The sequence below is a fragment of the Acidiphilium sp. MT5 genome (assembly GCF_054767495.1).
Genome location: NZ_BAABMR010000015.1, coordinates 1 through 57274 on the forward strand (window position 1 = coordinate 1; position 57274 = coordinate 57274).

The following is a 57274-nucleotide window of genomic DNA, read 5'->3' on the forward strand; positions in this document are numbered from 1 at the left end:
CGACTATATCGAGCGGTTCTACAATCCACGACGCCGCCACTCGACGATCGGATATCTCAGTCCTATGGAATTCGAACGAATGGCAGATTCGGCTTAGGATGGTGTCCATCAAACCGGCAGCAGCTCAGACGAAGCTTTTCAAACCCGTCGGCATCACTTGGACGCCGAAGCCTTTAAGCTCGCGATCCCACACGAAGCGCTCCCGAACCTTGACCCCAACTCTGGAAGGTTTCGGAGCGGTGAGCGCGTCGACAAAACGCTTTGTCAGTTTTTCTCCAGTCATATCAATTACCTACAGGAAATTTGCTTAGAAGTCGCCCACTCTACCTCCTTCCAGAGCTGATTCCAAGCATTTTGAAAAAAGTCGGAGGATATTTTTGGATATCGACGGCAGAGTGCTTAATAATGAACATATTGAAAAATAATAATTAATAGTGGGATAGAAGAGCGTCGGATACTCTAGCGCATTCCTTTCGGCCACTTTGCCAAGGTTGGGGTCGTGGGTTCGAATCCCATCGCCCGCTCCAGATTTTATCAAGGAAATCAGTGGGTTAGAACGGTCCTTTGGGGCTGTTTTTTGCTTCCCTGCCCATCGGGTCGATGCCGGGGAATCATCGGCGATCATGCTGCTGAATAACAACTACTCTTATCTGTTCAAGGCAAAACGGAATTTCGACGGTGGCAGTTTCAGCATCGGCGGTTATGCGGCGCGCAGTTCCGCGTATCGGCCGCTCGCCATCCCGCTGACGCCGATCCCCGGCGTCTCGATCAACGGTTTCGAGCAACTGGGTGCGCCGTACAGCGAGGCGACCACGGGCTATTATACGGCTCTCCCGGGTTCGGTGAACCGCAAGGTCGACCGCAACCAGATCGCACTCGCCTACGGCAAACTCACGCTCGATCTAAACGCAATCACGACGTTCCATAACTTGACCTATTTCGTGCGCGAATCTCGCCTGCATCTGACCCCGTTACACGATTATGCGCCTGGCAGCACCACCCTTGAGGAGACCAACTCCCCTTACAGCCGGTTGTTTGGCGATAAATTCTGGTTCAATCTCAAGCCAGCGTATCATGACATCGATGTCGGCGGCTTCGTGCAGGTGAATAAATATCATTCGCAGGAGGATCTCTGGAATCCAAATCTAGGATTTGCCGGCGCGCCGTTCCCGACGACTGCAGTCGGCTCAGCGTCGATACCCAACGGCCCATATTTCAGCGATACGTTCCGCCAGATCGATAGTGCAGCCTTCGTGCAGGATGCGATTAGCCCGCTTCCGAATCTCACCATTACGCCGGGCGTCCGTTTCATCAATTATTCGATTAATTTTACCCCGAATGAGTCCGTAACGTTTCCGGAGGCATATATACTCAATCCGGGCGGGGATCAGGCCGCGGTGAATTTTCCGCCGACAGCCGTAGGCAAGACGTTTTCACGCGTCGAGCCGTCGCTTGGCATTAATTGGCGGGTGCAGCCCTGGCTTGCGATCTATGGAAGCTATGCGCGGGCCTATCGCGAACCGGAAAACGGTGGCGGCGTCGGACCCTATGTCGCGATCGCAGCCTCCAATGTCGAGCTTGAACAGGGTGATGATTACCAGATCGGTGCCAAGCTGCATTGGGACCGGATTGGCATGGCGCGTGACATTTCGGCGGGTGCCAATCTTTATCATTTAGCATTTTCACACGAAACCCTGCCGACGGCACTGGCAAGTTTTGGCTCGCTCATCGCGTTCGGATCGTCGGTCTACAACGGTGCAAACATCTACGCTGATGGCTCTCCGGTCGCCAATTTGCACGTTTTTGCGAATGCGGCATTTACCCACGCATTTTTCAAGGATTTCACGAACGCCGCTGGAACGGTTCATGGGGTGCCTGTCTCTTATACGCCGAATATGACGTTTAATATTGGCGCATATTACAAGGTGTTTGTTGGATCGACGCTGATTGAACCGCGCGTTGTCTACCAATATGTCGGCGCGCAAAAAATGTATGATGATAGCCAGAACATTACCAGCAATCTCGGCATCGCGCCTTATGGGGTCATCAACCTGTCGGCCAAAGCCTACGTTCCGGTTGATGGATTGGAAGGGCATCTGAAGCTTCTAACACTGCAGGTCGAGATCGATAATCTGGTCGGCTTGCAATACAATCCTTTCGAGTATGTCTCCGCGGGCGGCCTGTATGGCAGCGGCGCAGGTGCGGGTGCATCAGTCGGCGCCGGTCAAGTTCTGGCATTACCGGCCCCCGGGCGTGCCATTTATGCCAGTATCGGGGCCAAGTTCTGCGTCATTCCGCACTTTGTGGTGGCAAACAGGGCAATCTGCGATAGGTTTCGAGCGTGGGATGATTGAAGCATTGTTAGGTTGACCGGATGAGGCGCGGTTTGACGCGATGCGATTGTTCAGGCGGCAAGGGTGGCGATATCATCGGTCCATAGCGAGAACGCGTTGACTCGACTGTAGCGGAATGATCGGACTGCGAGGCGATGTCATTTCGGGCGGAACATGCGTTGCGTCTTCTGCGCCCCTCATGTCGTCGCTGACCTCTCATTTTCGTTTGCCTCGCGAACGACGCGTCCGGTATGGTGGCGCGGGCATTATTTCATGCCGCCGCGCTGACTGGAAGCCTGATGGGTCATTTGATTGATATTAATGCGCGTGCGGACGCGCTTGACGTGTTCTTATTCACCGATATTGAAGGCTCCACCCAGCGCTGGGTGCGCTATCCGGATGCGATGGGGGCGGCGATGGCGCGGCATAACGCGCTGCTGCGCGAGGGGGTGGCGGCGGCGGGCGGTGCGGTATTCAAGACCACCGGCGATGGTGGCTGCGCGGTGTTTGCGGGGGTGCAGGCGGCGCTGACGGCGGCAGCCTTACTGCAGACGCGCTTGGGCGGAGAAAATTTTGCGGCGGTGGGCGGGTTAAAATTCCGCATTGGCGTGCATACCGGGCCGGCGGAATTTCGGGATGATGATTATTTTGGCCTGACTTTAGTGCGCACCGCGCGGATTATGGCGGCGGGGCATGGTGGGCAAATTCTGGTCTCGGCGGCGGTGGCGGGGGCGGGTGGCGTGCCAGAGCCTTATGCGCTGCAGAGCCTGGGGATGCATCGGCTGAAGGATCTGGGCCAAGGTGAAGAAATTTTCCAGCTTACTGGGCCGGGATTGGCGACAGGGTTTCCGCCGCTGCGGACGCTGAATGCCAGGCCGCATAATCTGCCCGAGCAGACGAGCACGCTGATTGGCCGGGAGGGCGCGCTTGCGGATGTGCGCGGCCTGCTGGCGCGGCACAGGCTGGTGACCGTGCTGGGCCCTGGCGGGATTGGCAAAACCCGACTCGCGCTGCAGAGCGCTGCAGAGGCGCTGGAGAACTATGCGGACGGGGTGTGGCTGGTGGAGCTGGCGGGGGTAAGCCAGGGCGAGCAGGTGGCGTCGAGTGCGGCGGCGGCGCTGAACATCACGCTCAGCGGCGGCGGGAATGCGGCGGAGCAATTTGCATCGGCGCTGCGCGGGGCCTCGATGCTGATTATTCTGGATAATTGCGAGCATTTGATTGAGGCGGCGGCGGCGCTGGCGGATGCGGTTTTGCGGCGCAATCCGGGTGTGACGATCCTGGCCACCAGCCGCAGCCCGCTGGGGGTGCCGGGCGAGCAAAGTTTTGCTCTGCCCACCCTCGCGGTGCCGGAACCGGACGCGATTGCGGGGATGACGGTTGCGGATGCTGCGACCTATGCCGGTATCGAATTATTCGTGGCGCGCGCCAATTTGGTGCAGCCGGGCTTTGCGCTGGCGGCGGATAATGCGGCGGATATTGCCGCGATTTGCCAGCGACTGGACGGGATTGCCTTGGCGATTGAGTTGGCGGCGGCGCGTATTCGGATGATGCGGCCAAAGGATTTGCTGGCGCGGCTGAATGATCGGTTCCGGCTGCTGACGGGTGGGGCGCGCACCCATTTGCCGCGACAGCAGACGTTGCGGGCGCTGATTGATTGGAGTTTTGCGCTGCTGAGCGAGCAGGAGCGAATTGCGTTCCGGCGGCTGGGGGTGTTTGCGGGCAGTTTTGACCTTTCCGCCGCGGAGGCGGTGCTGGCGGGGCGCGAAATTGAGGCGCTGGAAGTGCTGGATTTGGTGGCGAGCCTGCTGGATAAATCGCTGGTGACGCGGCTGCCGGCGGCGGGCGAAGAACCGCGCTACCGGCTGTTGGACAGCATGCGGGCTTATGCGCTGGAAGCCTTGGCGCAGGCGGGCGAGACAGCTTCTTTGCAGCGGGCCCATGCTGAGCATATGGTCACATTGTTTGGTGCGGCGCGGGATTGTGCTCCGGATACCGACGCGCTGATTTGGCGGGCTTCGGTGGAGCCAGAGATTGAGAATTTGCTGGCGGCGCTGGAGTGGGCGTTTAGCGATGCGGGGGATGACGCGATTGCGATTGCCCTCGCGGCGCGCTTGGGGCCGCTACGGGTGCAGGCTTTGCTCGCGACCCCCACTTTTCTCACTTTTGCGCGAGAAGCGATTACCAAGCTGACGCCGGACACGCCGACCAAAGATGCGGCCCGGCTCTGGAGTGCTCTGTCAGGCGATCAATCTGCGGGTGCGCGGGCGCAGGCGAGCGCGTCTGAGACAGAGCGGACTTTGTATGAGACGCTGCAAGACAGCACTTTGGCCGGGTCGGCAGCGGCCACGACTGCATTTTTGCTCCTCCGCGCGGGGGATGAGGCTGGGGCGCGGCGCTCTGCCGAAGCGGCGCGCGCGATGTTGCCGACCATGAAGCCAAACCTGATCAAAGCGGGGATGCTGGACGATCTCGCGCGGTATCAACATCTCGCGAGTTCGGACGCGGCGGCGATGGAAGTGGCTCGCCGGGATTATGCGGCTTCTTTGGCGATTCATGAAAAATTCAACGACCAGAACGGGGTGCTCAATGTCTCCGTCAACCTCGCTGAACTCCAGGCCAGTCTTGGCAATTATGGTGATGCGATCGCGAGCGCAAAGCGCAACGTTTCTCTGAGCCGCACCGGGCGCAACTGGGGGATTCTCACCAACAGCCTTTTGAACCTGACCAGCTATGCGCTGCTGGTGGGAGATGATGCGGCGGCTTCGCAGGCAGCGCGGGAGGCGGTGCCCTTGGTCATCGAGATGGAGGATCACCTGATCGGCGCGTGCTTCACCGGCAGCTTGGCGCTGCTGGCGGCACGGGCGGGCGCGCTGGCGGGCGCGGCACAACTCGCCGGACACACCGCGCATTTTTACGCCGCGCATCAACAGACCATGGACCCCACTGAGCAGCGGGTGTGGGATGCGCTGATGGCACAGTTCGAAGCGGCGGCGGTGGCGGGCACGCTGCCCGCGGAAACTCGCGCCGCGCTGATGGCGCAAGGGGCCACCTTGTCGCTCCACGAGGCGCTGGACCTCACGCTCAATCAAGCGAGGCGAGACGCTGACTAAGGCGGTGCTTGGCTTGGTAAATTATTGGAGTTAACGTGTCGTTATTACGGCAACGAATTTGCCACAGCTTGGATCGCCGCATAAGATGGCGCATGGTATCGCCACTGACCTGCCATGCTGTGCGTTTCATTTTCCAGAGATAGAGATTGGCCATGGACTTAGAGAAACTCCCGCTTTTGCACGGCAAGAATTATTCGGCGCCCTCAATATTTCAACCGGAAAACCTGCTGCGCGAAGCAAGGCGGCAGAAAAATCTCGACGCCGGGCCGATCCCTGAGATTTGTGTGCTTGATCCTGATGGTGATTTGGTGCGCGCGCTGCGTGCTGCCAACCGTCTGGTGCGCTGCCCGTACTGGGCTTGTTATCATACCGATATGTTCACCTTCACCCATGAGGGCGTCACTTTTGGCATTGTCGGCTGCGCGGTTGGCAGCGCTTTTGCCGTGCTCGTGGCTGAACAAGCCTTTGTCTCAGGATGCCGCCTGTTAATCAGCCTAACCTCGGCGGGACAGATCATCGCACGCGGTCCTGCCCCTTATTTTGTGCTGATCGATCAGGCGCTGCGCGATGAGGGCACGAGCTATCATTATCTGCCGGCAGCGCCCTTTGTGGCGGCGAACCCGGCCCTGACCGGACCCGCGATGGCCGCGTTGGATGCAGCGGGATTGTCGGTATATCGAGGGGCGAGTTGGACCACCGATGCTCCATTCCGCGAAACCGAGGCGGCGGTCAACGCCGCGCGCGCGGCGGGGATTCTGGCCGTTGAGATGGAAGCCGCCGCTCTTTACGCGTTCGCCGAGGCGCGCGACAAGGCGGTGTTATGTTTCGCCCATGTTACCAACCAGATGGCCCAGATTGAGGGTGATTTCGAAAAAGGCGAGGGCAACGGCGCGCATGACGCGCTGGCGCTGCTCACCGTGACCGCACGCGCCTTAACGGGTTGATCCGTCTAGGTCATGGCGTGATGGCGCGCCGCTGATGTGACTATGCCTTTGCGGTATCGTTTTGATACCTCGACGCAGGCATCCTGACCGGTCATCATCGTCTTTATGAAGGCGATGAGCATGATCGGAGTGGGGCGTGATCCAGAGCTTTGGCGGTAAGCACAGAGTTGTTGACTTGATGCGCGCGTTCGAGCGCGGGCGTGCTGTGCTCCGGTTCACGCAATCGATCATCGCGCCGTTTTTTGACCTGACGGTTCGTCTTTGGCTCGCCCAACTGGTTTGGCTGCCGGCGGCGGCGCGCTCGTTCAGCGATGCGCCGATGGGCGCGTCGATGGGTGGGTCGCTGGGTGGGTCGATGAGTGCCTTTCCGATGTTGCGGATGAACGCGCATCCTACGGTGACGATTGTTGAGATTCTCGGCCCGCCGCTCCTGGCCATGGGGCTTGGCACCCGGATTGTTGCGCTGCCAATGGCTCTCGTCATCATCCAGGCTTTGCAGGCGCATGGTGTGCCACCCTTGGCTCAGCTTGATCTGGCTCTGCTGTTCGGATGGTATCTGATTGTCGGCGCTGGGCCGTTATCGCTTGATCGGGCATTGGCGCGCGGGATTTTTGACACGGCGTTGCCTTTTGCGGCCCTTGTCGGCCGGGTGTTGGGTGGGCTGAAATCGATTGGCACGCCAATCATGCTGCTGGCGGTGCGTTTGACCCTCGCTGCACGTGTGGTGACCGAGTTTGGGACGGCGGGGAGCATGGCATGGGCGTTGGTTCTGGCGCTCGGTCTGCTCACCCGCGTGGCGGCCTTGCCGCTGCTGGGTGTTGCCGCGATGACGATGATGGTGGACCCTTCGGCGGTGCAATTGGCACGAACCCTGTTGGTGGTGGTGATCGCGGTTTATGGTCCTGGCCGCCTTTCGGTGGATGGGGTGATCATGGATCGGCTGCTGCCGCACCTGCAGCGCCGATGGTCTGGTGCCGTGCGCAGCGTCACAGCGCAGCATCGGGTCGTGATCATCGGGGGCGGGTTTGGCGGCATCGCAGCGGCGAAGTCACTCCGCACTTGCGATTGTGCGGTGACCCTGATTGACCAGCATAATTATCATTTGTTCCAACCGCTGCTCTACCAGGTCGCAACGGGGGGCCTCTCGCCGTCTGACATCGCCGTGCCGATCCGTGGCCTGTTTCGCGATCAGGCGAATGCCCGAATTTTATTTGGTCGGGTTGAGGCCGTCGATCCTTTGACGAAGAGGGTGCGCACGGCGGATGGCGATTCGATTGGCTATGACACGCTCGTTATCGCCACCGGTGCGAAGCACGCCTATTTCGGTCATGATGCTTGGGAACCTTATGCGCCGGGGCTGAAGACGATTGACGATGCCACCGATGTGCGCCGTCGCATTCTCCTGGCCTTCGAGCGGGCCGAGAATGCGCAGGACGCGGATGAGCGCGAGGCGTTGCTCACCTTTGCAATTATTGGCGGTGGGCCAACGGGGGTTGAGCTGGCCGGTGCCATCGCTGAGTTAGCGCGCCATGGGCTTGCGCAGGAGTTCCGCGCGATCGATCCGGCGCAGGCCAGGGTGATTTTGTTTCAGGCGGGCGATCGCGTTTTGCCGACCCTGCCGGAATCGCTGTCGGCGGCTGCGGCGCAAGCGCTTAAAGCCGCCGGTGTCGAAGTGCGGACGGATGCCATGGTCGGCGCGGTGGATCGCGATGGGCTTCTGGTTGGTGATCAGCGCATTGCGTGCCGCACCACGTTCTGGGCGGCTGGTGTTGCCGCGTCGCCAGCGGCGGCTTGGCTCGGCGCTGCGGCGGACCGGGCGGGCCGGCTGGTGGTTGGGCCGGATTTATCGGTGCCTGACCAGCCCGAGATTTTTGCGATTGGTGACACGGCGCTTGCCCATGGATGGGAGGGCAAGCCGGTGCCAGGTCTGGCGCCGGCGGCAAAGCAGGGCGGGCATTATGTGGCGGCGGTGATCCGCGCGCGGCTGGAAGGCAAGGCGCCGCCGCCTGCGTTCCGGTATCGGCACGCGGGCAGCCTTGCCACCATCGGGCGCCGTGCGGCGGTGGTGGATTTTGGCTGGATCAAGCTTTCGGGGCCGCTGGCCTGGTGGCTCTGGGGTGGAATTCATGTCCTGTTTCTGGCGGGCGCGAGGAACCGGCTGAGTGTGATGATCGAGTGGTTCTGGGCTTACCTGACGTTGGGGCGTGGCACCCGGCTGATTACGGGTGATCGCAACACCCTGCTCCGCACCGAGGATCATACCCTGTCCGCCGCGCCAGCGTTGGTGCGCGATGGCTAACGAATAGCTCTAGATTAATCCCCTCAAACGCCTTATCCCGTAACAGTCGATATGCAGAGGATTTACCATGCGCCCGAATCCTATAAGTGATGTCTTTAGCTTTCTGACCAAGCCAAGCGTGTTTACGCTGATTTACTGGTTGCTGCTGATCGCAGCGATTGGCATCGCTGTGATGGTTTGGCGACGCGACCCGGCGCAGCGCACCGGTCATGCGTTGGGCATTCTGATCCTACGGTTTTTCACCGGCACAATGTGGTGGCAGCAATCGCTATGGAAAATTCCACCCCAAGAGGGCGGGTTGATCTATTGGATGAAGCAGGAGGTGGCGCATGCCGCCGTGCCGCTGCAATCATTGTTGATCAAGGATTTGGTGCTGCCCAATATCGGCTTCTTCGGTCCGGTGGTTTATGGTTTCGAAGTGGCGATTGGGGTCTCGTTGATGCTGGGGATTTTCTCGCGGTTTGGCGCGTTGCTCGGCATTTTGATGGGGGTGAATTTATGGTTGGGTGAATACTCCACGCCGGGTGAATGGCCTTGGACCTATTTCTTTTTGCTGATCATCATGGCGTTGTTTTGGCTCGACCCGCCGGGTCGCGTGTTGGGGGCTGACGCGCTGAATGCGAACCCATCGCGGTCGGCGCAATTGAGGCGTTTGTTTCTTGCTTGATGGCGCGACGCACCAGGATCAGCGACTGGCCTTTGCCGTCATGGCCAAGGCACCGCAGCTCGGGCGGGTCAAGACCCGGCTGGTTCCGCCATTAACCCAAGAGCAGGCGACGCAGCTTGGCGAAAGCTTTTTAGTGGACAGCATCGCTGTGGTGCGGGCGGTCGCGAACCGGGTGCCGGTTCAGCCTTACATTGCTTATATGCCGGTGGGCAGTGAGGCGCTGATGCGCACGATTGTTGGCGATGATGTTGATTTCGTGTTGGCGGATGGCGCTTTGATCGACGATCCTGGCGTGACCGGGATTGGCCGCAGCCTGCTGCACGCGACCCGCAGCCTGCTTAGCCAGGGCCATCCGGGGGTTTGCCTGATTAGCGCGGACAGCCCCTCGCTGCCGGCGGCGGTGCTGGCTGAAGCGGCGGCGCTGCTGGCCCGCCCCGGTGATCGTTTGGTGCTGGGGCCTGCCGAGGATGGTGGCTATTATTTGATCGGCTTGAAGGCAGCGCATGCGGCGATTTTTCGGGATATTCATTGGAGCACTGAAATCGTTGCGGCGGAAACGCGCGCCCGTGCGGCCGCGATCGGGCTTGAGTGCGCCATGCTGCCGCCCTGGTATGATATTGATGATCAAGCCGCGTTGACGCGACTCTCCGTGGCGCTTGCAACAGGCGCTGAGGTTGCGCCGTGCAGCGCCCTGGTTCTGCAGCGCTTTGGGCTGGCGGCATGAACCTTGCCGCCCGGGGGGCGCCAACTGGTTTTTCACTGATCATGCTAACCCTGATTGGCGTCATGCTGATCGGCCTCGATGTCATTGCCGCATCGCTCCATATTCCCGGCCAGCTTGGTATCGGCTCTAACGGGCTGTTGCGCGATTTTGTGATGCTGATGGCCGCCGAGGGCATTTTATATGGGATCGCGGTGTGGCTGGTGTGCCGCGTTGCGTTGCCGCGGCGCAGCCTGTTGGTGATTATTGGTCTTGCGCTCACGATGCGTGCGGTGGTGCTGGCGACACCGTCATTTCTCTCCACCGATATTCATCGTTATGTCTGGGACGGGATGGTGCAGGATGCGGGGATCAACCCGTATCGCTACAAGCCTGACGCGCCGCAGCTCGCTTTTTTGCGGACCCCAGCGATTTATCCGGGGATCAATCGCAAACATACCGCCCGCACCATCTATCCGCCGGTGGCCGAGGCGATTTTTGCGCTGGTGGCGCGGATCAATCCGTCGATTTTGGCGATGCGTTTGGCGATGACGGGTTTTGACTTGGTGGCGATGCTGGCCCTCCTCGCTTTGCTGCGCATGGCGCGCCGGCCATTGAGCTGGATTCTGATTTACGCTTGGCATCCTTTGTTGATTTGGGAGATCGCTGGTAACGGCCATGTCGATGCCATTGTGGTGGCTTTCGTGGCAATGGCTCTGCTTGCGGCGGCGCATCGGCGATCGGGCTGGGCGGCGGCGGCGCTCACCGGTGCGGTGCTCGCGAAGTTTTTGCCACTCGCGATCATGCCGTCTTTATGGCGACCGAAGGTTTGGCGGTTTCCGGTTATTATGCTCGGGCTGATCGTTCTATTCTACGCGCCCTATGCCGATATTGGCATGCATGTGCTCGGCTTCCTGCCTGGCTACGTGCATCAGGAGGGGATTGCCGATGGTATTGGTATTTTCTGGTTGCTGCCGCTGAAGAAGCTGATGGCGCTGCCACCGATTATGGGGAAGCTGTATCTCGGCTTTGCGGCGATTGGGTTGCTTTGGTTGGGGTTGCGTGTGTGGCTCTCGCCGCCGCCGGTTGATCAAGCGGAACGGGCGCGGCGCTTGGCGGTTGATGCTGGTTTTTTAGCGACGGCGCTGACGCTGGTGATGACGCCGCATTATCCGTGGTATTTTATCTGGCTGGTGGTGCCGTTATGTATTACCCCGACAATCGCTGGTCTATACCTGACGGCGAGTGCCTTCTTGCTCTATCTTGACCCGGTGCATAGTAAACTCATCTGGCCGGCGTTGGTGTTTTTGCCGACCTTGATTCTGGGATACCGACTGCGCTTGCGAAACCCTTTGACGCGACAGATTGAGGCCCCATGACCGGATTTACCGCCAGCCCGCAGCGCTATTTCGAGAATGTGGCGATCGAGCGCCAGCCGATTGCCGAAGCGCCGCCGGTTTGCCTGTATCTTGAAGTGACCAATCGCTGCAATCTGCTGTGCGAGACTTGCCCGCGAACCTTTGAGGCGCTGGAGCCGCCGGCGGATATGGATATGGCGCTGTTCCGGCGCATTGTTGATCAGGTGCCGAGCCTGCAACGGGCGGTGCTGCATGGTGTGGGTGAGCCGATGCTGGTTGACGCGTTGCCGGAGATGATCAGCTATCTCAAGGCGCGCGGGGTTTATGTGTTGTTTAATACTAACGGCACGATCCTGACCAAGCGCCATGCCAAGGCATTGACCGCGACCGGGCTTGATGAGTTGCGGGTTTCGCTGGATGCGGCCGATGCGGCTGATTTTAAGAAGGTGCGCGGGCGGGATTATTTTGATCGGATCGTTCGTAATTTGCGCAGCTTCGTCGCGTATCAAGCGGAGACGGGCCACGCCACGCCGCAATTGTCACTCTGGCTAACGGGTTTGCAAGAGACGATTGCGGCGTTGCCGCGCTTTGTGGCGTTGGCCGCCGATATTGGAATCCCAACGGTGTATTTGCAGCGTTTGGTTTTTGATGACACCGGACGGGGGTTGGCGCGGGCGGATGAGGCGTTGTTTGATCGGGCGCGTGAGAGCGATGAAGCGGCCATTGCGGCGGCGATGGCACTGGCCGAGCAGCGCGGGGTTCGGCTTGACGCGTCGGGGGCGGTTGAGCCGGGCTTGAGTTTGCAGCGTGGTGCAGGGGAAAATCCGTGGTCGCTCTGCCGCCGCCCTTGGTCGTTGATGTATTTTACCGCCCATGGCCGCGCTTTGCCCTGCTGCATCGCGCCGTTTTCGGCGCGTGGCTATGAAAATTACACGCTTGGCGATGCCAAGACCCAGAGCTTGGCGGAGATTTTCAACGGCCCGGCCTATCAGCAATTTCGGGCTTCGTTGCTTGGTGATGCGCCGCCGGCACCCTGCCGGAATTGCGGCTTACGCTGGAGCCTATGAAAGCTGACCCGCGGATCGCGGTGGTGATTCCAACGTTGAATGAAGCTTCTGCCATCACCGGGGTGATTGGCGAATTGCCGCGCGCGATGGTTCGCGAGATTATTGTGGCGGATGGCGGCAGTGTTGATGATACCTGCGCCAAAGCCCGTGCGGCGGGGGCGCTGGTGCTGGATGCCGGGCGCGGCTATGGCCGGGCCTGCGCGCTGGGGGCGGCTGCGGCTGATCCGGCGTGTGATGTTATTGTGTTTCTGGATGGCGATGGCGCAGACCGGGGCGATTTGCTCGGTGAATTGACCGCGCCGATCATGGCGGGCACCCATGATTTTGTCCTCGCCTCGCGCACCAAGGGGGAGCGCGAGCCAGGGGCGATGCTTTGGCACCAATTGCTCGCCGGACGGATGGCGGGGTGGGTGATGGGTGCGCGCTACGGGGTGGTTTATTCTGATATGTGCGCCTTTCGCGCCATTCGGCGCGATGCGCTGAACCGGCTTGGTCTTACCGAAATGGGCTATGGCTGGAACATCGAAATGCAGTTACGCGCGGCGGCGTTGGGGCTGCGGATTCTTGAACGCCCCTTGCCCTATCGCCGCCGCGCCGGTGGCACCTCCAAAGTGGCCGGCTCGTTGAGCGGCACGATCCGCGCCATTGTTGCGATCCTGCGCACAGTTGCGCGGGTGTTAACGCGGCCCGCCCCCTAAATTTTGCGCCGCTCCATTTTCGTTTCTACTTCGGAACGATATGGCCGCAATTTCACTCCTAGCGCTCGAAATTGATTTTTGCGCGGGCGGGTGGCGCGTAGATATGGCCGGGAAGCGTCGGGCGTGGCGGAGCGGGAGGGTATTTTGCCAGCATGTAGTCGTAAAATGACGGCTCCGGTTTTTCGCTCCGCCGCGCTGGTTTGCGATGTGGTTTGGGGCGAGGTGGGCGCGGTTTGCGCGGTAATTTGAGGTAAGCGGGGAGCGGAATCGCGAGCATGTGGCACATCGGGCGTAGCACGCGACCGATGCGGGGATTTGCGGTGTGGAGGAGCGACAAGTCTGGGTCTTCGAGGAAGCGGATCAGATGGCCGCGCACATAGGGGATGTGATGGCCGGGGAAGGTTTGCAGCAGCCAGCCTTTTTGCCCCGGAATTTCGCGCCTTTTGGCCGTGCCGGGCTGTGACGCTGGCTCCGGCGCGGTTTGAGATTTCGCCCCGGGTTTCCGTTTGCGGATGGGGCGGGGATTGCAGGAAAGAGAACGGAAACGGAGCGAAAGAGCGGAAATACGGTGCCAGACGGCCCACTTGAGCGAAAGATTAAAGCGGGCGTAGTCGGGGGCGCCGAGGGTTTTGCGGAGCATGTGCGCGATCGCGGTGAAGCGGTCGGCGAGAATTTGCCCGAGAGGGTTAGTGACCTGCTCCATTTCGCTAACATGGCATAACAGGGGGTGGGTGTGAAAGGGGAAAATGGGTGAATCGGTTGATTCACCCTAAACCCCTGTTGATTTAATAGCTGATGCTGGCGGCGCCTTGGGCCAGGGCTTCGATCAGGGTGGCGCCGCCGACCAGTTTGGCGCCCTCGATCAGGTCGCTTTCGGCGTATTTGCGTTTTTTGAAGCAGGGTGTGCAGACCCACATGGTTCCGCCGTTATCGAGGAAGCCGGACATGAGTTCCGGCATGGGCGGGAATCCTTCCTCGTTCATATCATCGGTGTAGGATTTGACGCCGAGGCAGACGCCTTCGGTGCTGAGGAACACCACCACGTCTTGTCCGGAGACCAGGGCGGCGTTGGCGATGACCATGGCGACGGTGGCTTTGTCGGGATTGTCTTTTGCGCAGGTGATGCTGACGACGATTTTGGCCATAGAATTATCCCTTCTTGCGGATGTAGAAATGAGCCGGTTCGGAATGCTCGATGGCGAGCAAGATGTGGCCGGTGAGCCGGCACCATGCCGGAACATCGAGCAGATTGCCCGCGCTATAGGCGCAGACATCGAGAATGTCGCCGGGCTGCAGCGTTTTCATTTCCCGATGCATCATCATCAGGAGTTCGCCGCATTTGGTCTCGCCGGCATCGATCCGGCTGGTGGCGGCGATTGGGGTGCTCATGGGCCGTTGCCGCGACGGATGTAATAGCGTTCAAAGCCTGCGCCTTTGATGCGATCGAGCAATTCGTTGCCGCTCATTCGGCACCAGGAGCCTAAATCTTCGCGGGCGGCGGGATCATCGGTTTTGACTTCGAGAATTTGGCCATGATCGAGGGCGCGGACTTGTTTGGCCATGGGCAACAGCAGCTCGACGCAGGCGCGGCCAATGGCATCAAAGCTCACCGCTGCGCGATGCTCGGTGGCGGCTTCTGATGCTGCGGGCAGTGAGGTGCCTTCGGCGACATCGCTCTCGAGCACGCAGACGCAATGATAGGAGCCGACCTCGAAGGCGCGGTCGATCGCGCGGGTGTTGGGGTGCGCGCAGACCGCACCTTCGCCTTCCATGGCGTTGAAGAGTTGTGGTTTTTGATAACCGGCTGTTGGTACCGGGGTTGCGATTCCGGCCAATCCCAGCTCCCACAGCATATCGTGCGTGACATCCTTCAGGGTCTCGCAATAGGGTTCGGCGGCGCGCAGATCGCTGCGCCCTTGATTGGCGAGGCTTGCGAAATGCGACGAGCAGGGGGAGCCGCCGGCGCAGATGAATTTGAGGTGGCAGCTTGTGCAGTTTTCTTTGTTTTGCACCGAGGCGGCGCGGATTTCCTTGAGCATGGGCGCGTGGCGCCAGATATCTTCCAGCGATTGGTCGAGCACGCTGCCGCAGGCCATGCCGGGCGCGCCGGCGAGCCAGACGCAGGGATAGACCTGGCCATCGCTGAACACGGCGAGCGTATCCCAGCCGCAACTGCAAAGATCGGTCTTGCGACCGCGCTTGCCTTTGGTGCGCACGCGCAATGAGGCATCGTTATCGATGACGACGCCGATTTCATCGCCGACTTGACGGCAATCGCGCATGACTTTGGTGAGTTCGGCGGGGCTGACCAGTAATTCCAGCTTATGATCGATCGCGCGGCCAAACTCCTGCATGGCGAGGATATGATGGGCTTTGATGCCGAGGCTGCCGACGAAGCGGGTGGTGGCGGCGACGCCGTGCAGATTATGTTGGTTGACGGCGGTGGAGATGGTGACCTCGAACCCTTGTTCGACGGCGCGGCGGATGCCGGGGATGGTTTTGGCGAAGGTGCCTGCGCCGCGCACGCGGTCATGGGTTTCGGCGTCTGGGCCATCGAGGCTGATTTGAAACGAGATCCGCCCGCGACCGAGGCTGGCGCGCAGGCGCTCGATCATTTTGTCGCTGAAGAACATGCCGTTGGTGAGAACCACCAGATCATTTTCTGCGGTGATGTGGCTGATGATTTTGAAAATATCGCGCATCACGAATGGCTCGCCGCCGGCGATCAGGAATCGGCGCACGCCCAGATCGCGCGCGGAATCGACAAGGGCCAGGATTTCATCGGCGCGCATTTCGCGCGGCGGGATATAATCGCCGCTCGATACATAACAGTGGGTGCAGCGCAGATTGCAGTCATTTGTCACGAAAATGTAAAGATCGGCGAGGCGACCGAGATCAATCGCGCTATCACGCCCGCGATATTGCGGCTCCAGCGCGGGTGATTGCCGCACGAATTCGACCGCTTCCAGGGCGTCGAGGAAGGCGAGAGTATCGGTGAGCGCGACATCGCCGGGGATGTCGAAGCGGCGGGATAAAATATCGGCGATGTCGGCGGCATTGTTGGCGCCGGAGCAGGCGCGCAGGATGGCCGCCCCCGTGGCGTTGGTTGTGGCCCAATGCGGGCGCTGGCCATCAATGGCGAGGGTGACGCCGTTTTTGACCCGGTAGGTGAGGGGCGGGGCGTGATAGACGCGCTCGCTGCCGGGATGATCGGGCGGGACGGGCGCGAGGCCTTGTTTGTTGGGCGCGGGCGTGTCATTTCGATTGGAAAGTGCAACGCTCAGATCGCCTAACAGGCTTTGAATCTGCGCCAAGATTGCCGGGGCGTCTGCTGCCATCGAGCCTCCCTGCTGCGCAAGATGACCGCCGCCCGGCCATGAAAAATGCGCGCGATTGACGCGAACTTATAGGCTGCGCAGGCTGAACGCGCAATCGGTAAAGTGGGGCGGTGGGCGGGGTGGGTCGTTGTTAGTGGCCAGGGTGGGCCAGGGTGGGCCAGGGGGGGACAGGGTGATGTGTTTGCTGATAGGCCGATCAGCTTGGGTCGGGATCGGGGTCGGGATCGGGGTCGGGATCGGGGTTGGAGCGGGCGAAGAAGCTGGCGAGGCGGGTGCGGATATCGGCGGGATCGCCGCTGGAATATCCGTAGAGCGCTTCGAGGCGCAGCGCGTCTTCGAGTGATCGGCCAATGACTTCTAGCATGGTTTGTTTGGCCGAGCGCAAGGCGCGCTGGCTGCGCCCGAGCAGGTCTGCGGCGTAGGTTTCTGCGGCGGTGAGCAGCTGTTCGGGCGGGACGCGCTGGTGGACCAGCCCGATCCGTTCGGCCTCGGTGGCATCGACGATGCGACCGGACAGCACGATGTCCATGGTTCGTGATAGGCCGAGGCTGGTGATTAGCCGGACGATGCCGCCATCACCGTGATGGAAGCCACGATGGATTTCGAAACTGCCAAAGCGGGCGGTGGTGCTGGCAATGCGAATATCGCACGCCAGGGCGAGTTCGAACCCGCCGGCCAAGGCCCATCCATTGACCGCCGCGATCACCGGTTTGGATGGGCATGCCACGGGTGAGGCCGCCCAGCCCGGTGGCGATGTTATCGCGCACCACGCCCATGTCGGCATTGAGGAAGCGGGGAATATAGTCGTGTAAATCTGCGCCGGCGCAGAAAGCATCATCGCCGGCGCCGGTGAGGATGGCGACGTCGAGCCCGTCATCGGCGGCGAAGGCGGCCCAGGCGGCGCGCAGGGCGGCATCGGTCGCGCGGTCAATGGCGTTGCGCTGTTCGGGGCGGTTGAGTGTGATGCGCAGCAGCCGACCGCTGCGCTGCAGCAGGATTTCATTCATTTTGCATCGCCGGCGGCGGCGTTTGCCGCCATGATAAATTGCGCAGTGCGAGCGGCACGCGCCAAAACCGGCGCCGTTGGGCGCGGGCGAGGGCGGCGGGACCGAGCACGGTTGCAACGATGCGATCCTGGCGCTGCTGCTGATTGAGTTTTGGTTTGCGGGCGAGATACCAACGGTGCAGATCGCGAGGGGTGGTGCAGGCCAGCCGTTCGGCGACAAGCATGATCCCGCGCCAGCGAAACCGCCGCACTAAGGGGGGACCGAGGATCGCTGTGCGGAGGATGAACGGTGATAGCCCGGCACGCAGAAAGTCGAATATTGATTTCTGTTGGCGCTGGACCTCGCCATCCGCCAGCAAGATCGATGGCAGGTTCCAATCGTGATAGAACATGTCCTTGGCGACGCGCCCCTCGTGGGCCAGATGATCATGCAGGGCGCTGCCCTTCAGGGCGGCGAGATCCGCCTCAACCGCAATGTCGCAAACCAGGCCGGCGAGGCCCTTTGGGGCCGCATAGCCACGGGTGGCGGCGGGTGGCAGGATGAATAAGCCAACCACCATGATGCGCGCTGCCCGCAAGGTTGCATAGACAGATTGATACATGGCTAAAGCATCCGGGGCGCGAACGCCCTTGCGATGGTCGCGCAGCCACGCGGGGTCGAGCGTTTCGATGCCCATCATGCAAAAGCGCATGCCGGCTTTGGCGGCGAGGGTGGCAAATGCCGGGTGACGGTGGACCGTATCGCCGCGCAGGAAGCAGCCGAACCGCATGTCCAGACCGCGTTCCACCATTGTTTCCAGCAGGGCGATGGTGCGCCGTTCGTCACCACCAAAATTATCGTCGGTGAAAATGAATTCGCGCACGCCGCGGGCGCGCAGAGCTTCGAGCTCTTCGATCATGCGCGGTATCGATTTGGTGCGCTGGCGATGGTTCCAAAACGTGTTGATGTTGCAGAAATCGCACCGATGTGGGCAACCGCGCGAAAATTCGACTGTGGCGGCCAGCCCGTCGCTCAGCCCTAGCCCGTAGCGCGACAGATCAACGCCGCGCCATAGCGGCAGGGGGGCGGTGTCGAGGTTGAAGGCGGGGAGGGGGGCGGTTGAGCGCTGGATGGCTTGGCCCGCGCGCCAATAGAGGTTGGGGATGGCATCAAGTGTGTGTAAGCCGAGCGCGAGATGCTCGATCAGCATACGGAACGGGATTTCGCCCTCGCCCTGCACCACATAATCGGCACCAACGCCGAGCCAGCGCTCCGGCCAGGCGCTGGCATGATTACCCCCGAGCACGATCCGCACGGATGGATTGAGTGTGCGCGCGAGCCGGAGCGTGAGTTCGGTGTCCAGCGCCTTAAGGGGCGACATCACGGAGATGCCGATCACGTCGGCCGCCGCGAGACGCGCTTTGTATGAAGCGAAGGAACAGCGGGCGACATAGCCGTCGAAAATATCGATGGTTACGGGCAGGTCGGCGATCATGGCGGCCAAGGTGGGGTAGACGGCGCTTGGGAATTTCACGATTTCGCCGAGCGCATCGACGGGTACGGGCCAAGAATCGATTAATGTTTTCAGATGCAGCAGCAGGAGGCGAAGGGGTTTGGCCGAGGCTAGGGCGGCGCGGGATGCGGCAACCGGGTTCGGAACGCCAAGCATAATGAGACAATTGCATAGAGAGAACAAACAGTCCAGACCTTGATATAGGGTGATTTGTCGCAATATTTCGCTTCAGGTTGCAGGGTGGATTTCGTATAAAACCAGAAGATGATGGATCGGGTTTCAGGATGAGATGCGGTAATTGTCAGGCCAACGTCATCGTTGGTCATCGGTTTTGCGGCTATTGTGGTCATTCGCTTGACCAGGTGGCGCCGGTGGCGGACGACCGGGGTGAGCTGCGTTATCTGACTGTGCTGTTCATCGATATGGTGGATTCGGTTGCGCATACGGCGCGGTTGGGCGCTGAGCGGTTCCGCGAATTGCTGCGCGATCATCGTGATTCGTGTGCGCGGATTATTGGCACATATGGCGGCCATATTGCGCATTATAGCGGCGATGGGATGATGGTCTATTTCGGGTATCCCCGGACCTTTGAGGATAATGCGCGGCGGGCGGTGCGGGCGGCGCTGGAGATATTGCGGGAAATCGCGATCCAGCCGGAGGGCGATGCGGGCAGCGCTTTTAGTTTGCGGGCGGCGATCCATACCGGCAATGTCGTGGTCGGTGATATCAGATCGCCCCATGCGATTGAGGCGATGGCCGCGATTGGCGATGCGCCGAACCTGGCGGCGCGGCTGCAGACGATTGCGCAGCCGGGGACGCTGGTGATTAGCGGTGATACCTATCGGTTGGTTCGGCGCGAGGTGGCCTGCACGCCGCTCGGGCGGCGGCGGCTGAAGGGGGTGCCCGATGCGGTTGCGGTGTATCGGGTTGAGGCGGTTACCCGATTGGCGCCGGGCGATGCCGGGTTGCGGACACCGACGATTGGGCGGAGTGTTGAGGCGAGTATTCTGTCAGGTGCGTGGGCTGAGGCGCTTTCGGGGGTGGGGCAGGCGGTGCTGATCAGCGGCGATGCCGGGATTGGCAAAAGCCGGTTGGTGCGTGAATTGATCGCCGAGGCTGAGCAGGCGCAGGCGCGCTGCGTGGTGCTGCGAGGGGCTTCGTTGTTTCAGAACACGCCGCTACATCCGGTGTCGGAGGCGATTTCGCAACTGCTCGGGCTTGAGGCGGAGCCTGATCCGGCTGAGCGTTTTGCCATGCTTGAACGCGGGTTTGCGGATCGGGGGTTGGATGGCGCGCTCTATGCCCGGCTTCTTGGTCCGCTGCTCGGGTTGCGGCCGCCGGCGGATCGCCCGGTGGTGCCGAGCCGCTCGCCCCAGCAGGAACGCCAGCAGATCAAGCGGCTGATCGCTGAGTGGTTATTGCATATTGCGCAGGTGGCGCCGGTGCTGATGGTGGTTGAGGATTTGCACTGGGCTGATCCATCGACGGTGGAATTGCTGCATGAATTATTGCCGCAGATTACCAAGGCGCGGGCGCTGGTGGCGATGACGACGCGGGAGACGTTTGATGTGTCCCGGCTGGGTGAAGGGCGTTGCCGGGTGATTGGGTTGCGGCCGTTAGAGGCGCGGGCGGCGGCGGCGCTGACGCGCGCGGTGGCTGGCAATGTGCATTTGCCGGAGCGGATCACTAACTTGATCGTTGCGCGGACCGATGGGGTGCCGTTTTTTATCGAGGAAATGACCCTGGCCGCGACGGATGCGTTGCAAGATGGTGTGGTGGACGGCGCGATTGATCCGGCGTTGATGCCGCTGACCTTGGCGGATAGTTTGATCGCGCGGATTGATCATATCAAGGCGCCGCGCCAGACGCTTGAGCAGATCGCGGCGATTGGGCGGGATTTCGATCTGAAGCTGCTTGTGGTGCTGGCGCGGCAGGATGCCGGGGCCTTGCAGCCGGTTCTTGATCGTTTGGTCAATGCCCGCTTGCTTGAGCAGCCGAAGGATAAGGGCAGGGCGCATTATCGGTTCTGCCATGCGTTGATCCGGGATACGATTTATCAATCGACGCTGGCGGCGCGCCGGCGCCAGCTTCATGACGAGATCGCATCGGTTCTGGTGGGTTCGTTTCCTGAGATTGCTCAACAAACGCCGGAGGTGATTGCGCATCATATGATTGCGGCGGGAGAGCCGTGTGCGGCATTGCCGTATTTGCGCCAGGCGGTGGCGATTGCGATGCGCCGATCGGCCCATGTCGAGGCGCAGCTTCATATCGAAACGGCGATTGGCATCATTGATGCGGCGCCAGCTTTGGAGCGGCGGGCGCAGATCCATGCGGAAACCTTGGTCATGCTGGGGGTGGTGCTAACGGGTCGGCTTGGGCATGCGGCACCCGAGGTGGGCCGTGCGTTTTCGGCGGCGCGGGCACTGTGCCGGGGCCTTGACCCGGCGGCGGATTTGTTTCCGGTTTTGCATGGATTGTACCGATTTTATTGGGTGCGCGCTGATGGGGCGAATGCGCGCGAGGTGAGTGCGGAGATGCTCACCGTGGCGCAGATGCCGGGCAATGACGCTTTGCTGATCGAGGCGCATCGCGCGGCTGGCAATTGCGCTGTTAGCCGGGGCGATCATGCTGGTGCGGAGGCGCATTTCGCGACGGCGGTGGCGCATTATGATCCGGGGGTGCATAAGGCCAACCGGTTCGCGTTCGGCCTTGACCCGTTCGCGGGGGCGCAATGTTTGCGGGCGGTGAATGCGTGGTGCGCGGGCGCGCCTGGTGAGGCGCGGCGGATGATGGAGGTGGCGCTGACGCATGCGCAGGCGATTGATCATCCGTTCAGCACCGCGTGGACGCTGAGTTTTGCGGGTCTGCTTCATGTGATTGAGGATGATATTGAGCAGCTTGGCGTGATCGCGGAGCGGCAGCTCGCTTATTCGGAGCAATATGCGTTCCTGTTCTGGCGGATGCACGGGCTGGTTTATCGCGGCTGGTGGCTGCACCGGACAGGGCGCGACCGGGTGGCGGGGCTGCGCATGATGATCGAGGGGTTGGCGGGATATGAAAAGCTCGGCGGCATTGCGATTACGCCGGTTTATATGTCGATCATTGCGCGTGCGTTGCTGAGCGACGGCGAAACCGAGCGGGCCCAGCAGCAAATTGAGCGCGCGATTGCCGTTGCGCGCGATTATGATGAAGTTTGGTATTTGCCGCAGCTGCTTGATATTCGCGAGCGCTGTGTTGCGCGTGCGGCGTGCCTCTGACGTCGCGGGACAATCCAGTTCCGGGGCATGAATTTTATCGGTTTTATTGGCGTCCCCGGCGGGATTCGAACCCACGGCCCCAGGATTAGGAATCCTGTGCTCTATCCGACTGAGCTACGGGGACGCTGCTTGTGCATAACGCGGTTGGCGTGGCGCGTCACGGGGGTGGGCTAGATATTCAGGCGGTAGCCGCCGCCTGCGGTGAGGAGCAGGCTCATGTCGGCGGGGTCGGCTTCGATTTTTTGGCGCAGGCGATAGACGTGGGTTTCGAGCGTGTGGGTGGTGACGGTGGCGTTGTAGCCCCAGACTTCGTTCAGCAGAATATCGCGGCCTACGGGTTTGCCGCCGGCGCGGTAGAGGAATTTCAGGATCGCGGCTTCTTTGTCGGTCAGGCGGATCCGACGGTTGGCGGCGGGGTCGAGCAGTTGTTTTTGGGCGGGGCGAAAGACATAGGGGCCGATTTGTAGCACGGCATCGGCACTATTCTCGAAATCGCGCAGATGGGCGCGGACGCGTGCGAGTAATTCGTTGAGGCGGAATGGTTTGGCCACATAGTCATTGGCGCCGGAATCAAGGCCGCGCACCACATCGGCCTCGTCAGTTGCGCCGGTGAGCATGATGATTGGCATTTTATGGCCGCGTTCGCGCAGGCGGGCGCACAAAGCGCGGCCATCGCCGTCCGGCAGGCCGACATCCAGGATGACTGCATCGAAGCGCCGATCGCCACGGTCGAAGGCGGCCTCGGCCTCGGCGATGCTGCCGGCTTCACTGGGCGTGAAACTGCCATCGGCGCGAAAATGATCCACCAGCATGCCGCGAAGCACGCTGTCATCGTCAACGATCAGGATTGCTTGCTGAGAGGTCATGTTCGGCACCCTTTGGTTCGTGAAACGCCGGATTCGGCACAATGCGCCCTCGCTATATAGTATTTTCTGCGCGATTGCGCAGAGCGTCGTTACACAGGTGCGTGAGATGTCACCATTGGCGGCGATCAGTTTGGCGCGGCGACCCTTTCAAGCGGGGCATTTGCGCGCCATATCTCGACGATGAGAGCAGGATTACCGTCATGAAAACGCCGATGGCCAAGCGGGCGGATATGTTGGGTGCGGCTGGCGCGCCGCCGTTGAATAATATGCGAATCCGGGCAGTGCATCGATGCATTGCCGAGGCGCGGCGCGGCGTGCCGGTGGTTTTAGCCACGCGCGCCCCCTTGATTGTGGTGCCGGCTGAAACGGTCGGGGCTGAGGGGCTGCGATTGATCGACCGGTTGGGGGAGGGGCCAGCGCGGCTGCTATTGGCACCCTCGCGGGCGGCGGCGATTTTGGGGCAGGATATTGATGATACCGAGCAGGTGGTGGCGCTGGCGCTGGCGCGACCCTTGATTGACATCGATAATTTGCGCCGGGTGGCGGACCCGACATTGGAACAGATTTTGCCGCATTTTGAACGGGTTGCTCCGCCTGATGCGGGGTTCGCGGCGTTGGCGTTGGGTAAATTGGCGCGGTTGCTGCCGGCGATGATTGTGGCGCCGGTGCGGCCGGGTTGGGCGGGGCGACCGGATGGGGCGGGATTGCTCGCGGTGCCGGCTGCGGATTTACTGTCCTACCCGACCGAACTGGCCGCGACATTGACCCGCGTGGCCGAGGTGCAGATCCCGCTGGAAGACGCGCCCGATGCCCGGTTGGTGGCGTTCCGGGCGCTGGATCAGGGGATCGAGCATATGGCGATTTTGGTTGGCGATCCTGCTGCGCAGCCCAATCCGCTGGTGCGCATCCATTCGGAATGTTTCACCGGGGACTTGCTCGGGTCGTTGCGCTGCGATTGTGGGCCGCAGCTTAAATCGGCGATTCGGCGCATGAGTGCTGAGGGTGGCGGGGCGTTGCTGTATTTGGCGCAGGAAGGCCGCGGCATTGGGCTGATCAATAAATTACGCGCCTATACGTTACAGGATCGGGGGCTTGATACGTTGGATGCGAATCGTGCGTTGGGATGGCAGGCGGATGAGCGCAATTTTCACATTGCGGCCTCAATGCTGCGCGCGCTCGGGCTCGATCATATCCGTTTATTAACCAATAATCCTGATAAGATTGCCGGGTTGGAGGCGTGCGGCATCGTTGTGGCGGCGCGGGTTGCGCATATTATGCAGTCAAATGGTGTGAATGATGGCTATTTGGATACCAAGCAAAAGCGGTTCGGCCATTTGATGGGATGACCGAACCGGCTTGACGCCAGGGTTAATGATCATCCCCGCCCAGCGGCACGTTGATGCCGAAAGAGAGCACCGGCGGGGCGTAATAGACCGGCGGCGGGGGCGGCGGCGCATAGTAGACCGGCGGTGGCGGGGGTGGCGGCGGCGGCGCGTAATAGACCGGCGGCGGCGGGTAGTAGGCCGGCGGCGGGGGCGGGAAAAAGCCGCCGCGCCAACCATGATCGTCATCATCATGGTGCCAGTCGCGGTGCCAGCCGCCATGAGCCCAGGGCGGTGGGTCCGCTTGGGCGGTGCCGGTGGCGGCGAGGATGCCCAAGCCGATGAAGCTGGTCGCCAAAATCCGTAGGATACTGCGTGAGCGAGACATGATGTCCTCCTTCTCGATGAGGTAGGTTTGGGCCGCGAAGGTGGCAACCCTGTGGCAAGTTGACGCAGCTTTTGTGGCTAAACAATTTTTCATCGGGATCGTTGTCAGTGGATTCGCGTGAAGGGGCTTGCGAAACGGGTCAAGAAAAACGCATAACAGCAATATCTTGTGGGACGGTGCTGTGATCAGGATCAAAAAATTTCTGCGCGCGATGATTTGGCCGACAATCTTGATTGGGCTGATCGCCTATTCGGGGGTGAATGCGATGCGTGGCTCGCGCGGGTTGCGGGCGCAGGCGGCGGATCGTGTCTTGTATCGGCAGGCGCTGGCGTTGCAGAGCCGCATCGATGCGAAGCGGGATTTTTGGCAGACCCGGGTTGATGCGCTGCGCGATAATAATATCCAAGCCGATATGCTGAACGAACGCAGCCGCGCCGTGCTGAATTTGGCCAATCCGGATGATTTGGTGGTGCCGCTGCATACCCCGCACTCGTCTGCATCGGTCACGCCTGCGCGGCAGTGATGGTGCGCTGGGCGCGATCGGGCTTGCATAGCAGATAAGCCAAGCTCGCCGAAGGTTCGGTAGCAGATTACCCATTGCGGTATCAGTTAATCTATTGAAATATAACGGTATTTTTTAGGATAGTGATGATGCTGACCTAGCGCGAGGCTGCTGCTGTTCCCAACGCGACGATGGCGCTCTGCGCATGGTTTATGCGTCTGCCTTGCCAATTTTGGTTGAGCGTTTAGACGGGGTTCGGTGCTGCATCTGATATGCGGCAATAACATGCGGATGGAGGAATTCATGGTCAAGCGTCAGCCGAAACCGGTGGCGAGCGCCGCACCCTCAGCCAAAGCCCCCGCCAAAGCCCCCGCCAAAGCCCCCGCCAAAGCCAAGGCCGGCGCCAAGGGGGGCACGCGTACGGCGCGGGCGTCTGCGGGCGATGCGGTGATGGATCGCGATGAGTTGTTGCAAGCCTATGAAACCATGTTGTTGATCCGCCGGTTCGAGGAAAAAGCCGGCCAGCTTTATGGCATGGGGCTGATTGGCGGGTTTTGCCATCTCTATATCGGCCAGGAAGCGGTGGTGACCGGTATGCAGCATGCTATTGGTGCGGGCGATCAGGTGATTACCTCCTACCGCGATCACGGCCATATGCTGGCTTGCGGGATGGACCCGCGCGGGGTGATGGCGGAATTGACCGGCCGGTCGGGTGGTTATTCGCACGGCAAAGGCGGCTCGATGCATATGTTCTCCAAGGAAAAGGGTTTTTATGGCGGGCATGGCATTGTCGGCGCGCAGGTTTCGCTGGGCACCGGCCTTGCGTTTGCCAATCATTATCGCGGCAATGATCATGTTTGTTTGACCTATTTTGGCGAGGGTGCGTCCAATCAGGGTCAGGTGTTCGAGAGTTTCAATTTGGCATCGCTGATGAAATTGCCGGTGGTGTTTATTATCGAAAATAATCGCTATGGCATGGGCACCAGCGTTGAGCGGGCTTCGGCCTCGCGCGATTTGAGCCAGAACGGCGCGCCGTGGCATATTCCGGGTTTGCAAGTGGATGGGATGGATGTGCTCGCGGTCAAGCGTGCGGGCATGCAGGCGGTGGCGCATTGCCGCGCGGGTAACGGGCCGTTTTTGCTGGAAATGATGACGTATCGTTATCGCGGTCATTCAATGTCGGACCCGGCGAAATATCGCACGCGCGAGGAGGTTGAAAAAATGCGCGCGGAGCATGATTGCATCGATCTGGCGCGGCGCGAACTGGAAACGCTTGGCGTTGACGCTGAGGCTTTGAAGACGATCGATACCGCTATCAAAACGCGCATTGCCGAGGCGGCTGATTTTGCGCAATCCAGCCCCGAGCCTGCAGAATCGGAACTCTGGACTGATATTCTGGTGGAGGTTTAACCGATGAGCACCGAAATTTTGATGCCGGCTTTGTCACCGACGATGACCGAGGGGAAGCTCGCGAAATGGCTCAAGCAGGTCGGCGATATGGTGAAATCGGGCGATGTGCTGGCCGAGATCGAGACCGACAAAGCGACCATGGAAGTCGAGGCGGTGGATGAGGGCGAATTGCTCAAAATCCTGGTGCCGGCAGGGACTGATAATGTCGCGGTGAATGCGCCGATTGCGATCTTGGGCCGCAAGGGCGAGGCGCTGGAGGCAGCATCCGCCCGCTCGGCGCCGGCACCCCAGCGCGCTGCGCCGACCAGCGCGCCCGTGGCGGACATGGGGGCGGCGCGGCCATCCGCCCCGGTGCTGCAGAATGAGAAGCAGCAGAATGAGAAAGAGTGGGGGGCGACCACCGAGATTACTGTGCGCGAAGCGTTGCGCGATGCGATGGCGGCGGAGATGCGGCGCGATCCCGAGGTGTTCCTGATGGGCGAGGAAGTCGCGCAATATCAGGGGGCGTACAAGATCAGCCAAGGTCTGCTCGATGAGTTTGGCGCGAAGCGGGTGATTGATACGCCGATCACCGAGCATGGGTTTACCGGCATGGCGGTGGGGGCGGCGATGTCTGGCCTGAAGCCGATTGTTGAGTTTATGACCTTCAATTTCGCGATGCAGGCGATTGATCAAATCATCAATTCGGCAGCGAAAACGCTTTATATGTCTGGCGGGCAGATGGGCTGCCCGATTGTGTTTCGCGGGCCGAATGGTGCGGCGGCGCGGGTGGCCGCTCAGCATAGCCAATGCTACGCGTCGTGGTATGCGCATTGTCCGGGCCTGAAAGTGGTGGCGCCGTATTCGGCGGCGGATGCTAAAGGGTTGCTGCGGGCGGCGATCCGTGATCCCAATCCGGTGATTTTCCTCGAAAACGAAATTCTCTACGGCCATAAATTCGCTGTTCCGACCGATGAGGATTTTATGGTGCCGATTGGCAAAGCCAAAATCGAGCGGGCCGGCGAGGAGGTGACGATCATCGCGTTTTCGCTGATGGTGGATGTTGCGCTGAAGGCGGCTGATTTGCTCGATCAGCAGGGTATTTCGGCAGAGGTGATTAATCTGCGCACGATTCGTCCACTCGATATCGAAACGATTGTGGCTTCGGTGAAAAAGACCAATCGGGTGGTTTGCGTGGAAGAAGGCTGGCCGTTTGCGGGGATTGGTGCTGAAATCGCCATGCAAATTACCGAACACGCGTTTGACTGGTTGGATGCGCCGCCCGCGCGCGTCGCGGGGCTTGATGTGCCGATGCCCTACGCGGCCAATCTTGAAAAATTGGCGCTGCCCCAGCCAAGCTGGGTTGTTGATGCCGTCAAGAAGCTGTTCTGAGGAGAAGCGACCATGGCCACCAATATTCTGATGCCCGCCTTATCGCCGACGATGACCGAGGGCACCTTGGCGAAATGGCTCAAAAAGGAAGGTGATCGCATCAAATCCGGCGATGTGATTGCGGAAATCGAGACCGATAAAGCGACCATGGAAGTCGAGGCGGTGGATGAAGGCGTGCTCGGCAAAATTTTGGTGGCGGCGGGCACGGAGGGCGTTGCGGTGAATGCGCCGATTGCGGTGCTGATTGAGGCGGGCGAGGCGGTGCCGACCGGGCCAAGTCAATCGCAAGCTGCGGCACCGGCAGCGACACCCGCGCCGACACCCGCACCCGCACCCGCACCCGCGCCGATGGTCGGGCGCGAGGATGGTCATGATGCTGCGGGGGCTGGCGCGCGTATTTTTGCGTCGCCGCTGGCCCGCCGGATGGCTGAGCAGGCGGGGATTGATCTCACGCGTTTGGCCGGCTCAGGCCCGAATGGCCGCATCATCAAGGCGGATATTGATGCGGCGCGGGGCAAGCAGGCGCCCGCAGGCGCAGCTTCACCTTCAGCGGCGCCGGTGATGACGCAACCAGCAGCGTCAGCGGGGCCGAAATCAGCCGATATCGTCGCGCCGCATGATGCGATTGCGCATTCCTCGATGCGCAAAGTCATTGCCCGGCGCTTGCAGGCGGCCAAGCAGACGATCCCGCATTTTTACCTGACGATGGATATTGAGCTGGATGCGCTGCTCAAATTGCGCGCCGATCTCAACGCGCAAGCGCCGAAAGAGGGAGCTGGGGCCTTCAAGCTTTCGGTCAATGATTTGATCATCAAGGCGTGCGCGGTGGCTTTGCGCCGGGTGCCGGCGGCCAATGCGAGCTTTACCGACGACGCGATGATCCGCTATCATGATGTTGATATTTCTGTCGCTGTGGCGATCCCGGATGGATTGATCACGCCGATCATCCGCAAGGCCGATCAAAAAGGTTTAGCTGCGATCAGCAATGAAATGAAAGATTTGGCGGCGCGTGCCAAGGCCGGCAAGCTCAAGCCTGAGGAGTTTCAAGGCGGTTCCTTCTCGATCTCGAATCTGGGCATGTATGGCATCACCAGTTTTTCGGCGATCATCAACCCGCCGCAAGGGGCGATTATCGCCATTGGCGCGGGTGAAAAACGCCCGGTGGTGCGCGGTGCGGAATTGGCCATCGCGACGGTGATGACGGTGACGCTGTCATGCGATCATCGCGTGGTGGATGGGGCAACGGCCGCCGAATTCCTCGCGGTGCTCAAAGGATTGATCGAGGCGCCGTTGAGCTTGATGCTTTAGGCGCGGTTGCGATGATCGTGCGGGTAGCGAAGGACGCGGCGCTGGGTTGGGGCGGGTTGAAGCCTCGGTGCTGTGAGATGGTGCGGCGCTGATGCCTGATTTTTTGCTTCGCCCTGCCGCGCCCGGCGATGTTGGGGCGTTACTGGGTTTGATTCACGACCTTGCGGTTTATGAGCGTGCCCCTGATGCCGTCGCGATGACCGCGCCGATGCTGGATGAGGCGTTATTTGGCGCGCGGCCACTGGCCCATGCCATTGTCGCGGAGCGTGCTGAGATATTAGGTTTTGCGCTGTATTTCACCAGCTTTTCGACCTGGACGGGCAAGGCGGGTCTTTATCTCGAGGATTTGTTTGTCAAACCGGCGGCGCGTGGCCAGGGGATTGGCAAGGCGTTGCTACGCACTCTCGCTGCCGAGGCGCTGGCGCGCGATTGCGCCCGGTTGGAGTGGCAGGTGCTCGACTGGAACCAGCCTGCGATCGATTTCTACCAATCCCTTGGCGCCGAACCGCTCGATGAATGGACGCGCTATCGCGTCACCGGCGCTGCCCTCAACGTTCTCGCGTCTCAGGAGACTAACAATGGCTGATCAGAAATTTGACGTCATCATCGTCGGCGGCGGGCCGGGCGGCTATGTGACCGCGATCCGGGCGGCGCAATTGAAAATGAGTGTCGCACTGGTCGAGCGGGAAAATCTGGGCGGGATTTGCCTCAATTGGGGCTGCATTCCCACCAAGGCGCTGCTGCGCTCATCGGAAATCAACCATTTGCTGCATAATTTGGGAGAATTTGGCTTCAAGGCCGATAATATCAGCTTTGATTTGGCCAAACTGGTGAAACGCTCGCGCAATGTTGCCAAGCAACTCTCTTCGGGCGTTGCCCATTTGATGAAGAAAAATAAAATCACCGTCTTGGATGGTGTTGGCAAACTCGCTGGTCCCCACACGCTCGCGGTGACCAAGGATCAAAAACCGGTTGCCACGCTGACCGCGCCGCATATTATTTTTGCGACCGGCGCGCGGGCGCGGATTTTGCCGGGCCTTGAGCCGGATGGCGCTAAAATTTGGTCTTATCGTGAAGCCATGGTGCCTGACATCATGCCGAAATCGCTGGTGGTGATCGGCTCTGGGGCGATTGGCATCGAATTTGCCAGTTTCTATCGCAATATGGGTGCCGAGGTCACGGTGATCGAAGCCTTGCCGCGCATCTTGCCGGTTGAGGATGAAGAAATTTCGGCTTTTATGCATAAGCAGTTTGAAAAGCAGGGGATGAAGCTGCTGACCGGCGCCAGTGTCAAAAAGGCCGAAAAATCGGCGACCGGCGTGACCGTGACCATCGAATCGGGTGGCAAAGAGCAAGCGATTACCGCTGAGCGGGTGATTTCGGCGGTGGGCATTGTTGGCAATGTCGAGAATCTGGGGCTGGAGGCGGCCGGCGTTAAGATTGAGCGCACGCATGTGGTGGTTGATGGGTTTGGCCGCACCGGGGTGCCGGGCCTCTATGCGATTGGTGATCTGACCGGCCCGCCCTGGCTTGCGCATAAGGCCAGCCATGAAGGGGTGGTCTGCATCGAGAAAATCGCGGGTCTTGATCCGCACCCGTTTGAGACCGGCAATATCCCCGGCTGCACCTATTGCCGCCCGCAAGTCGCTTCGGTGGGTCTGACCGAAGCCAAGGCGAAGGAGACGGGCCGGGCGATCAAGGTTGGCCGGTTCCCGTTCATTGGCAATGGCAAAGCCATCGCGATGGGCGAACCGGAGGGGATGATCAAGACGATTTTCGATGCGAAGACCGGCGAATTGCTTGGCGCGCATATGGCCGGCGCGGAAGTGACGGAGATGATCCAGGGCTATGTGATTGCGCGGCAACTTGAGACCACCGAGGCCGATTTGATACATACGGTATTTCCGCATCCCACCATCAGCGAAGCGATGCATGAATCGGTCCTTGACGCCTACGGTCAGGTCATCCACTTCTGAGCCATCATGCGCATAGAAATTGATCATCGCCGGGCTGAGAGTGATCGGGTTCGCCACCCCGAAAAGCAGCATCGCAGCGACAACCCGATCCAGCGCAAACCGGCTTGGATCCGCGTCAAAGCGCCGACGCATCCGGTTTATGTTGAAACCCGCGATTTGATGCGCGCAAGCGGGCTGGTCACGGTGTGCGAGGAGGCCGCCTGCCCGAATATCGGCGAGTGCTGGTCGCAGCGCCACGCGACGATGATGATTATGGGTGAAATTTGCACCCGCGCCTGCGCCTTTTGCAATGTCACGACCGGTCAGCCCCTGCCGCTCGCGGCGGATGAGCCAGCACGGGTGGCCCAGGCGGTGCAAAAACTTGCGCTCCGGCATGTGGTGATCACGTCGGTGGATCGGGATGATCTGGCCGATGGCGGGGCCGCGCATTTTGCGGCGGTGATTGCGGCGATCAGGGCCAGCGCGCCAGAGACCACGATTGAAATTCTCACCCCGGATTTTCTGCGCAAGCCGGGCGCTCTTGATCTGGTGGTGGCGGCCCAGCCGGATGTGTTTAATCATAATCTGGAGACCGTGCCGCGCCTGTATCCGACCATTCGCCCGGGCGCGCGCTATTTCCAATCGCTGCGGCTGCTCGATCAGGCCAAACAGCTTAATCCGACGCTGTTCACCAAATCGGGCTTGATGGTCGGGCTTGGCGAGACCAAGGCCGAGATTGGCCAGGTGATGGATGATTTGCGCATCGCCGATGTCGATTTCCTCACCATTGGCCAATATTTGCAGCCGACGGTGAAGCATGCCGCCATTGATCGGTTTGTGCCGCCCGATGAGTTCGCCGAGCTTGCCGCGATGGCGCGGGCGAAAGGGTTTTTGATGGTCTCCGCCACGCCGTTGACCCGCTCATCCTATCATGCCGATGCTGATTTCAGCGCGTTGCGCGCCGCCCGGTTGGCGCGTCAGATGGCGTAATCATGCCCAAATATGCCGAGCGCAAATTGGTGCCGTATCGCCCGGATCAAATGTTTGATCTGGTGGCTGATGTTGGCAAATATCCGCAGTTTTTGCCTTGGTGCATCGGCGCGCGGATCCGCTCGCATGAGGGCAATGAGCTGGTCGCTGATTTGACCATTGGCTTTGGGCCGTTTCGCGAAAGCTTTACCTCGCGGGTGATGCTGGATGCGCCGGAGCGAATTGCGGTGCAGTATGAAAATGGCCCGTTCAAATATCTGCGCAATCAATGGCGCTTCATCCCCGATCCGCGCGGCACAGTGATCGATTTCTATGTCGATTTCGAATTCCGCAACATCATCCTGCAAAAAGCCATTGGTCCGGTGTTCGGCGAAGCCGTGCGCCTGATGGTTGCGGCATTTTTGCGCCGGGCGCGGGACCGTTATGGCGCGCCACAACAATCCAACCTCTCCCTCTCAGCGAAAGCATAAATCATGTATACCCCGATCATGCCTCAACCGGCGGTGCCGGTGCGGATCAATCTGTATTCCGATACCCAGACCAAACCGACGCGGGCGATGCGCGAGACCATGCTCGATGCCGAGGTGGGCGATGAGCAGCGCGGCATGGACCCGACCATCAATGCGCTGTGCGCGCGGGTGGCGGCGCTGTTCGGCAAGGAGGCGGCGATGTTTTTGCCCTCCGGCACGATGTGCAACGAGATTGCCATTCTGACCCATTGCCGTGCGGGCGATGAAATCCTGGCCCATGAGACGGCCCATATCATCACCGCTGAGGGCGGCGCGCCGGGCGCGCTGGCCGGGGCGCGGGTGCTGCCGCTCACCGGCGCCAAGGGCCAGTTCAGTGCCGAGACGCTGCGCGCGGCCCTGACCGATCGTTCGCGCTATGCCGCGCCGCAGACCTTGATGGTCGCGGAGCAGACCGCCAATCTCGGTGGCGGGACGATTTGGCCGCTCGCCGCGTTGAATGAGGTTGCCGCCATCGCCCATGAGGCGGGCATGGCCACCCATATGGATGGGGCGCGGCTGATGAACGCGGTGGTGGCTTCGGGCATTGCTGCTGCTGATTATGCTGCTGCGTTTGACACGGTTTGGCTTGATTTCACCAAGGGCCTGGGCGCGCCGCTCGGTGCGGTGTTGGCGGGGTCGCAAAGCTTGATTGATCGGGCCTGGCTGTGGAAGCAGCGCATCGGCGGTGCGCTGCGCCAAGGCGGGGTTTGTGCGGCGGCTTGCCTTTATGCGCTCGATCATCATGTGGCGCGCCTTGCGGATGATCATGCCAACGCCAAGCGACTGGCTGCCGGTTTGCGCGGTATCCAAGGGCTCGCGGTGCAGGAGCCGGAGACGAATTTGGTTTATCTGGACGTGACCGATCCGCAGCGCACCCCTGGCGATTGGGCGGCCTCATTGCTTGGCCAGGGGATTATGGTCTCGGTGATGAGCTCAAAGCGGCTGCGGCTTTGCACCCATCTTGATGTTAGCGCCGCCGATATTGATGAAACCATCGCGGCGTTTCGGGCGGTGAATTAGAGCGTGATTGGGGATCATCCATCACGCTCTAACCCTTATTTGTCGATCAATTTCATTGGTTTAGATTGAATCTGTCGATTCAACCTAAACCAATATTGATCTCATCATTCAGCCCGATGACGACGGATCAAGACGCGGATTGCGCCGGGATTATTCGGGTGGGGATGGCTGAGCGCTAAAATCCGCTCGCGTAATCCTGGCTCATTGAGCCAGCGCGGCACGTCGCGGCGCAGCACGCCCTGAAACCCCTCGGCACCGCGTGGGCCGCTGCCGGTGACGATTTCGACACAGCGTTCGCCGCGCGCGGCGGCGCCTTCGATCAAGGCAATCACCGCCGGATGGGCGCGCGCGACCGTCATGCCGTGCAAATCCAGCGTGCGGGTGGGCGCGATGCGTCCGGTGCGAAATCGTTGCCAACTGCCCCGATCAAGCCCAGCCGGCACCGCGCCGACATTGATTTTATGCAAGACCGCCCGGTGCTTGGGCGCGGGAGCCGGCGTTGTTAGGACTGGCGCGCTGGGGGCTGGCGCGGGGGGGGGTGGCGCGGTGGGGGGTGCGGGCGGGATCGTTGGCACGGCGCGGCCTGGCAAAGGCCGCACCGTCGCGGCGTAGAGCGCCCAAATTGCTTGATCGACAGCCCGATCCGACGCTGACTTACCCCGTCGCGGCGGTCGCATCGTCACCGATCAGCACGATATGCAAGCGCCGGGGGCCGTGTGCGCCGAGTTCGAGGGTGCGTTCGATATCCGCCGAGCGCGAGGGGCCGGTCACCAACATCACGTTGCGCGGCATCCCATGATGGTGCGGGGCCCCCGCCGCTCGTAGCGCATCGAACGCGTCCTCATAGGGTCCGAACAGGCGCGCAGTATCGAGGGCGACGATGGCAGTGTCGGGCAGTAGATTGAGTGTGGTGGGCGTTGTCGCGTCCGAGGGCAGCAGCAAGGTGCCGGTTTCGGCGATGCCGGCGAACCCCTCTTGGATCGAGACCAGATCGCTCGGCTCGGCGCGACCGAACCGCATCTCGATCATTTCCTGCCCCCAATCAATGGCTTGCAACGCCGGGTGCGGGGCAGCGACAGCGCGCATCGGCAAATTCTGGGCCCGCACATAATCGGCAACGGCGCGGGGCAGTTCGGCGCGGGTGGGAATTTGCGCCACGGTGCAAAATTCGCGGATGGCATTGGCGGTAAACAGCGCGATCAGACCGGCATGATCGAGTGCGGTGCGCGCCGGAATAATGTGCCGTGGATGCGCGATCATGCGCCCGCGCAGCATCGCCGCCTGATCCTCGGGCAGCGCGCCTCGGCGCAGCCCGTGACGAATGGCACTGAGAATCGCGGCGCGCTGATGCGCCTGATCGGCCTTTGCGCCGCTCACGCGCCACGCTCCTGCCGCGCTAAGCGGGCAAAAAATGTCTCGCCCTCCGGCGCGGGCATGTCACGATCCCGCGTCCACGCACCCGCGAGGGGCAGCCAGCGGAAGCGCCCGGATTTTCGCCCTAAAATGCCCAATCCCCAGGCGCTCAGGCGCGTGACCATCCGATACAGGGTAGGGCGGCGCGCCATGAAGGCCCACACACCCAACCCATAGCGCATCGGCGTTGGGGTTAAATGCCGTTCAAATTCGCGCTCGCGCCAATGGCGCATCAAGCCGGTGAGGGGGATTTTCACCGGGCAGACAGTTTCGCATTTGCCGCAAAAGGTCGAGGCGTTGGGCAGTAAATGTCCTTGATCCAGGCCGAAAATCGCGGGCGTCAGCACCGAGCCCATCGGCCCTGAATACATCGAGCCATAGGCATGCCCGCCGACCGAGAGATAGACCGGGCAATGGTTCATGCAGGCCGAGCAGCGAATGCAGCGCAGCATATCCTGAAATTCGCCGCCGATCATGTTTGAGCGGCCATTATCGAGCAGCACGACGTGATAGTCGCTGGGTCCATCCAGATCGGTCGCGCGGGCGGGGCCGGTGGAGAAGGTGGTGTAGACCGAAAATTCCTGCCCGGTGGCGGAGCGCGCGAGCACGCGCAGCAGCGACAGCGTATCCTCGATGGTCGGCACGATTTTTTCGATACTGGCGAGCACGATATGCACGCGCGGCATGGTTTGGGTTAGATCGCCATTGCCCTCATTGGTGACGATCACCGAGGAGCCGGTTTCAGCGATCAGAAAATTCGCGCCCGTGATCCCCACATCGGCGGCGATAAATTTCTCCCGCAGCACCGCGCGCGCTTCGGCTTGGATGTCGCGCTTTTCGGCGAACACCCGGTCCGGGTCGAGATGAGTGTGGGCTTTGCGGAAACTCGCCTCCCAATCTTCGCGATTAAGGTGAAAAGCCGGGCCGATAATATGGCTCGGCGCTTCCTCGCGCAGTTGCAAAATATATTCGCCCAAATCGGTCTCGATGGGCGCCACGCCGTTTTCGGCGAGATAGTCATTCAGGGCGATCTCCTCGGAGATCATTGATTTGCCCTTGGTCACGGTTTTGGCGCCGACGGCCTGGCAAATCGCGAGAATCTGCGCGCGCGCATCCGCTGCGGTGCGCGCCCAATGCACCACGCCCCCTTGCGCCTCGACCATGGCGGCGTAGTGCTCAAGATAGAAATCGAGATGGGCGAGGCTGTGATCCTTGATCGCCTTGGCGGTATCACGCAGCGCTTCGAATTCCGGCAATTTCGCGACCGCATTCGCCCGCACCTGCGCGAAGGGTTTTTTCGCGCGCCCCAACGCCCGTTGCAGCCCTGGGTCATGCAAGGCGGTGGCGACATTTTCGCTGAAAGCCGGGCTGGTATTTTGCATCTGATACTCCTCGAGCGAGAATACGCCACAAGCTGGTTTTGCAAAAGTGGCCTTGTTGCGTCGGGCGAGCCAATCGACTAAAGGACGACTATTCGATAAATATCGAATAGTCGTTGGGATGAAGAAGATTAGGTTGAAGAAGATTAGGTTGAAGAAGATTAGGTTGGTGGGAAAGCGATAATATGAAAGCGATGATATGAGCGATTCGTCGTTGCCGGATCCAAGTTGGACGGTGGCCGCTTTGTCCGCACTGGCCCATGAGCATCGGCTCGCGGCTTTTCGCCGCTTGGTCGAAGCCGGGCCGGCGGGGCTGAATGCGGGTGATCTCGCCAACGCCATGGCGCTGGCCCCCTCCAGCCTGACCTTTCATTTGCAAGCGTTGCTGCATGCCGGGCTGATTACCCAGCGTCGCGCGAGCCGCCATGTGATTTACGCCGCCGATTTCACCGCGATGAACGGATTGGTTGGCTATTTGCTGCAAAATTGCTGCGGGCGTGATGGGGCGTGCCTCCTCGCCTGCGATCCTGCCCCTATGATGTGCCACCCGGAGCGACAATCCGCATGACCGATCAGCCCCTCAATGTTTTATTTTTATGCACCGGCAATTCCGCCCGCAGCATCATGGCGGAACGGCTCATCGAGCGCTGGGGCGGCACGTCGTTTAGAGGCTTTTCCGCCGGAAGCCATCCGAAAGGTGTCGTGCATCCTCTCGCGCTGCGCACCTTGGCCGATGCCGGGTTTCCAACCGATGGGTTGCGCTCGAAATCATGGGACGAGTTTGCGCAGCCGCAGGCCCCGGTGATGGATTTTGTGTTTACCGTTTGCGACGATGCCGCCGGCGAGATTTGCCCGGTCTGGCCGGGTCAGCCGATTACCGCGCATTGGGGTGTGCCTGATCCCGCCGCCGTCACTGGCAGCGAGATGGCATGTGCGGCGGCCTTCCGCTTGGCGTTCCGCATGCTTGAAACCCGGATCAAGCTGTTTGTGTCGCTCCCGCTCAACAAGCTGGAGCGGATCTCGCTCATTCGCCGGGTGCAGGAGATTGGCCGAACGGCTCCTGATCCCTCAGCCGGGAGCGCTGCATGACCGTCACGATTTATCATAATCCGGCCTGCGGCACTTCGCGCAATGTGCTGGCGCTGATCCGCAATGCTGGCATTGAACCCACGATCATCGAGTATTTGCGCACCCCGCCGAGCCGGGCGGTGCTGCGCGATTTGATCGCCCGGATGGACATGAAGGTGCGTGCCGTGCTGCGCGAGAAAGGCACGCCCTATGATGAACTGGGCTTGGGTCATCCTGGACTGTCCGATGATGAATTGCTCGATGCGATGATGGCGCATCCGATCCTGATCAATCGCCCAATCGTGGTCACGCCCCTGGGCGTTAAACTTTGCCGCCCCTCGGAGGCGGTGCTGTCGCTCCTATCGGCGCCGCAGCGCGGTGCTTTTGCCAAAGAAGACGGTGACATCGTGGTCGATGCGGATGGCCGCGTGCTGAAATAACCGCGCTTCATTTCCCATACTCTCCAGGAGCGAAAACATGTTGGCTCTCGCGATTTTTATCGCCACGCTGGTGCTGGTGATCTGGCAGCCGCGCGGATTGGGCATTGGCTGGAGTGCAACGGGCGGGGCGATCATTGATCTGGCCCTGGGTGTGATCCATTGGCGCAATATTCCGGTGGTCTGGCATATTGTTTGGAACGCAACCTTCACCTTCGTGGCGCTGATTATTATTTCGCTGCTGCTCGATGAAGCCGGCCTATTTCGCTGGGCGGCATTGCATGTGGCGCGCTGGGGGCGGGGCAGGGGCCGGCTGTTGCTGCCCTTGATCGTGCTGCTGGGGGCGGCGATTGCGGCGTTTTTCGCCAATGATGGCGCGGCCTTGCTGCTCACCCCGATTGTGATGGCGATTCTGCTCAGTCTGGATTTTCCGCCGCGAGCTTCGCTCGCGTTCATTATTGCAACTGGCTTTGTCGCGGATACCACCAGCCTGCCATTCGTGATTTCCAATCTGGTGAATATTGTGAGTGCGAATTTCTTTGGAATCAGCTTCAATCGCTACGCGGTGGTGATGCTGCCGATTGATGTGGTGTCGCTGCTCGCAACCCTCGCGGTGCTGGGGATTTTGTACCGCCGCACCGCCGATCGGCGCTACGATGTTGCCGTCTTGCAAGCGCCTGATTCGGCCATCCGTGATCGGCTAGTGTTTCGTGCCGCTTGGCCGGTGCTGCTGGTTTTGCTCCTGGCCTATTTCGTCTCAGCGCCGCTCGGCGTGCCGGTCTCGTTCGTGACCATTATCGGGGCGGCGATTTTACTGCTCCTGGCTGCGCGGACCTTCGGCGGTGGTGCGCGGATTATCCCGATTGGTCAGGTGCTGCGCGGCGCACCGTGGCAGGTGGTGATTTTCAGCCTGGGGATGTATTTGGTGGTGTATGGTCTGCGCAATGCAGGGCTGACACTTTATATTGCCGATGCGCTGCGGCTGTTTGCCCGCCATGGCATTTGGGCCGCCTCAATCGGCACGGGATTTCTCGCGGCGATTCTCTCCTCGATCATGAATAACATGCCGAGCGTGCTGGTGGGCGCGCTGGCGATCAATCAATTGCCCCATGTTTCGCCGCAAATTCATGACGCCATGGTGTATGCCAATGTGATTGGCTGCGATCTCGGCCCGAAATTCACCCCGATTGGCAGCCTTGCGACCTTGCTCTGGCTGCATGTGCTCTCACAAAAGGGCACCAAAATCAGCTGGGGTCAGTATATGCGCATCGGCTTGCTGATCACCCCGCCGGTGCTGCTGGTCACGCTCGCAGCACTTGCATTATGGCTACCAATCCTTGGTAAATGATTGCATGGATGATTTCCCCGCCTTGAGACCTGACTTGCTCCATGCGCCTGACTTGGCGCGGCTTGAGCCTGCGCAGCGTGCGACGCATAAGCCACGCGTGCTGCTGCTTTATGGTTCGCTGCGCGAACGCTCTTATTCGCGCCTGCTGTGCGAGGAGGCGGCGCGGTTGCTCGATTTGATGGGGGCTGAGGTTAAAATATTTGACCCGCATGACCTGCCGGTCGCGAATGCCGTGCCGCCCGATCATCCGAAAGTGCAGGAATTGCGGGCCTTATCGCTGTGGTCGGAGGCGCAGGTTTGGTGCAGCCCGGAGGTGCATGGCGCCATTACCGGTGTCATGAAAAATCAGATCGATTGGATCCCGCTGGAAATCGGCGCGGTGCGGCCCACCCAAGGCCGGGTGCTCGCGGTGATGCAGGTTTCCGGCGGCTCGCAAAGTTTCAATGCCGTTAACACCTTGCGTTTGCTGGGCCGCTGGATGCGCATGGTGGTGATACCCAACCAATCCAGCGTGGCCAAGGCCTATGAGCAATTTGATGCGGACGGGCGCATGCTGGCTTCGGCTTATTATGATCGTGTAGTCGATGTGATGGAGGAATTGCTGCGCTTTACCTGGCTGCTGCGCGATCGGGCCGATTATCTGGTCGAACGCTATAGCGAGCGCAAAGCAGCCGCCCCGGATATTGCGGCGCTTTAACCGGCGGACTCGCCGCGACCGCGCACCGGCGCTACAGGAGGCCGGATGATTCGCAACGCCCTGACCATTGGCTTTTGGACGCTCGGCAGCCGCGTGCTGGGCTTTGTGCGCGATATTATGATTGCGGCCTTGCTGGGTGCGGGGCCGGCGGCTGACGCGTTTTTCGTCGCCTTACGCCTGCCCAATTTGTTTCGCCGGCTGTTTGGCGAGGGGGCGTTCTCGGCGGCTTTCGTGCCAGCCTATACCAGCCGCCTGACCGGCGAGGGGGATCAGGCCGCGACGGCGCTGGCTGAAGAGGTCGGCTCAATTTTAACGATTTTTCTCCTCGGTTTGATGCTACTGGGTTTGGCCTTGATGCCCTGGTTGCTCGACGGGCTGGCCCCTGGTTTTCGCGCGGAGCCGGCGAAATTTCAGCTCGCGGTTCGCCTGTCGCGGATCACCTTCCCCTATCTCTGGCTGATTTGCCTCTGCGCCTTGTTCGGCGGGATTCTGAATGCGCGGGGCCGGTTTACCGCTGCCGCTGCGGCGCCGATTCTGTTCAATCTCTGCCTGATTGGCGCTTTGCTGGTCCAGCACTTCTGGGGTGGCCCGGTTGCGCAGGACTTGGCCTATGGCGTGGCCTTGGCCGGGATTGTGCAGCTTGTGTTGCTGGCGCGTGCGCTGGTGCGCGCAGGGGGCGCGATCCGGCTGCGCTGGCCGCGCCTGACGCCGGGGGCGCGCATCGTGCTGCGGCGTCTTGGTCCGGGCTTGATTGGCGCTGGGGTGACCCAGCTCAACCTGACGGTGGATACGATTATCGCGTCCTTGCTGCCCAATGGCACGGTTTCGGTGCTTTATTACGCGGATCGGGTCAATCAATTGCCGCTCGGCGTGATTGGCGTGGCGCTATCCACCACTTTATTGCCTGCCCTCACCCGGCATTTTCGCCGGAATGAGCCTGAGGCCGCGCGGTCAAGCTTGAACCGTGCGATTGAGGTTGGCGCGGTGCTGACCTTGCCCGCCGCGACGGCGCTTGCGGTGATTGGTTTGCCGATTATGCGCGGCTTGTTCGATCATGGCGCTTATACCGCGAGCGATGCGGCGCGCAGTGCCGGGGCGCTCGCGGCCTATGCGGCGGGGCTGCCGGCCTTTGTGCTGGTCAAATTATTGTCGCCCGGATTTTTTGCGCGTGGCGATACCAAGACCCCGGTTTGGATCGGGTTGATCGCTGTGGCGGTCAATCTTGGCTTTAATCTGGCGTTGATGCACCCGCTGCAGCAGGTGGGAATCGCTCTGTCCACCAGTATCGCCGCTTGGGTCAATTTTGCGCTATTGGCATATTTCCTGTCGCGCAAGGGTGATTTCAAGATCGATCAACGCTTGCGCAGCCGGAGTTGGCGCATTGTTATGGCGTGCTTGGCGATGGCGGTGATTTTAGGGCTGCTCAACGCGGTGCTCACCGGCACCATGCCCAAGCTGTTGCTCCTGACTTTATTGGTGGCGAGCGGCGCGATCAGTTTTGGCCTGTGTGGCATGGCGCTGGGCGCGTTTTACCCGCGCGAGCTGCGCGAAATGCTCCGCCGCCCGGCAAAACCCGCCTGATCCAATCTTGACCGCGCAGGGTTGACTGAGCGAATACAGCCTATGGCACGCATATTTTCAGGCATCCAACCCACCGGCATCGCCCATCTGGGCAATTATCTTGGCGCCATTCGCAACTGGGTGGCGCTGCAAAATGGCAATGAGGGTATTTATTGCCTGGTCGATTTGCACGCGCTTACGGTCTGGGTTGATCCGGGCGCGCTGCGCGCGCAAACCCGCACCAATGCCGCCTTGCTGATCGCCTGCGGGATTGACCCGGCGCGGAGCATTTTGTTCAACCAATCGGCCGTGCATGCCCATGCGCGGCTCGCCTGGATTTTTAATTGTGTGGCGCGCTTTGGCTGGCTGAACCGGATGACACAATTCAAAGACAAGGCGGGCAAAGATCGTGAAGCGGTGTCCACCGGCTTGTTTGTTTATCCCAACCTGATGGCTGCCGATATTTTGGCCTATCATGCCACCGAAGTGCCGGTGGGCGATGATCAAAGCCAGCATCTCGAACTGGCGAACGACATCGCGCAGAAATTCAATCATGATTACGGGGTGGAATTCTTCCCGACCATCACACCCCGGATCATGAAGGCGAGTGCGCGGATTATGAGCCTGCGCGACGGGCAAAAGAAAATGTCCAAGTCCGATCCATCCGATCAAAGCCGGATCAATCTGACCGACAATGCGGATACGATTGCGCAAAAAATCCGCCGTGCGAAAACCGATCCTGAACCGTTGCCCGGTTCGGAAGAGGGCTTGGCGCACCGGCCTGAAGCGCAAAATCTGGTTGGTATTTATGCGACATTGGCGGATCAAACGGTGGCCGAGGTGCTGCGCAGCCATGAGGGCAAAGGCTTTGGTCCGTTCAAGGAGAGCTTGACCGAATTGGTCGAAAGCGTGGTGCGCCCGATTGCTGAGGCGACGCAGCGGATCGAACAAGATGCTGGCGAAATCGACCGGATTTTACGCAACGGTGCAGACCGCGCCGCCGCGATTGCGGACCCGATTGTCACCGAGGCTGAAAAAATCGTTGGGTTTTTGCAGCCGTGATCAAACGCTTTCTGGTTTTAGCTTTGCTGCTGGCCGGCATGGCCACCGCGCAGGCGGCACCGGCGGGCTATGGCGGCACGTTGCGTATGGTCACCGTTTCCGCCTCAGGCACGTTTGATCCGCAGGTGAATTATACGCTCCGCTACGCAGAGCTCTTTCAAATGCTCTATGACGGCTTGGTCACTTTTGCCAAAACCGGCGGGCCGCAATCAGTGACCATCGTTCCTGATTTGGCGACCGCCGTGCCGGTGCCGACCGATCACGGCCTGACCTATCAATTTACGCTGCGCACCGGGATAAAATTCTCGAATGGCGAGACGGTGACCACCGCTGCGGTGGTGCATTCATTTCGCCGCCTGTTCAAGGTTAACAGCCCCAACGCCGGCACGTGGTATGATGTGATTGTTGGGGGTCGCCGCTGCCTCGCGCATCCGCATAGCTGCAAATTGCAAGGGCTCGTTGCTGATCCTGCAACCAACAGCATCATTTTTCATCTCCGCCATCCTGATGCCGAGTTTCTTGATCAATTGGCGCTGGGTTTCGCCGCCATTTTGCCGGTGAACACGCCCGACCATGATATGGGCACAACCCCAATCCCCGGCACCGGGGCTTATGCGGTTAAATCCTACGATCCATCGACCGGCTTGGTGATGGTGCGCAACCCATATTTCCATCAATGGAGCGTGTTGGCGCAGCCGAAGGGTTTTCCCAATGTTATTACCTATCGCTTTGGCTTGTCAGCGGAATCGCAAGTCACCGCCATTGAGAATGGCCAGTATGACTGGATGTTTGAGGATGTGCCGGCTGACCGCCTGAACGAGATTGCGACCAAATACACCAAGCAAGTGCATATCACGCCGACAAATTGGACGGTTTATGTGCCGATGAATGTCAATATTCCGCCGTTTAACAATAAGGATGCACGCCTAGCGGTTGAATATGCGATGAACCGTGAATCGGCGGTTAAACTTGCCGGTGGCAATCGGCTGGCGATCCCGACCTGTGTGACCTTGCCGCCGAAAATGCCGGGCTACAGCCCGTATTGTCCTTTTACCAAAAATCCAGGCAAAAATTGGACCGCGCCCGACTGGCGGCTGGCACGGCACTATATGAAAAAATCAGGGATGATCGGTCAGAAAGTGACTGTCATCACCTCGCTGCAAGCGCCTTATCGGCAAATCGGCGTCTATACGCAGGATGTGTTGAACCGGCTTGGCTTTAAAGCCAGCGTCAAGGCGATTTCACCAAATATCGATTTTACCTATATCCAAAACACCAATAATCACGTGCAAATTTCAATCACCGATTGGGCGCAGGATTATCCTGCGCCGTCAGATTTCTTGAATGTGCTCTATTCGTGCAATTCTTTTCATCGCGGCTCGGATAGCTCGATCAATATTTCGGGCTTTTGTGATCCGGCCATTGATGCCGAGATGGCCAAAGCTGAGCGGGTTTCCTTGAAGCATCCAAACCAAGCCAACCTGCTTTGGGGCCATATCGATCATCAAATTACCCGCCGCGCCGCTGCGGTCAATTTATTTTCGTTCGAGCGGCTTGATTTTGTCTCCGCCCGCTTGCGAAATTTCCAATTCAGCGGCGAATATTTCTTTCTGCCGCAACTGGCCCAAATCAAACCCAAAGTCCAACCATGAGCACCAGCATGACCGAGGAGAAGCAACGTCCCGCTCAAGGCTATTGGGCGTTGGCCCTGCGCAAATTGGTGCGCAATCGCTCGGCGATGATTTCGGTGCTGGTGCTGGTGTTGATTGTGCTGTGCTGTTTGAGTGCGCCTTGGTATGCGCAGCATGTTTCTCATACCGACCCATTCCAATCGAACTTGTCAGGCACGGTGCTGCGCCATGGTCAAAAGGTCGAGGTGCTTGGGCCTGCCGATAATCCGTTGAAGTTGGGCATCGAGCCGATTGGCCCGAGCTGGCGTTTTGGCCCTTATATGCTGGGTGCGGATCAACAAGGGCGCGATGTTGCCGCGCGCTTGCTGTATGGCGGGCAAAACTCTCTGCTGATTTCAAGCATCGCCGCCATCGTCACGCTGGTCCTGGCTGGTCTCACCGGCATCATCGCTGGGTTTTTCGGTGGCTTTATCGATGCCGCCATCACCTGGGCGCTCGATGCGTTATGGGCTTTTCCGGTATTCTTGTTGGCCATTTCACTCTCAGTGGTGCTGATCGCCCATGGGCTTGATATCGGGCCTCTGCGTCTTGATGCATCGAGCCTGGCGCTGCCAATTACCATTATCGGCATCATCTACGTGCCCTATGTCGCGCGGCCCATTCGCGCCACGGTAATGACGCTCCGGCAAAGCGAATTTGTGCTCGCTGCCATCGGCATCGGGGCCTCGCCGTGGCGCATTGTTTGGCGGGATATTGTGCCAAACGTCATTTCAACGATTATTGTGTTTGCGCCGCTGATCATCGCGCTCAATTTGCTGACCGAAGCCGCCTTGTCGTTCTTGTCGATCGGGGTGCAGGCCCCGGCGGCAAGTTGGGGCACGATTATCCATGATGGTGAAAGCCTGATCTATACTCGCCCGATCGTCGCGATTGCGCCGGGTCTGCTGATCGTTATCACCGTGATCGCCTTGAATATTCTCGGCGATGGGTTGCGCGATGCGCTCGATCCGCGCGCGAAATTGAGGCTTTAATCATGCTCAGTGCCATTATTCGCCGTCTGATCCATATGATTGCCGTGTTATTCGGCATTTCGGTGCTGGTGTTTTTGATCTTCTTTGCGACACCGGGTGCCAACCCGGCGGCGCGCATCGCTGGCCGCAATGCCTCACCGCAAACCATCGCGCGGGTCGAGCGGCAATTTGGCCTGAACAAGCCGCTGCCGGTGCAGTATGGGCTGATGATGAAAAAGCTGTTCATCACCCAAAATCTGACGTCCTTCGTCAATCTCGGTGAAAAAGTCGTTCCACAAGTGTTTCGGGCTGCCCCGATTACCTTGTCCTTGGTAACCGGGGCGGCGGTGATTTGGATTGGCTTTTCCGTGGTTATCGGCCTGCTCGCGGCGGCGTTCCGCGATACGTTCATCGACCGGCTATTAATGATCCTGTCCTTGATTGGCATTTCCATGCCGGTATTCTGGGTCGCGACCATGGCTAATCTGATCACTCAGGGCCGGTTTCACCATAGCTGGCTATTTTCCTGGGTGCCGCCACTCGGCTATGTGCCGTTCAGCACCTCACCGCTCGGCTGGTTCAAGGCGCTGATTATCCCTTGGTTTACGCTGGCGATTTTATATATCGGTCTCTATGCGCGGGTGCTGCGCGCAGCACTGATCGAAACGATGCAGGAAGATTATATCCGCACCGCCCGTGCCAAGGGCCTGTCCGAACGGCAGGTGCTGATCCATCACGCGCTGCGCTCAGCCATGATCGGGATCGTCACGTTGTTTGGCCTCGATTTCGGCGCATTGGTCGGTGGCGGGGCTTTGCTGACCGAGGTGGTTTTTGGGTTGCAAGGGATTGGGTATCTCACCTATCAAGCGTTGGAAACTTTGGATTTGCCAATGATTTTAGCGACCGTGATTTATGCATCGGTATTCGTGGTGATGTCCAATGCGGTGGTGGATATTCTCTATGCCGTGATCGACCCGCGTGCGCGGCAGGCTCGATAAATGAGTGATCCACAAGCTCTGCTCAGCGTGCGTGATCTCAGCGTGTCGTTTCGCACTCGTGGCGGTGTGATCCGCGCTGTGGATGGCGTTAGTTTTGATGTGTTGCCGCAACAGATTTTTGGCATCGTCGGTGAATCAGGGTCGGGCAAAAGCCTGACAATTTTATCGATCCTCAATCTAATCGGTGATCCCAACGTCATAATCGCCGGCTCGATCCGTTTTGGCGATCAAGAATTGGTTGGCGCACCGGCCCCGGTGATGCGTGGGATCCGGGGCAATAAAATCGCGATGATTTTCCAAGACCCGATGACCGCGCTCACGCCGGTGCACACCATCGGCGCGCAAATTATCGAGCAAATTCGCCAGCATCGCCCGGTTAGTGCCTCGGTTGCGCATCAGCGCATGCTCGATTTGCTCGATGCGGTCGGCATTCCTGATCCGCGCCAAACCTTCCGGCGCTATCCGCATGAGCTCTCCGGCGGTCAGCGGCAGCGCGCGGTGATTGCAATGGCGCTTTCCTGTGACCCTGCCTTGCTGCTGGCCGATGAGCCGACCACGGCGCTTGATGTCACGGTGCAGGCGCAAATCCTCGATTTGATCCGTGAATTGCGGGTGAAATTTGGCTCCTCGATCATTCTGATTACCCATAATCTCGGCGTCGTTGCCGAGGTCGCTGATCGCGTGGCGGTGATGTATTCGGGGCGGATTATCGAGCAAGCGAGCACGGCGGATTTATTCGCTGATCCCGCCCATCCGTATAGTTGGGGTTTGCTTGGTTCCATGCCGGTGCTGGATGGGCCGCGTCAACGGCTTGCAGCCATTCCCGGATTGCCGCCAGCGCTCGATAATCGGCCTCCGGGCTGCGCTTTTGCGCCGCGTTGCCGCTTTGTGCGCGCAGGCTGTGAAACAGCGCCGCCGCCGTTACGCGCCGGATTACATCCGGTGGCCTGCATCATCGATGACCAGGAACGAGCGAGCCTGCGCCAGGAGCGCCTGACCCCATGAGCAATTTGTTAGAGGTGCGTGATCTAACCAAACATTACACATCCCGCCACGGCTTTGCCGGCAAGCGCGTGGTGCGCGCCGTGAATGGCGTGTCATTGGATATCGCGCCTGGCGAAGCTTTGGGGCTGGTGGGAGAGTCGGGGTGCGGCAAATCCACGCTGGGCCGCTGCATTGCCCGGCTCTACAACGTCACCGGCGGCACCGTCACCTTTGATGGGGTCAACATCACCCGGCTCGGCGGGCGTGCGCTAAGACCGATCCGCGCTGGTTTGCAAATGATTTTCCAAGACCCCTATGCCTCGCTTAATCCGCGACGCCGGGTTGGTGAAATCATCGCAGAGCCTTTGCATGTGCATCACCGCGGCAACGCAGCGTCCATGACCGCGCGGGTCGCGAGCCTGCTGAGCGATGTCGGCCTCGGCCCTGAAGCGCTATCGCGTTTTCCCCATGAATTTTCAGGCGGCCAACGTCAGCGCATCGGCATTGCCCGCGCCTTGGCGCTTGATCCCAAGTTGATCATTGCCGATGAACCGGTCTCCGCACTCGATGTGTCGGTGCAGGCACAGATTGTTAATTTGCTCGCTGATTTGCAGCGTGATCGTGGATTGGCCTATTTGTTTATCGCCCATGATCTTGGTGTGGTTCGGCAAATCGCCGATCGGGTGGCGGTGATGTATTTGGGCGGCATTGTCGAAATCGGCCCGGTGGCCTCGGTATTTGGCAATCCGGCTCATCCCTACACCCGCGCCCTGCTTGATGCGGTGCCGGTGGCCGATCCGGCACTCACCCATCGCAACCGCATACGCCTCGCGGGCGATCCGCCCAACCCCGCCAATCCGCCCAGTGGCTGCGCGTTTCATCCGCGCTGCGCCTGGGCAACGGATGAATGCCGTGCGGTCAAGCCGGTGCGGCGGATGTTAGACGATGGCCGCGAGGTTGCCTGCCATCATCCGCTCGCAGCGCAGGTTGAGGCGCAACAAGCTTAACCCAAAGCCGTTGCAGCCTCGATCACCGCAGCGGCGTGGCCGGGCACTTTGACGTTGCGCCAAATTTGGGCGATGCGGCCATCTTTGCCGATCAGAAATGTCGAACGATCGATGCCCATATATTTCCGGCCATACATCGATTTTTCCACCCACGCGCCAAAGGCTTCAACAACATGGCCCTCAATATCAGAGGCGAGTGGAAATTTGAGGCTATATTTCTCGGCAAATTTCTCCAAAGCTGGCATCTTGTCTTTGGAAACGCCAATCACCGTCAAGCCGGTGTGACCTAAAGCGGCCAGGGCTTCCTCAAAACCGCAAGCTTCTTTGGTGCAGCCGGGTGTATCCGCTTTCGGATAAAAATAGACCACATACGGATGCCCCTTCAGTGTGGCAGCACTGACGCGGCGACCCGCCGTGGCGGGCAAGTCAAAAGCTGGAACCTTGTCACCGATTTCAACACTCATTCTGGATCTCCTTTGGTTACATCGCCAAGATAACGGGTAAATAACAGCCGAACCGCTTGCGCGTGCCGATCAAGCGTCGAAACTAACGTCGTGGTATCAGGCTCACCCAAGACCGCCAATAGCCGCTCGCGCGCGGCGCGCGGGCTGGTCTCGGAAGGGCTGGTCAAGCCGGTCAAACGCAACATCGCTTGAACGCTTCTAAACAAATGATCAGCCGCGATCAATTGATCCGCCGCCGTGCGGGGCAATATCCGTGCTTCGGCCAGATGGCGCACCGCGACGGCGGTGCGGGTTGCGAACAATTCGGGCCGCTTTGGTCCGTGGATCAGTTGCAATGCCTCCACAATGAAGCCCAGCTCCATCATCCCACCGGCGCGATGCTTCAAATCAAACCCATCACGGGCCGGCGCATCGCGCGCGAGCCGGGCGCGCATCGCGGTGGTGTCGGCACGGATGATGGCGCTCGGCTCCGGGCGCGAAAGCGCGGTGCGGATAGCGTCGGCTAACACCGGTGCGAACCCCCTTGTTGCGGCCAAGACCCTGGCGCGGGTTAGGGCAAGCCGCTCCCAGGTCCAGGATTGTTCGGCATGATAGCTGCGAAAGGCACCGAGCGAGACGGCGACCGGGCCTTTATTGCCGGAGGGGCGCAGTCGCATATCCACCGGATAAATCGGCCCATCCGCGCCCGAGGCGGTCAGCGCCGTGACCAATGATTGCGCCAGACGGGTGAAATAGCGGCCCGCGTCCAAACCGCGACCCATGGCGTCGGGCGGGTGGTCGTAAATCAGCATCAAATCCAAATCCGAACCCGGCATCATTTCCTGCGCGCCGGCCCGCCCGAGTGCGACGATGCCAAACCGGCCCTTGGGCACTTTGCCGAACCGCCTTTGATGCTCCGCCATGATGGCGGCGAGCAACGCGCCTAACACCAAACGCGCCAATTCAGCGCGCATCACGCCCGATTGATCGATATCAATGCGACCTTCGAGTGTGGCCACCGAAAGCTGGAATTCCTCGCGCCGGACGAAGCGGCGCAGAATGGTCAGATGATCTTCAAGGTCACGCGCATCGCTCAATTGTCGGCGCAATAAGGGGGCAAAATCGCGGGAGCGCTCTTCGGCGCTCAGCAGCGCATCAAGCGCGCCGGGATGATCGGCCAAATGATCGGATAAGGACGGTGCGGCACCCAACACCATCGCGAGGCGATCGAGCAAGGCGGGGTTATGCTGAAACAGGGATAAAAGCTGCACCCCGGCGCGCTGCGCGCTCAGCATGTGATCGAAGCGGCGGAAGGCCAAATCGGGATCGGGCTGGTCGCCGAGTGCGGTGATCAGCCGGGGCAAAATCCGATCGAGCAGGGTTCGCGCCCGCTCGGCCCGCAGCGCGGGGATGCTGCCATCATGCCAGGCGCGCAGCCGCTCCGCGACATGGCGGGCATCGCTAAAGCCATGGCGGGTCAGTGCTGCGGCGAAGGCGGGCGGCACGGCGCCGGCTTCGCCCGGATTGAGCGGATCGCTGGGGGGCGCATCATCGCCCGCGTCGAAAAATTCGGCGAAGGCACCATGCACCCGCTCCATTAACTGGTTCAGCCCATGGGTAAAAGCGGGCGCGTCCATGCCCATGAACCGGGCAAAATCCGCCATGCCGGTTGCGCTGGTCGGCAGGCTGTGGGTTTGCCGATCCTCGATCATTTGCAGCCGATGCTCGATCTGGCGCAGACGCCGATAGGCACCACGCAACAGCCGCGCAATATCGGCGGGCAAATGCCCGGATGCGGCGAGCGCGCGCAGGGCGGCGCATGTGCCAGGGATGCGCAAAGCCGGCTCGCGCCCGCCCCAGACCAATTCCAAGGTCTGCGCGATGAACTCAATCTCGCGAATCCCGCCGCGCCCGAGCTTCACATCGCGCCCCAAAACCACCCCGGCGCGATCATCATGGCGCTGATCGATTCGCCGTTTCATCGCGTGAATCTCCGCGATGGCGGCGAAATCGAGATGCCGGCGCCACACGAATGGGCGAATTTGTTCTAAAAATGCGGCGCCAAACGCATGATCGCCAGCCATCGGGCGCGCCTTGATATAGGCCGCACGCTCCCAGGTGCGCCCGTGACTTTCGTAATAAGTCAGCGCTGCGGCAACCGAAATGACCGGCGGTGTCGCGGCGGGGTCCGGGCGCAGCCGCAAATCCACGCGAAACACCCGGCCATTGGCGTCGGGTTCGGCGAGCAGCGGCACCAAATCGCGGGCGAGCCGGGCCATAGCGGATTGCGCGTCATCCCGGTAAACGGGAGCCGAAGGGTCAAACAGAAGGACGAGGTCGATATCGCTGGAGTAATTCAGTTCGCGGGCGCCGAGCTTGCCCATCGCGAGCACCACGAAGCAGCAGCCGCGCGCCGGATCATCGGGGTGGGGCAGGGCGATCACGCCACGTTGATGCAGCGCGTGCAGCAAATGCCGCACGGCCGCCGATACGGCGGCGTCCGCAAGGTCAGACAAGGCGCGCGTGACGGTTTCAACGCGCCATGTGCCGGTCAGGTCAGCGAGGGCAATCGCCAACCCCGCGCGGCGCTTGGCTTTGCGCAAATTCGCCGCGATCAGCGGTCGCGCGGCCCCCGGATCGAGGCGGGCCAAGGCGGCGATTTCCTGCGCCATCACCGCATCGGCCCCGGCACTGAGGCCCCGCTTGAGGCTGCCTGGCCCCAGCAGGCGGAGCATAATATCCGGCTCGCGCAGGGCCAGCATCGCGAGATACGGGGCGTTGCCACCAAGGGCGGCCAGCGCCGCCGCGCCGCGCCGGCTATGGGCGAACAGCTGCGCTTTTTGGCCAAGGCCAGCAAATGCCTCGATCAAGCGCGTGGCACCTGCCGGATCGCTGGGTTCGGGGAAGGCACGCGCCGCGTCCGTGATGCGTTTCATCGTCTGATCCTTCGATGAGCAAGCGTCTGCGTCAAGCCGGGCAGGTCATGGGCGCGGTGTCGCATCACACAGCGCGCAGTGTAGGGACGTTTTTGCTGGTCATGTTGCTGGCCTTTGGCGCGGCATCCTGGCGATTATCGCGCGGGCCGGTCGCCGTTCCACTCCTCGCGGGGCGCATCGCGAACGCCGTCTCGGCGGCTCTGCCCGGCACAAAAATCACCATCGCGCGCGCGGCTTTGGCGTGGGAGGGGTTTCATCGGGGCGGCGCACCGCTCGATTTGCGGCTCTCCACCATCACGCTGCGTGCCCCCGGCGGCAGCACCCATGGCACGATTTCGCATTTGCGGGTGACGCTCAGCCCGCTTGCGCTCCTGCGCGGACGCATCGCCCCGATCGACATCATCGCCCGGCGCACCCGCGTAAGCCTGCGCGCCCCGTCTTTGGCCCTACCCAATGCCAAACCCAACGCCAAAACCAACACCAGCCGCCCGGCCGCCGCCGCCCAGCCTATCGCCGCTGCCCCGCCCGTCGCCGCTGCCTCCTCGCGCCATGCGCTCGATTTATCGGCCCTGCGCCGGATCAAAATCGAAAATGCGACGATCCAAATCGGTGCGGACCAAGACCCAATCGCGCTGGCCGCCAGTGGCGCGAACCTGCAAGTGACTCGCACCGCCGATGGCCAGGTCTCCGGCAGCGCGGTGGCGATTTTTACCCATGGCGCCACCCAAGCGCGCGTGCAGATCGCGGTTGCTGCGCGCGAGGGGCGCGGTCAGGTGACCGCCATGCTCGCACCGGTCAATCTCGCGCAGTTGATGCCCGATGATGCGCCCTTGGCACGGTTCAATCTGCCGGTTTCAATCTCGCTGCGCTGGCCCATCGGCCCGCAGCGCCGCGCATCGCCGGTCATGGCCCGCGCTTCGCTCGGCGCGGGGAGCATCACCCTTGATGGCAGCGCCATCCCCATCGCGTCCGGCACGCTCGCGGCGCGCTTGGCGGGCGGATCGCTCCGCTTGACGAGCGCGCATATTATGCTCGCCGCGCGGGGTGGCGTAGCGCCGATTGTCACCGGCACGGGTCACCTCGCTTTGACCGGCACCGAGGCGGGGGCGCTGCATTTGGCGGTGGATCATGCCGCAGCACCTTCCTTGCTCGCCTATTGGCCAAAACATTTCATCCCGAATGTGCGGCTGTTCGTGCAGAATCGGATACCCGCCGGGCAAGCGAGCCAAGGCACCGTGACTTTGGGGTTTGAACTTGCGCCGACCGTGCGGGTCACCCAATTTGAGGGCGGATTTACCGCCCATGCCCTGACGCTCGATTGGTTTACCGGGGCGGCGCCGATCACCGATTTGCGCGGCACGCTTCATATCGATAATCCCGATCAAATCACCATCCGCGCGCAATCGGGCCAACTGGCCGGTGCGGCGCTCCACGGTAAAATGCTGATCACCGGACTGACCCAACCGCGCCAGTTGGCCACCATTACCGCTGATCTGGCCGGCCCGCTCGCACCGGCGATCGCGGCACTCGATCAACCACCCTTATCGCTCGCCCGCCGCGCCGTGGCTTTTACCGGCGCCACCGGCAATTTCACCGCGGCGATCAAAGCCGACTTGCCGCTGGTCAAGCCGTTGAAGCTTAGCGATGTTGCCCTGACCGCCTCGGTTGATCTGAGTGGTGTGGATTGGGCGCCCATTGCCGGGCTGCCGATCCAGCAGGGGGCTGCGCATCTTGATGTGGATTTGCACCATCTGGCGTTGCACGGCACCGGCCTGGTGGCGCGGGCGCCGACACGGTTTACCGCCCGGATGAATTTGCCGGCGGGCACCTTCCGGTTGCAGGCGCATTCGGCCTTGAACCGGGTTTCCGCGCAAAAACTCGGCTTCCCCGCCGGCTATTGGCGGCACGGCACGGCGCCGCTGGCGCTCGCCTATCAAACCAAAGCCGGGGCGGGTGCGCTGGCGCTGACGCTGGATTTGACCCAGCCCAGCTTGGCTATTCCGGCCCTCGGTTGGCACAAAAAGACCAATCAGCCCGCCGCCGCGCTGCTTGGCCTTGCGTTTCCAGCCCATCACCCGCTGCGGATCACCCGCCTCAGCGCCCAAGCGCCATCCTTGCGGATTGATGCCACTGCCGAGGGCGGATCACTGCATCTTCAACGCCTGCGGATCGGCGCGACCCGCGCCCATGGCCAACTCACCCCGCCTTTGCATGCCGGGATGCCGTGGCAGATCCGCCTGCGGGGCCAGGCGCTCGATTTAACCCAGGCGATCGGGCAGAGCACGCGCACGGCCGAAGGCACACCTACGGGCCAAAGCGCAGCCTCTGGCAAAAGCGCAGCCTCGGACAGCAAGACCGGCGCGCTCTGGCATGTGAACGCGCAATTTGACCAAATCCGCCTCGCCCCAGCCCCGGCGCCCGCGTTGAATGCGGTTCAGATCAACGCGTTTGGCACCGGCGCTGGTCTTGATGCGCTGACCGCGACGGCCACCCAGAGCAACACCATGCTTGATCTCCGGCGGGCCGGTGCCGTGCTCAATGTGCGCCTCACCGCGTCGCATACCGGCGCTCTGCTCGCGAGCCTCGGCGTCGGGCATCTCATTCTGGGTGGTGATCTCAGCCTCATCGGGCAATGGGGGGCGAAAGGGTTGGATGGCCGGGCCAGCTTGAGCGCATTTCGCATCCCGCATGCGCCGATCATGGGAAAAGTCCTGCAAGGCATGACCGTCTACGGCCTTGGCGATGCAACATCCGGCCCCGGCCTTGCCTTCACCCGCCTGGTCGCGCGGTTGCGCTTGGCGAAGGGCGTGCTGATTGTGGCCCGTGGCCGGGCCTTTTCCGGCTCGCTCGGCCTGACAGCGGCCGGGCAGATCGATCTCACGCATAAAAATTACGACATCGATGGCACAATCATTCCGGCCTATGCGTTGAACACGCTCCCCGGTAAAATCCCGCTGCTTGGCAAGCTATTTCGGCCAGCCAAAGGCGGCGGCTTGTTTGCCGCGCATTATGCGCTGAGTGGCCCGTTTGCCAAACCATCCTTCAGCGTCAATCCGCTCGCGGCCCTCACGCCCGGCGTACTGGGCCGGGTTTTTAACGCGGAACCGCCAACCCCTTCCGTAAACGTCAGTAAACATCCGTAAGCATTGACTTGCCTCTTGCCCTTCAATAGACCATCCCCATTCCCACGGTACACGCTCATCAACCAACCAACGGTAGTCCCATGAAATTGCTGGTTCCTGTCAAACGCGTTGTTGACTACAATGTGAAAATCCGGGTCAAATCGGACAATTCCGGCGTCGAGCTGGCTGGCGTCAAAATGTCGATGAACCCGTTTGATGAAATCGCCGTCGAGGAGGCGGTGCGCCTGAAGGAAAAAGGTACGGTCAGCGAGATCATCGCGGTCTCGATGGGTGTGTCCGCCTGCCAGGAAACGCTGCGCACCGCGCTGGCGATGGGGGCTGATCGTGGCATTCTGGTGGAAACCGATATCGAGCTGCAACCGCTCGCCGTTGCCAAATTGCTCAAGGCGCTGATTGACCGCGAACAGCCGCAATTGGTGATTATGGGCAAGCAGGCGATTGACGATGATATGAACGCCACCGGCCAAATGCTCGCCGCCCTGCTCGGCTGGCCGCAAGGCACATTCGCCAGCAAATTGACGATTGAGGGCGATCAAGCCACCGTGGTTCGCGAAATTGATGGTGGTTTGGAAACGCTCTCGCTCAATCTGCCCGCCATCATCACCACCGATTTGCGCTTGAACGAGCCGCGCTATGCGTCACTGCCCAACATCATGAAGGCGCGCAAAAAGCCGATCGAAACGATCAAGCCCGCTGATCTCGGGGTTGATCCCACGCCGCGCCTGACCACGCTGAAAGTGGTTGAACCGCCCAAGCGCCAAGCCGGTATCAAGGTCAAAACCGTGCAGGAACTCATCGAGAAACTGCGTAACGAAGCGAAGGTGATTTGAGATGTCGCAAATTCTGGTTCTGATCGATCATGATGGCGTCAGCATCAAGCAACCGGCCCGCAGCGCCATCGCGGCGGCGGCGCAGCTCGGCACCGTGCATGCCTTGGTCGCTGGTGAAAATGTCGGCCAAGCGGCCCAAGCAACGGCAGGCGTTGCCGGCGTGGCCAAGGTGCTGGTGGCGGATGGCCCTGGCTACGCCCACGCGCTCGCCGAACCGCTCGCGGATTTGCTGCGCCGCCTGGCCCCTGAGTACAGCCATATTCTCGCCGCCTCGACCGCGATTGGCAAAAACGTGATGCCACGCTTGGCCGCCTTGCTGGATGTGCAGCCGATCAGCGACATCGCCGCCGTGATCGATGCGGATCATTTCGTCCGCCCGATCTATGCCGGTAATGCGATGGCCACGGTCAAATCATCCGACAGCAAAAAAGTGATCACCGTGCGCGCCGCCAGCTTCGATCCCGCGCCCGCCACCGGCGGTGCCGCGCCGATTGAAACCATCGATGCGACGGCGAGCAGTGCAACCTCGCGCTTCGTCAGCGCCGAACTCTCCAAGAGCGAGCGCCCGGAATTGACCGCCGCGAAAATCGTGATTTCCGGCGGGCGCGGCATGCAAAATGGTGAGAATTTCACCAAATTGCTCGATCCGGTCGCCGATAAGCTCCACGCCGCCGTCGGTGCCTCGCGCGCGGCGGTGGATGCCGGCTTCGTGCCGAACGATTATCAAGTCGGCCAGACCGGTAAAATCGTCGCCCCTGATTTATATATCGCGGTCGGTATTTCCGGCGCCATCCAGCATCTCGCGGGTATGAAAGATTCCAAAGTCATCGTCGCCGTCAACAAAGACGAAGAAGCACCGATTTTCCAAATCGCCGATTACGGCTTGGTTGGTGATCTCTTCACCATTCTGCCCGAAATGGAGAAGGAACTTGGCTGATATGACCCTCAACACCGTCGGCGTGCTCGGCGCCGGGGCGATGGGCAATGGCATCGCCCATGTCGCGGCTTTGTCGGGTTTGAATGTCGTGCTGGTGGATACCGCGCAGGCGGTGCTTGATAAAAGCCTTGCCACCATGGCCAAAAATCTTGAACGGCAAGTGCAGAAGGGCACGATCGATCAAGCTGCCGAGCAAGCCGCGCTGGCGCGGGTTAAAGCCGCCACCACCCATGACGCGCTCAGCCAATGTGACATCGTGATCGAAGCGGTGCCCGAGCGCGAGGAAATCAAGCGCGCGGTCTATGCGCAAATCCTGCCGCATCTCGCACCCCACGCGATTTTGGCCTCCAATACATCGTCGATCTCAATCACCAAACTGGGTCATGCCACCGGCATCGCCGATCGTTTCGTCGGCATGCATTTTTTCAACCCGGTGCCGGTGATGAAGCTGGTTGAAATCATCAGCGGCTTGGCGAC

The 57274-nt window shown here is 60.7% G+C and carries 52 protein-coding genes and 1 tRNA gene (1 of these 53 cut by a window edge); 37 read left to right on the forward strand and 16 right to left on the reverse strand.

Annotated elements, in window-relative coordinates; translation table 11 throughout:
- Positions 1-97, forward strand: a 97-nt coding sequence (locus tag ACYUCQ_RS14570) for an IS3 family transposase (RefSeq protein ID WP_460255340.1), incomplete at its 5' end; no start/stop codon positions are given.
- Positions 98-124: 27 nt separating this feature from the next.
- On the opposite strand, the gene ACYUCQ_RS14575 is transcribed toward ACYUCQ_RS14570, so the two are convergent.
- On the reverse strand, positions 125-283 hold the full coding sequence (locus ACYUCQ_RS14575) for a hypothetical protein (RefSeq protein ID WP_460255282.1): 159 nt from the start codon (positions 281-283) through the stop codon (positions 125-127).
- Between the two features lie 340 nt (positions 284-623).
- Between ACYUCQ_RS14575 and ACYUCQ_RS14580 the strand changes: the two genes are divergently transcribed.
- The 9 genes from ACYUCQ_RS14580 to ACYUCQ_RS14620 all read left to right on the forward strand — a co-directional run bounded on the left by ACYUCQ_RS14580 (position 624) and on the right by ACYUCQ_RS14620 (position 13179).
- Positions 624-2354, forward strand: a complete 1731-nt coding sequence (locus ACYUCQ_RS14580) for a TonB-dependent receptor domain-containing protein (protein ID WP_460255283.1) — start codon at positions 624-626, stop codon at positions 2352-2354.
- A 278-nt stretch (positions 2355-2632) separates the two neighbouring features.
- Positions 2633-5446, forward strand: coding sequence for an adenylate/guanylate cyclase domain-containing protein (locus tag ACYUCQ_RS14585; protein WP_460255284.1), 2814 nt, complete (start codon positions 2633-2635; stop codon positions 5444-5446).
- Positions 5447-5598: 152 nt separating this feature from the next.
- The gene (locus ACYUCQ_RS14590; protein ID WP_460255285.1) at positions 5599-6390 is read left to right on the forward strand and encodes a nucleoside phosphorylase; all 792 of its coding nucleotides are present in this window, start codon (positions 5599-5601) and stop codon (positions 6388-6390) included.
- A gap of 178 nt (positions 6391-6568) precedes the next feature.
- Positions 6569-8689, forward strand: a complete 2121-nt coding sequence (locus ACYUCQ_RS14595) for an FAD-dependent oxidoreductase (protein WP_460255286.1) — start codon at positions 6569-6571, stop codon at positions 8687-8689.
- A 67-nt stretch (positions 8690-8756) separates the two neighbouring features.
- Entirely contained in the window at positions 8757-9356 is a 600-nt protein-coding gene (locus ACYUCQ_RS14600) for a hypothetical protein (RefSeq protein WP_460255287.1), read from the forward strand.
- Positions 9349-10080, forward strand: coding sequence for a TIGR04282 family arsenosugar biosynthesis glycosyltransferase (locus ACYUCQ_RS14605; protein ID WP_460255288.1), 732 nt, complete (start codon positions 9349-9351; stop codon positions 10078-10080). The genes ACYUCQ_RS14600 and ACYUCQ_RS14605 overlap by 8 nt, the downstream gene beginning before the upstream one ends.
- Positions 10077-11435, forward strand: coding sequence for a hypothetical protein (locus tag ACYUCQ_RS14610; protein ID WP_460255289.1), 1359 nt, complete (start codon positions 10077-10079; stop codon positions 11433-11435). Before ACYUCQ_RS14605 ends, ACYUCQ_RS14610 begins: the two co-directional genes overlap by 4 nt.
- Positions 11432-12481, forward strand: coding sequence for a radical SAM protein (locus ACYUCQ_RS14615; RefSeq protein ID WP_460255290.1), 1050 nt, complete (start codon positions 11432-11434; stop codon positions 12479-12481). Before ACYUCQ_RS14610 ends, ACYUCQ_RS14615 begins: the two co-directional genes overlap by 4 nt.
- Positions 12478-13179, forward strand: a complete 702-nt coding sequence (locus ACYUCQ_RS14620; protein ID WP_460255291.1) for a glycosyltransferase family 2 protein — start codon at positions 12478-12480, stop codon at positions 13177-13179. The genes ACYUCQ_RS14615 and ACYUCQ_RS14620 overlap by 4 nt, the downstream gene beginning before the upstream one ends.
- A 58-nt stretch (positions 13180-13237) precedes the next feature.
- Here ACYUCQ_RS14620 and ACYUCQ_RS14625 read toward each other — a convergent pair whose 3' ends face one another.
- From ACYUCQ_RS14625 to ACYUCQ_RS14655, 7 genes are all read right to left on the reverse strand, one after another.
- Positions 13238-13882, reverse strand: a complete 645-nt coding sequence (locus ACYUCQ_RS14625) for a hypothetical protein (RefSeq protein WP_460255292.1) — start codon at positions 13880-13882, stop codon at positions 13238-13240.
- An 82-nt stretch (positions 13883-13964) separates the two neighbouring features.
- Complete coding sequence (locus tag ACYUCQ_RS14630) at positions 13965-14324, reverse strand: DsrE family protein (RefSeq protein WP_460255293.1); 360 nt, start codon at positions 14322-14324, stop codon at positions 13965-13967.
- Positions 14325-14328: 4 nt separating this feature from the next.
- Positions 14329-14568 (reverse strand): sulfurtransferase TusA family protein, encoded by a 240-nt coding sequence (locus ACYUCQ_RS14635; RefSeq protein ID WP_460255294.1) that lies wholly within the window; start codon positions 14566-14568, stop codon positions 14329-14331.
- Complete coding sequence (locus ACYUCQ_RS14640) at positions 14565-16517, reverse strand: PqqD family peptide modification chaperone (RefSeq protein ID WP_460255295.1); 1953 nt, start codon at positions 16515-16517, stop codon at positions 14565-14567. The genes ACYUCQ_RS14635 and ACYUCQ_RS14640 overlap by 4 nt, the downstream gene beginning before the upstream one ends.
- Before the next feature lie 196 nt (positions 16518-16713).
- The gene (locus tag ACYUCQ_RS14645; protein WP_460255296.1) at positions 16714-17196 is read right to left on the reverse strand and encodes an enoyl-CoA hydratase/isomerase family protein; all 483 of its coding nucleotides are present in this window, start codon (positions 17194-17196) and stop codon (positions 16714-16716) included.
- Positions 17093-17524 carry an enoyl-CoA hydratase-related protein gene (locus ACYUCQ_RS14650; RefSeq protein ID WP_460255297.1) on the reverse strand — a complete coding sequence of 144 codons (432 nt, stop codon included), beginning with the start codon at positions 17522-17524 and terminating at the stop codon, positions 17093-17095. The genes ACYUCQ_RS14645 and ACYUCQ_RS14650 overlap by 104 nt, the downstream gene beginning before the upstream one ends.
- Positions 17517-19172: a B12-binding domain-containing radical SAM protein gene (locus ACYUCQ_RS14655; RefSeq protein WP_460255298.1), complete on the reverse strand. Its 1656-nt coding sequence runs from the start codon at positions 19170-19172 to the stop codon at positions 17517-17519. The genes ACYUCQ_RS14650 and ACYUCQ_RS14655 overlap by 8 nt, the downstream gene beginning before the upstream one ends.
- Before the next feature lie 215 nt (positions 19173-19387).
- Here ACYUCQ_RS14655 and ACYUCQ_RS14660 point away from each other — a divergent pair, with 215 nt between their 5' ends.
- Positions 19388-22273, forward strand: coding sequence for an AAA family ATPase (locus tag ACYUCQ_RS14660; RefSeq protein ID WP_460255299.1), 2886 nt, complete (start codon positions 19388-19390; stop codon positions 22271-22273).
- Between the two features lie 47 nt (positions 22274-22320).
- On the opposite strand, the gene ACYUCQ_RS14665 is transcribed toward ACYUCQ_RS14660, so the two are convergent.
- Together ACYUCQ_RS14665 and ACYUCQ_RS14670 are read right to left on the reverse strand one after the other, a co-directional pair.
- Positions 22321-22397: transfer RNA gene (locus tag ACYUCQ_RS14665), tRNA-Arg, on the reverse strand.
- A 46-nt stretch (positions 22398-22443) separates the two neighbouring features.
- The gene (locus ACYUCQ_RS14670) at positions 22444-23139 is read right to left on the reverse strand and encodes a response regulator transcription factor (protein WP_460255300.1); all 696 of its coding nucleotides are present in this window, start codon (positions 23137-23139) and stop codon (positions 22444-22446) included.
- A gap of 200 nt (positions 23140-23339) precedes the next feature.
- On the opposite strand from ACYUCQ_RS14670, the gene ribA reads away from it, so the two are divergent.
- Positions 23340-24485 carry a GTP cyclohydrolase II gene (ribA, locus tag ACYUCQ_RS14675; RefSeq protein ID WP_460255301.1) on the forward strand — a complete coding sequence of 382 codons (1146 nt, stop codon included), beginning with the start codon at positions 23340-23342 and terminating at the stop codon, positions 24483-24485.
- A gap of 22 nt (positions 24486-24507) precedes the next feature.
- On the opposite strand, the gene ACYUCQ_RS14680 is transcribed toward ribA, so the two are convergent.
- Complete coding sequence (locus ACYUCQ_RS14680; protein WP_460255302.1) at positions 24508-24849, reverse strand: hypothetical protein; 342 nt, start codon at positions 24847-24849, stop codon at positions 24508-24510.
- Between the two features lie 181 nt (positions 24850-25030).
- On the opposite strand from ACYUCQ_RS14680, the gene ACYUCQ_RS14685 reads away from it, so the two are divergent.
- From ACYUCQ_RS14685 to ACYUCQ_RS14725, 9 genes are all read left to right on the forward strand, one after another.
- Positions 25031-25372, forward strand: a complete 342-nt coding sequence (locus ACYUCQ_RS14685; RefSeq protein ID WP_460255303.1) for an FtsB family cell division protein — start codon at positions 25031-25033, stop codon at positions 25370-25372.
- A 429-nt stretch (positions 25373-25801) separates the two neighbouring features.
- Positions 25802-26761 carry a pyruvate dehydrogenase (acetyl-transferring) E1 component subunit alpha gene (pdhA, locus tag ACYUCQ_RS14690; RefSeq protein ID WP_460255341.1) on the forward strand — a complete coding sequence of 320 codons (960 nt, stop codon included), beginning with the start codon at positions 25802-25804 and terminating at the stop codon, positions 26759-26761.
- Between the two features lie 3 nt (positions 26762-26764).
- Entirely contained in the window at positions 26765-28132 is a 1368-nt protein-coding gene (locus tag ACYUCQ_RS14695) for a pyruvate dehydrogenase complex E1 component subunit beta (protein ID WP_460255304.1), read from the forward strand.
- Positions 28133-28144: 12 nt separating this feature from the next.
- On the forward strand, positions 28145-29440 hold the full coding sequence (locus tag ACYUCQ_RS14700) for a pyruvate dehydrogenase complex dihydrolipoamide acetyltransferase (protein WP_460255305.1): 1296 nt from the start codon (positions 28145-28147) through the stop codon (positions 29438-29440).
- A 91-nt stretch (positions 29441-29531) separates the two neighbouring features.
- On the forward strand, positions 29532-30026 hold the full coding sequence (locus tag ACYUCQ_RS14705; protein ID WP_460255306.1) for a GNAT family N-acetyltransferase: 495 nt from the start codon (positions 29532-29534) through the stop codon (positions 30024-30026).
- Entirely contained in the window at positions 30019-31416 is a 1398-nt protein-coding gene (lpdA, locus tag ACYUCQ_RS14710) for a dihydrolipoyl dehydrogenase (protein WP_460255307.1), read from the forward strand. The genes ACYUCQ_RS14705 and lpdA overlap by 8 nt, the downstream gene beginning before the upstream one ends.
- A gap of 6 nt (positions 31417-31422) precedes the next feature.
- Positions 31423-32385, forward strand: coding sequence for a lipoyl synthase (gene lipA, locus ACYUCQ_RS14715; RefSeq protein WP_460255308.1), 963 nt, complete (start codon positions 31423-31425; stop codon positions 32383-32385).
- Between the two features lie 2 nt (positions 32386-32387).
- Positions 32388-32855 (forward strand): type II toxin-antitoxin system RatA family toxin, encoded by a 468-nt coding sequence (locus tag ACYUCQ_RS14720; RefSeq protein WP_460255309.1) that lies wholly within the window; start codon positions 32388-32390, stop codon positions 32853-32855.
- Between the two features lie 3 nt (positions 32856-32858).
- Complete coding sequence (locus tag ACYUCQ_RS14725; RefSeq protein WP_460255310.1) at positions 32859-33914, forward strand: threonine aldolase family protein; 1056 nt, start codon at positions 32859-32861, stop codon at positions 33912-33914.
- 104 nt (positions 33915-34018) lie between these two features.
- Here ACYUCQ_RS14725 and ACYUCQ_RS14730 read toward each other — a convergent pair whose 3' ends face one another.
- From ACYUCQ_RS14730 to ACYUCQ_RS14740, 3 genes are read right to left on the reverse strand one after another with little or no spacing between them, the layout of a single operon-like run.
- Positions 34019-34591: a Smr/MutS family protein gene (locus tag ACYUCQ_RS14730; RefSeq protein WP_460255342.1), complete on the reverse strand. Its 573-nt coding sequence runs from the start codon at positions 34589-34591 to the stop codon at positions 34019-34021.
- Positions 34569-35291 carry a LutC/YkgG family protein gene (locus ACYUCQ_RS14735; protein WP_460255311.1) on the reverse strand — a complete coding sequence of 241 codons (723 nt, stop codon included), beginning with the start codon at positions 35289-35291 and terminating at the stop codon, positions 34569-34571. The genes ACYUCQ_RS14730 and ACYUCQ_RS14735 overlap by 23 nt, the downstream gene beginning before the upstream one ends.
- Entirely contained in the window at positions 35288-36709 is a 1422-nt protein-coding gene (locus ACYUCQ_RS14740) for a lactate utilization protein B (protein WP_460255312.1), read from the reverse strand. The genes ACYUCQ_RS14735 and ACYUCQ_RS14740 overlap by 4 nt, the downstream gene beginning before the upstream one ends.
- Positions 36710-36905: 196 nt before the next feature.
- Here ACYUCQ_RS14740 and ACYUCQ_RS14745 point away from each other — a divergent pair, with 196 nt between their 5' ends.
- From ACYUCQ_RS14745 to ACYUCQ_RS14800, 12 genes are read left to right on the forward strand one after another with little or no spacing between them, the layout of a single operon-like run.
- Positions 36906-37274 (forward strand): ArsR/SmtB family transcription factor, encoded by a 369-nt coding sequence (locus ACYUCQ_RS14745; RefSeq protein WP_460255313.1) that lies wholly within the window; start codon positions 36906-36908, stop codon positions 37272-37274.
- Positions 37271-37795 carry an arsenate reductase ArsC gene (locus ACYUCQ_RS14750; protein WP_460255314.1) on the forward strand — a complete coding sequence of 175 codons (525 nt, stop codon included), beginning with the start codon at positions 37271-37273 and terminating at the stop codon, positions 37793-37795. The genes ACYUCQ_RS14745 and ACYUCQ_RS14750 overlap by 4 nt, the downstream gene beginning before the upstream one ends.
- Positions 37792-38214 (forward strand): arsenate reductase (glutaredoxin), encoded by a 423-nt coding sequence (gene arsC, locus ACYUCQ_RS14755; protein ID WP_460255315.1) that lies wholly within the window; start codon positions 37792-37794, stop codon positions 38212-38214. The genes ACYUCQ_RS14750 and arsC overlap by 4 nt, the downstream gene beginning before the upstream one ends.
- Before the next feature lie 37 nt (positions 38215-38251).
- Positions 38252-39559 carry an arsenic transporter gene (locus tag ACYUCQ_RS14760; RefSeq protein ID WP_460255316.1) on the forward strand — a complete coding sequence of 436 codons (1308 nt, stop codon included), beginning with the start codon at positions 38252-38254 and terminating at the stop codon, positions 39557-39559.
- Between the two features lie 4 nt (positions 39560-39563).
- Positions 39564-40256: an arsenical resistance protein ArsH gene (gene arsH, locus ACYUCQ_RS14765; RefSeq protein WP_460255317.1), complete on the forward strand. Its 693-nt coding sequence runs from the start codon at positions 39564-39566 to the stop codon at positions 40254-40256.
- 45 nt (positions 40257-40301) lie between these two features.
- The gene (gene murJ / locus ACYUCQ_RS14770; RefSeq protein WP_460255318.1) at positions 40302-41837 is read left to right on the forward strand and encodes a murein biosynthesis integral membrane protein MurJ; all 1536 of its coding nucleotides are present in this window, start codon (positions 40302-40304) and stop codon (positions 41835-41837) included.
- 42 nt (positions 41838-41879) lie between these two features.
- Entirely contained in the window at positions 41880-42878 is a 999-nt protein-coding gene (gene trpS / locus ACYUCQ_RS14775; RefSeq protein WP_460255319.1) for a tryptophan--tRNA ligase, read from the forward strand.
- Positions 42875-44530, forward strand: coding sequence for an ABC transporter substrate-binding protein (locus ACYUCQ_RS14780; protein WP_460255320.1), 1656 nt, complete (start codon positions 42875-42877; stop codon positions 44528-44530). Before trpS ends, ACYUCQ_RS14780 begins: the two co-directional genes overlap by 4 nt.
- Positions 44531-44538: 8 nt before the next feature.
- Positions 44539-45540, forward strand: coding sequence for an ABC transporter permease (locus ACYUCQ_RS14785; protein ID WP_460255343.1), 1002 nt, complete (start codon positions 44539-44541; stop codon positions 45538-45540).
- A gap of 2 nt (positions 45541-45542) precedes the next feature.
- On the forward strand, positions 45543-46517 hold the full coding sequence (locus tag ACYUCQ_RS14790) for an ABC transporter permease (RefSeq protein ID WP_460255321.1): 975 nt from the start codon (positions 45543-45545) through the stop codon (positions 46515-46517).
- Positions 46518-47522: an ABC transporter ATP-binding protein gene (locus ACYUCQ_RS14795; protein ID WP_460255322.1), complete on the forward strand. Its 1005-nt coding sequence runs from the start codon at positions 46518-46520 to the stop codon at positions 47520-47522.
- A complete protein-coding gene (locus ACYUCQ_RS14800; protein WP_460255323.1) occupies positions 47519-48508 on the forward strand; it encodes an ABC transporter ATP-binding protein in 990 nt (329 codons plus the stop codon). The genes ACYUCQ_RS14795 and ACYUCQ_RS14800 overlap by 4 nt, the downstream gene beginning before the upstream one ends.
- Here the strand turns inward: ACYUCQ_RS14800 and bcp are convergent.
- Together bcp and ACYUCQ_RS14810 are read right to left on the reverse strand one after the other, a co-directional pair.
- On the reverse strand, positions 48505-48972 hold the full coding sequence (gene bcp, locus ACYUCQ_RS14805) for a thioredoxin-dependent thiol peroxidase (protein ID WP_460255324.1): 468 nt from the start codon (positions 48970-48972) through the stop codon (positions 48505-48507). The genes ACYUCQ_RS14800 and bcp overlap by 4 nt on opposite strands.
- On the reverse strand, positions 48969-51887 hold the full coding sequence (locus tag ACYUCQ_RS14810; protein ID WP_460255325.1) for a bifunctional [glutamine synthetase] adenylyltransferase/[glutamine synthetase]-adenylyl-L-tyrosine phosphorylase: 2919 nt from the start codon (positions 51885-51887) through the stop codon (positions 48969-48971). Before ACYUCQ_RS14810 ends, bcp begins: the two co-directional genes overlap by 4 nt.
- Positions 51888-51901: 14 nt before the next feature.
- Here ACYUCQ_RS14810 and ACYUCQ_RS14815 point away from each other — a divergent pair, with 14 nt between their 5' ends.
- From ACYUCQ_RS14815 to ACYUCQ_RS14830, 4 genes are all read left to right on the forward strand, one after another.
- Entirely contained in the window at positions 51902-55030 is a 3129-nt protein-coding gene (locus ACYUCQ_RS14815) for a YhdP family protein (RefSeq protein ID WP_460255326.1), read from the forward strand.
- 80 nt (positions 55031-55110) lie between these two features.
- Complete coding sequence (locus tag ACYUCQ_RS14820; RefSeq protein WP_460255327.1) at positions 55111-55860, forward strand: electron transfer flavoprotein subunit beta/FixA family protein; 750 nt, start codon at positions 55111-55113, stop codon at positions 55858-55860.
- Between the two features lies 1 nt (position 55861).
- A complete protein-coding gene (locus tag ACYUCQ_RS14825) occupies positions 55862-56797 on the forward strand; it encodes an electron transfer flavoprotein subunit alpha/FixB family protein (RefSeq protein ID WP_460255328.1) in 936 nt (311 codons plus the stop codon).
- Between the two features lies 1 nt (position 56798).
- Positions 56799-57274 carry the 5' portion of a 3-hydroxybutyryl-CoA dehydrogenase gene (locus tag ACYUCQ_RS14830; protein ID WP_460255344.1) on the forward strand. Its footprint extends 400 nt past the window's final position, so the window shows 476 of its 876 coding nt (coding positions 1-476); it begins with the start codon at positions 56799-56801; its stop codon lies beyond the right edge, outside the window.

What these genes read in the sequence shown, in the direction of transcription:
- ACYUCQ_RS14575 (WP_460255282.1), bottom strand. Translation starts at nt 283, where the DNA reads ATGACTGGAGAAAAACTGACAAAGCGTTTTGTCGACGCGCTCACCGCT.
- ACYUCQ_RS14580 (WP_460255283.1), top strand. Translation starts at nt 624, where the DNA reads ATGCTGCTGAATAACAACTACTCTTATCTGTTCAAGGCAAAACGGAAT.
- ACYUCQ_RS14585 (WP_460255284.1), top strand. Translation starts at nt 2,633, where the DNA reads ATGGGTCATTTGATTGATATTAATGCGCGTGCGGACGCGCTTGACGTG.
- ACYUCQ_RS14590 (WP_460255285.1), top strand. Translation starts at nt 5,599, where the DNA reads ATGGACTTAGAGAAACTCCCGCTTTTGCACGGCAAGAATTATTCGGCG.
- ACYUCQ_RS14595 (WP_460255286.1), top strand. Translation starts at nt 6,569, where the DNA reads ATGCGCGCGTTCGAGCGCGGGCGTGCTGTGCTCCGGTTCACGCAATCG.
- ACYUCQ_RS14600 (WP_460255287.1), top strand. Translation starts at nt 8,757, where the DNA reads ATGCGCCCGAATCCTATAAGTGATGTCTTTAGCTTTCTGACCAAGCCA.
- ACYUCQ_RS14610 (WP_460255289.1), top strand. Translation starts at nt 10,077, where the DNA reads ATGAACCTTGCCGCCCGGGGGGCGCCAACTGGTTTTTCACTGATCATG.
- ACYUCQ_RS14615 (WP_460255290.1), top strand. Translation starts at nt 11,432, where the DNA reads ATGACCGGATTTACCGCCAGCCCGCAGCGCTATTTCGAGAATGTGGCG.
- ACYUCQ_RS14620 (WP_460255291.1), top strand. Translation starts at nt 12,478, where the DNA reads ATGAAAGCTGACCCGCGGATCGCGGTGGTGATTCCAACGTTGAATGAA.
- ACYUCQ_RS14625 (WP_460255292.1), bottom strand. Translation starts at nt 13,882, where the DNA reads ATGGAGCAGGTCACTAACCCTCTCGGGCAAATTCTCGCCGACCGCTTC.
- ACYUCQ_RS14630 (WP_460255293.1), bottom strand. Translation starts at nt 14,324, where the DNA reads ATGGCCAAAATCGTCGTCAGCATCACCTGCGCAAAAGACAATCCCGAC.
- ACYUCQ_RS14635 (WP_460255294.1), bottom strand. Translation starts at nt 14,568, where the DNA reads ATGAGCACCCCAATCGCCGCCACCAGCCGGATCGATGCCGGCGAGACC.
- ACYUCQ_RS14640 (WP_460255295.1), bottom strand. Translation starts at nt 16,517, where the DNA reads ATGGCAGCAGACGCCCCGGCAATCTTGGCGCAGATTCAAAGCCTGTTA.
- ACYUCQ_RS14650 (WP_460255297.1), bottom strand. Translation starts at nt 17,524, where the DNA reads ATGAATGAAATCCTGCTGCAGCGCAGCGGTCGGCTGCTGCGCATCACA.
- ACYUCQ_RS14655 (WP_460255298.1), bottom strand. Translation starts at nt 19,172, where the DNA reads ATGCTTGGCGTTCCGAACCCGGTTGCCGCATCCCGCGCCGCCCTAGCC.
- ACYUCQ_RS14670 (WP_460255300.1), bottom strand. Translation starts at nt 23,139, where the DNA reads ATGACCTCTCAGCAAGCAATCCTGATCGTTGACGATGACAGCGTGCTT.
- ribA (WP_460255301.1), top strand. Translation starts at nt 23,340, where the DNA reads ATGAAAACGCCGATGGCCAAGCGGGCGGATATGTTGGGTGCGGCTGGC.
- ACYUCQ_RS14680 (WP_460255302.1), bottom strand. Translation starts at nt 24,849, where the DNA reads ATGTCTCGCTCACGCAGTATCCTACGGATTTTGGCGACCAGCTTCATC.
- pdhA (WP_460255341.1), top strand. Translation starts at nt 25,802, where the DNA reads ATGGATCGCGATGAGTTGTTGCAAGCCTATGAAACCATGTTGTTGATC.
- ACYUCQ_RS14695 (WP_460255304.1), top strand. Translation starts at nt 26,765, where the DNA reads ATGAGCACCGAAATTTTGATGCCGGCTTTGTCACCGACGATGACCGAG.
- ACYUCQ_RS14700 (WP_460255305.1), top strand. Translation starts at nt 28,145, where the DNA reads ATGGCCACCAATATTCTGATGCCCGCCTTATCGCCGACGATGACCGAG.
- ACYUCQ_RS14705 (WP_460255306.1), top strand. Translation starts at nt 29,532, where the DNA reads ATGCCTGATTTTTTGCTTCGCCCTGCCGCGCCCGGCGATGTTGGGGCG.
- lpdA (WP_460255307.1), top strand. Translation starts at nt 30,019, where the DNA reads ATGGCTGATCAGAAATTTGACGTCATCATCGTCGGCGGCGGGCCGGGC.
- lipA (WP_460255308.1), top strand. Translation starts at nt 31,423, where the DNA reads ATGCGCATAGAAATTGATCATCGCCGGGCTGAGAGTGATCGGGTTCGC.
- ACYUCQ_RS14720 (WP_460255309.1), top strand. Translation starts at nt 32,388, where the DNA reads ATGCCCAAATATGCCGAGCGCAAATTGGTGCCGTATCGCCCGGATCAA.
- ACYUCQ_RS14725 (WP_460255310.1), top strand. Translation starts at nt 32,859, where the DNA reads ATGTATACCCCGATCATGCCTCAACCGGCGGTGCCGGTGCGGATCAAT.
- ACYUCQ_RS14730 (WP_460255342.1), bottom strand. Translation starts at nt 34,591, where the DNA reads ATGCGACCGCCGCGACGGGGTAAGTCAGCGTCGGATCGGGCTGTCGAT.
- ACYUCQ_RS14740 (WP_460255312.1), bottom strand. Translation starts at nt 36,709, where the DNA reads ATGCAAAATACCAGCCCGGCTTTCAGCGAAAATGTCGCCACCGCCTTG.
- ACYUCQ_RS14745 (WP_460255313.1), top strand. Translation starts at nt 36,906, where the DNA reads ATGAGCGATTCGTCGTTGCCGGATCCAAGTTGGACGGTGGCCGCTTTG.
- ACYUCQ_RS14750 (WP_460255314.1), top strand. Translation starts at nt 37,271, where the DNA reads ATGACCGATCAGCCCCTCAATGTTTTATTTTTATGCACCGGCAATTCC.
- arsC (WP_460255315.1), top strand. Translation starts at nt 37,792, where the DNA reads ATGACCGTCACGATTTATCATAATCCGGCCTGCGGCACTTCGCGCAAT.
- ACYUCQ_RS14760 (WP_460255316.1), top strand. Translation starts at nt 38,252, where the DNA reads ATGTTGGCTCTCGCGATTTTTATCGCCACGCTGGTGCTGGTGATCTGG.
- arsH (WP_460255317.1), top strand. Translation starts at nt 39,564, where the DNA reads ATGGATGATTTCCCCGCCTTGAGACCTGACTTGCTCCATGCGCCTGAC.
- murJ (WP_460255318.1), top strand. Translation starts at nt 40,302, where the DNA reads ATGATTCGCAACGCCCTGACCATTGGCTTTTGGACGCTCGGCAGCCGC.
- trpS (WP_460255319.1), top strand. Translation starts at nt 41,880, where the DNA reads ATGGCACGCATATTTTCAGGCATCCAACCCACCGGCATCGCCCATCTG.
- ACYUCQ_RS14785 (WP_460255343.1), top strand. Translation starts at nt 44,539, where the DNA reads ATGACCGAGGAGAAGCAACGTCCCGCTCAAGGCTATTGGGCGTTGGCC.
- ACYUCQ_RS14790 (WP_460255321.1), top strand. Translation starts at nt 45,543, where the DNA reads ATGCTCAGTGCCATTATTCGCCGTCTGATCCATATGATTGCCGTGTTA.
- ACYUCQ_RS14795 (WP_460255322.1), top strand. Translation starts at nt 46,518, where the DNA reads ATGAGTGATCCACAAGCTCTGCTCAGCGTGCGTGATCTCAGCGTGTCG.
- ACYUCQ_RS14800 (WP_460255323.1), top strand. Translation starts at nt 47,519, where the DNA reads ATGAGCAATTTGTTAGAGGTGCGTGATCTAACCAAACATTACACATCC.
- bcp (WP_460255324.1), bottom strand. Translation starts at nt 48,972, where the DNA reads ATGAGTGTTGAAATCGGTGACAAGGTTCCAGCTTTTGACTTGCCCGCC.
- ACYUCQ_RS14810 (WP_460255325.1), bottom strand. Translation starts at nt 51,887, where the DNA reads ATGAAACGCATCACGGACGCGGCGCGTGCCTTCCCCGAACCCAGCGAT.
- ACYUCQ_RS14815 (WP_460255326.1), top strand. Translation starts at nt 51,902, where the DNA reads ATGAGCAAGCGTCTGCGTCAAGCCGGGCAGGTCATGGGCGCGGTGTCG.
- ACYUCQ_RS14820 (WP_460255327.1), top strand. Translation starts at nt 55,111, where the DNA reads ATGAAATTGCTGGTTCCTGTCAAACGCGTTGTTGACTACAATGTGAAA.
- ACYUCQ_RS14825 (WP_460255328.1), top strand. Translation starts at nt 55,862, where the DNA reads ATGTCGCAAATTCTGGTTCTGATCGATCATGATGGCGTCAGCATCAAG.